Origin of the sequence: Synechococcus sp. PCC 6717 (assembly GCF_022698185.1) — a bacterium.
GTDB classification, from domain to species: domain Bacteria; phylum Cyanobacteriota; class Cyanobacteriia; order Thermosynechococcales; family Thermosynechococcaceae; genus Thermosynechococcus; species Thermosynechococcus lividus.
Map to the genome: position 1 here is coordinate 56829 of NZ_JAKLTV010000002.1, position 57133 is coordinate 113961.

Below are 57133 nucleotides of genomic sequence, written 5' to 3' on the forward strand. Positions count from 1 at the left end.
AAATTGTGCCTCTGCAACGGAACAATGATGGGGCAGTCATTACCCAATACTTCATGGAAGATTTAGAGTCCCTTGGCCTCCTCAAGATGGATTTCCTTGGGCTGAGGAACTTGACCATGATTCAAAAAACCTGCGATCTGGTGCAGCAAAACCGTGGTCAGTCCCTTGATGTGGATGCCTTACCCTTGGATGATCCTAAAACCTACCAAATTTTGGCCGAGGGCAAGTTAGAAGGGATCTTTCAGCTTGAATCCTCAGGAATGCGCCAGATTGTGCGGGATCTCAAACCCTCCAACCTTGAGGACATTTCTTCGGTCTTGGCGCTCTATCGTCCGGGACCGTTGGATGCTGGCTTGATTCCTAAGTTTATTAACCGTAAGCATGGCCGTGAGCCGATCGCCTACCAGCACGAACTCCTCCAGCCCATTCTCAAGGAAACCTATGGGGTTCTTTGCTATCAAGAGCAGATCATGCGGATGGCACAAGACCTTGCGGGCTACTCCCTCGGCCAAGCGGATCTACTGCGGCGCGCCATGGGCAAAAAGAAAAAAGAAGAAATGGAAAAGCACCAAGCCCTTTTTATTGAAGGCGCCGCTAAAAATGGTGTGCCCAGTGCCGTGGCGCAGGAACTTTTTAAGCAGATGCTGGACTTTGCCGAGTACTGCCTCAGTGGCGACACAGCAGTGATGACGGTTGAGTATGGGGCATTACCCATTGAGCAGCTAGTAACTGAGCGTTTACAGTGCCATGTCTATAGCCTTGATCCCCATGGTCACCTCTATACTCAGCCCATTGCCCAGTGGCATTTTCAGGGGTTCCGGCCAATTGTAGAATATACCCTCGCCAATGGCTCGACGATCCGTGCCACCCCCGATCATCGCTTTATGACCACCACAGGGGAGATGCTACCCATTGAGCAAATTTTCCAAGAACAGCGACATCTGCTACAACTGCCGGCAGTGCTGAGTCAGCCCACGCCTAGCTCTAAGAGAATTGCGCTGGATATTTTGGCGTAGAATAGCTCAAATCTCACTTTGTACCTAACCTATGACACAACGCCAAGGTTTAACGGTGTGGTTCACCGGTCTCTCTGGGGCGGGTAAGACAACCCTTGCCCACTACGTTTTCAAACATCTTTGCGAAGCAGGCTATCCTGTCGAGATGTTGGATGGCGATATTATCCGTCAACACTTAACCAAGGGGCTGGGATTTTCTAAAGAGGACCGAGATGAAAATATTCGCCGGATTGGCTTTGTGGCTGAACTGCTCACCCGGCATGGGGTGATTGTCATTGTCTCGGCCATTTCCCCTTACCGCGAGGTGCGGGAGGAGGTGCGGGCTAAAATTGGTCGCTTTGTGGAAGTGTTTGTCAACGCCCCCCTGATGGTGTGTGAACAGCGGGATGTGAAAGGGCTATACAAACGGGCGCGGGCTGGGGAAATTCGCAACTTTACGGGAATTGATGATCCCTACGAACCCCCCCTCCATCCAGATGTTGAATGCTGCACCCATCTGGAAAGTATTGACGAGAGTGTGGCTAAAATTCTCAAGTTCGTGATGACAATGCTGACCTCAGAGCCGCAAGGTACTACCGCAGTAGGTTAGGCAGTGCGATGATCTCAAATACTATGCCAAGACACTAGCTACGCTGAACCATCGGCTCCTTTGCGGCTTCTAATAGAGAGCCTAGGCACTTCGTAAGGCCACAATGGGGTCAAGCTGGGCGGCGCGTTGGGCGGGAACGACCCCAAAAAATAGACCGATACTGCCGGAGACGCCAACGGCTAAGACAACAGCGACGGGGGCAACACCTGCCTCTAGGGGTGTGAGGGCAGCCACCAAGAGCACACCACCCACCCCTAGCCCGGTTCCCAGTAAGCCCCCTAGAGCCGAGAGGATAATGGCCTCAATCATAAACTGTGCCAGAATATCCCGCTGTGTGGCACCAATGGCTTTACGGAGGCCAATTTCTTGGGTGCGTTCTGTCACTGAAACCAGCATGATGTTCATAATGCCAATCCCGCCCACCAGCAGAGAAATGCCGGCGATCGCCGCCAGCATCAGGGTGAGGGCATTGCTAATGTTCCCAATGATTTGCAGGGCTTCTTTTTGGGTTTGGATGGTAAAGTCATCCTCATCCACAATTTGGTGCCGCAGGCGCAGCAGGTTAGTAATCTGGAACTTTGCGGCATCAATACTTTGCTCATCCCGCGCCGATACAGAAATAAAGGTTAAGGAAATACCATAGGGCGATCGCTGGCCAACAATCCGTGAGGCCATCGTCGTAATAGGAATGTAGGCGGCTTCATCTTGGTTATTCCCAAGAAAGGCTCCCTTTTCTGCCATTACCCCGATGACTTCAAAGGACAGATTTTTAATGCGAACCTGTTGTCCAATAGGGTTTTCGTTAATAAATAGCTTTTTGGCTAGGTCGGATCCCAAAATCACCACCCGCCGATGCCGCTCCAAATCTTGGTCGGAAATAAACCGTCCCCGCTCAACAGTAAAGTTGCGTACCGAGGGAAAGGTGGGGGTGGTGCCCACAATCAGGGCGTTCGTATTGCGCCCACGATAGGTGATGCGCTGTTGCACTTGAATTTGGGGAGCGACTTCAGCCACGGTGGGAATTTGCGTGGCGATCGCCTTGGCATCCTCTAGCACAAGGGTTTGCGGCACTTCAAAGGTACGGTTACGGGCTTGGGGGGTTCCCGGCACAATAAATAGCGTATTTGGGCCGAGGGACTCAAACTGTCCTGCTGCATACCGCTGTGCTCCTTGCCCCACCCCCACCATCGCAATGACCGCAGCATTGCCAATCATAATGCCCAGCATGGTTAGACCACTGCGCAGGCGGTTGGCCTTGAGGGKGGCGATCGCCATGCGAATACTTTCACCAATATCCATGTTGCCTTTGACTCACGGGTTCCGGTTACTGCACTCAATGTAGCGCAAATAACATTGACAACGTTGGCAACAGTATTTATACTATGCCATGGCATTAAGGGGGTTAACGCCAACTACTGCCATTTTAGACCTTAGGAGAAACCACGTATGGATTCTAGTAGTAACCAAAGTGTTGCTTCTCAAGAACCCATTCCTGCTAACGAAGACCCCTGCCATAGGTGGAGCGGTGTTCACGGGGCGATCGCTCAGATGAGTCTGGCTTGCAACCTCGATCGTTGGGATTAGGAGTGCCGCGCTACGATTCATCTGCGCCCGTTCCAGAGCAGGTTCGCTGCAATAAGGAGATGAATCATGCGCACTATCCTCTGCGATAAGTACGTTCCCTTGGGTTATCGTATTTTGGCTGGTCAATCTCAGGCCATTCCATAGCTTTTTGAGTATTTCCGTAGGCTGTGCTCACAGGATTCTGCGGGCAACAGATGACACAACCAAGCTCTCCATAGCTGCTCTGGGCAGACTCAGGGCAATGGGGGTGGTCTTCTATTGTGCTTTTGGAGTTTAACACCTCTCAACAAAGGCAGGGCTATGCTTTAGCGCTGCCTAGCCTGTAGCTGCTAATGCTGAGCATTTTTCGTGGGCATTGCCATCATCCGCAACCTTATTGGAGTTTCAGTGTTTCCAGTCTTCGCCTTACCTTAATGTCTCCATGGAGGTAAATCATGTCTGATGAGCTAAAGAAAAGGTTTCTGTGCCCCTACATTCCCTACCGTGGTCAGATCACCCTTGACACGCTGACCTTTGATGCCAACCTACAGGAATTTGCCCAGCGCTCAGGCCTCATTGCTGCGCTGCATTCTGCCGGAAAACTCTCCTCTGAGGAGGCCTTTGCATCCATTTCTAGTCTCTGGTGGGAATTAGCAGATGCGTATTTACCGCTGGCGCACTCCCGCCCCAGCGACGCTTAGACAGTATCAACAACGGATAAGGAGCACGCCCATGATTATGAACCCCCTTGAGGATTTGCTGACCTACCCCCAAGGCTTAGGTGCAGCCAAGCGGACAGCAAATCAACTGAGTACTTCTGACCTAGTGCGCGCCCTGCGGCAAATTGACCCAGCTAAGCGAGTACTGGCGTTTCGGCTCCTCGAAAAAGACAAAGCCATTGCCGTGTTTGAAGCCCTGACTCCCGATGAGCAGGCCACCCTCACTGAAGGTATGACCGATCCGGAAATCATTAGCGTTTTAGAGGCTCTTGAAGCGGATCAACGGGTTCGTCTTTTTGAAGAGTTGCCAGCAAAGGTGACCAAACGCCTACTCAGCCAACTCAGCCCCGAATCACGGCAGGCGGTAAACCTACTCCTTGGCTACCCTGAGGGCACCGTTGGCCGCCGGATGAACTTGCGTTATTTGGCTTTACGAGACACTATCACAGTGGGGGAGGCGATCGCCACCATCCGCAATAGCAGTGTTGAGGCTGAAGAGCTAGGCATTATTTTTGTCAGCCTATTTCTTGGCATATCGGCTTGATCCATGACAACTACTGATTTTATCGTGCGTCTTGTCGTGGCGTTCTGCCTAGGGGCAGCTCTAGGTCTAGAGCGGCAATGGCGACAACGCATGGCAGGGTTGCGCACCAATACCCTTGTAGCGACGGGGGCGGCTCTCTTTGTGATGCTCTCGGCACTCACGCCCGGAGATGCCAGCCCCACTCGGGTGGCAGCGCAAGTTGTTTCGGGGATTGGTTTTTTGGGCGGTGGTGTCATCCTACGGGAAGGACTGTCTGTGCGGGGGCTAAACACAGCGGCAACGCTGTGGTGCGCAGCGGCAGTGGGATCACTGAGTGGAGCTGGTTTGCTCTATCAGGCAACGTTAGGGGCGATCGCCGTCTTGGCCGCTAACTTAGTATTGCGTCCCCTAGGCTATCGGATTAACCAACAACCCCTCAAGGGCACAGAGTTAGAACTGTGCTATCGCTGCGATGTGATCTGCCATAGCCAGAGCGAAGCCTTGATCCGTGCGTTATTTTTGCAATCCATCGGTAATACTAAACTCACGCTGCGATCGCTGTTTAGCGAAGATTTGGAAGATAAACCAGACTATGTTCAGGTACAGGCCGAGCTCACCACTCAAGAGCGGAACGACGAACGACTAGAGCAAATCGTCAGTCGCCTGAGCCTTGAGCCAGGGGTTGTATCCGTTCGCTGGCGGATTATTGAGGCAGAGTATGGATGAACTACCCCATCCGGTAGCTGGCAAATCTTGCCGTGAGCGATGCGCCTCTAAGCTGCATCGTCTTTAGAGTAGATTGGTCTAGATTATGATTAGCAGTTGACCCCGTTAGGAAGCAAAACTGTGACATTCGGCCAATGGATTGGCTTACTGGTCTTGGGGGTATGCCTATACATCCTCTGGGAGATCCGCCAAGTACTATTGTTGGTTTTTTTGGCGGTGGTACTAGCAACTGCCCTCAACTGGTTCCAACTGCATTTGCAACGCTTAGGGTTCCGCAGAGGTCGGGCGATCGCCATCAGTATTAGCCTCAGTTTTTTCCTCATTGCTGGCTTCTTTCTAATTATAGGAGTGATGTGGGCGGGCTAAAACCCCTCCGCTTTAGCGAGGGGATACAGCCAACTCAGGGGGCTTTAGCCCTCTCTATGTGTTAAACTAGAGACGTGGAAAGTAGGCGTATCAACTACGCGAAGAAACATCCTAGTACGGAGAAATCCCGGCAAGTAAGTCACTACTGCTTTGGCGGCAAGCCTAAACCACTGCAAGCAATGGCAGGATGTTGAGCGTATCGAATTGGCTAGTGTTGAAAAGCGCGAAACCACGAACCGAAACATAAACGTAGTCCCAATAGCAGAAATGCTTGAGGTGAGTAGGGGGTCTTTGACTGCCCCCACCCGCATTAAGTTGTGGGTGACAGCTCAAGGGAAAAGCGAAGCAACGCGGCTTCAGCCCGTTGCGCAGCATCCGTTGGGAATCCCCTCTCTTTCAAGGAGGGGAGAAGTCAAAGGTTCGCCTAGGAGGCTTCCCTCGTCGGGTGAATGGTGGCAATCAACGAACCACCGATGGCGATCGCCACCGCTAGCGCCACAAGCACAGGAACTAGCCCCCACCAAGTTTCGGCAATCCCCGCGAGGGCAAGGGGCAGGCTGAGGGCAATATTGACAAGGTTATTTTGTAACCCAAAGATGGTGCCCCGCTGCTCCGGCGGTGTCATGACCTGAACAGTGGTTTGCATAGGAATAGCGACCAACGCCGCAAAGAAACCAAACCCCACAATAAAGGTTCCGCTTAGCCATAATGACTGTAGGGAAAAGGCAAGCCCCAACAGCATTCCCCCCATCCCCCAGCACCCGAGCAAACTCCACAGACGATAGGAGAGCCACCTTGTCCCGATATTCAGCAGTAATGCGCCCAGCCCTAACCCCACTGCGGCCGCAGCGAGCAAAAAGCCAAATTGATCGGTGTCAAGGGCAGGCATGACCTCTGCCAAACGAACAACAAGTACCGACATTGCTGCAACAACTGAAAACAGTAGGATCAACTGCATCAGCGCGAAGCGCAGCGCCGTATATTGCCCCAACAGGTGTAGCCCTTGGCGCAGCTCTTGCCAAACTTGGCGGTAGCGACTGGGGGGCAGGTGGCAGTGATCCGGAGGGCGCAACAGAAACAAAAAGGCAGCAGCACTGCCATAGCAAAGACTGACAAAGATTGCACCGCCCCATTGCGGCTGCCAGTGACTAGCCAAGGTCAGGAGCGGTTCGCCCGCTGCAAATCCCAGCACCAAAGCCGCCATCATCGTGAGGGTATAAAGAGAGTTCGCAGAAATTAAGTGAGACTTATCGACCAATAGGGGAATGGCTGCCTGTTCCGCAGGCGCAAAGAATTGGGTCAAGCTGGAGATGGCAAAGGTGAGCAGCAGCAGTACCATAAAACCGCTAAGGCGACCCGTTGCCATGAGCGTTGTGGAGGGGACAGCCAAGACTAGAAGAGCGCGGTAGAGATTTGTAACAATGAGCACTTGTTTTTTGGACCAGCGATCCACAAATACCCCTGCCACCGAACCGAGCAAAATGGCCGGAATGGTAAAGGCCACCATAATGGCAGATACCCAGCCACTAATACTCTGGTCGGGAGGTTGAAAGAACTGAGTGGTGAGGGCAATCACAAGCACAAGGTAAATTTTGTCCGCCAGCTGAGAGCAGACTTGGGCAAGCCACAGGGCAATGAAATTGCGATTTTGCCAGAGGGGGGGTACTGGCGCTGGAGGTGAAATCACGCGAATGTCGGGCTCAACGGTCATGGCTGTGGCACCATCAGGGGTGAAAAACAGGTATCAAGGAGGGGGGACACCCGCAGAACTTTATCAAAATGAAACTGCATATACTGCCGCAACACCCGCTCTAAGGACAGCCAAACACTTAGAGGATAGACCTGAGACGCCTCTAGAAAATTCTTGAGGTCGCACTCTTGGGTGGCTGGGGTTGCAAGCCACTGCCCCAGACGCACTTCGCTGGCGGTAAGCTGGCGATCGCCCCGACCGGTTGTTAGCAGCCCCCCCGCCGCAAAGCTAAAGCCCAGTCGCCAATCAGTGTCTGCCGCAGGCACATGAATAGCTCCGCCGCCGTCGCCACACTGGTGCCATTGGGGGGCAATACCGCTAAGGTCAAGAAGACGGCAGAGACTTCGCAACAACACAGCAAGAGCTGCCCGACTGGATAGCTGCTGCAATTGCTCTAGGGTGGTGCACAGTAAATCAAAGAGTTCCGGCTGCGGCTGAGGATGATCCGCTTGGTACAGCACCACTTCCCCAAGGTACTGAGCCGCTGTAATCCTCGCCAGTTGAGTGGTCAGCCCATGATAGGTCATCACGGTTTCCGCTTGCAGGATGCGATCTAAGCTGCGACCATTGGCAATAAATAACTGATTGACCACAAACAGATCAACCCGTCCCCCTAACCTAGAGCGGGATCCACGGCAGTGGGGAGCTACCAATTTCAAAAGGCCGCGATCGCGCGTAAGGACACTCAAGAGGCGATCGTTTTCCCCCAAGGGCATGGCTTTAAGATTGATTCCAACAGTGGTGTAGGTGCGGCTCATGGCCAGAAAAACAACAGGATCATTGTCTTCCTTTAGCCTATCGCGGCACGTTGCCTATACAGCGATCAACTTATCCCGATCAAGCCCCTCAAGAATGCTTAAGGGTTCAATACGCGAAAACTCTTGGCTGCTTTTGTGGGCAAAGTGCAGCACCCACGGTAAGCGGGCATGGCCATAGCCACTGGCTGGATGCAACTGTGCCAAGTAAACTTCCCCGCCCTAGAAGGGCGAGGCTTTCTGTAGCCCTCCGGCTATCTCGCAAGCCAGCCAGGAGCCTCCAGGCAGCGTTACGGACTGCCCCAAAAGCGCAATATTGATTGCTCCATTTAGGTCTGCATCACCAATCCATCCGCAATGCCCACACTTGAACTTTTTTTCAGTCCTCAGCCCAATATGCAAGCAACAATGGCAGGTTTGACTGGTATAGGCAGGTGGTACAGCAACCACCTCAACTCCTTCCTTGATACCCTTGTATTCCAAGAATTGTCGCAACTGATAGAACGCCCAACTGTTAGACCGTCTCCGCTCGGTCGTGTTTCTCGGTTGCTGGTTGATTCTATCTCGAATGCCTGTCAAATCCTCGATAGCAACAATGGCATGGAGTTGTTTTGCTTCACGAATGATCGATGCACTGATGGAATGATTGAGCCATCGCTGAAAACGTCTCTCCCTCCCCGACAGCCGTTGCAGGACTTGTCGGCATCTACGCCGACTCGACCGTGTGCCCTTCGAGGCTTTTTGCTGGAGCGATGCTCTCACTTTGGCGAAATGATCTCGGACTTGATTCAACTGCTTAGCATCCCAACCTTTATCGGTACTAGTTTTAGCGATTTCACGCCGACCGAAATCAACGCCAATCCCCTTGTCCGACCGAATGGGTTCAGGAGCTTCGTCGCTCAGTTGAATGTGGATGTAGTATCTTCCATCTCTGTGCTTGCACAGTTGAGCCGAAGTGGGTTTACACCCCTTCAGCTGGCCGCGCTGGTAGTGTCCTATTTCCAGTTTGATGTGTTCTCTACATCCCAGCAGGGTCAGGCTGACTGTCCAATCCTTCTCCCGAAAAGAGAAGATTCGGGCATCGTAGTCTGCCGAAGTTGGACGAAACGCTTTGACAGGTTTGCCCTTCACTTTGGCTGTTTTTCGATTCGCCCCAACCCTGGCGCAAACCCTGACTGCCTGATTAGCACTCAACCCAAACTGTTCTCGCAGGTCGTTATAGACCAACGACTGAATCGTTGTTTTGCTGGTTGTTTTGGGTTTGACTCGCTCATTGGCATAGTTGCAAGCAGCAGCAAACGCCTGAAGCACTGCCTCAATCTTGGCATTTTGTTCGGGTGTGGTTGCAAGTTTGCAAACTAGTGTGAGAGTTTGTTTCATCCTCTTATATTCCCACATGTAACTATGAAAAACAAGCGTACTAAACCTGGCAATTTCGGGGGTATTGAACCCCTCTCAATTGCCGCTCCTGTCCCTCCCCGACCTGAAGGGTGCGGGGCTTCTCGGAGGTTTTCTGTGAAATTCAGTTTCTGGGCTTGGAGATTGATAACCTTGAGGTGTTACAGCCTAGTTTGCAGCTTTTACAGCAGGTTCTCGATGCTCTCAGCGATCGCCCAACTATTTTGGCCTACCTTAAGAAAATCAGTGCCTTGCGGCAGACGATAACCGACAATTTAGAGGCAGCGCTGCAGCAGTATTCCCACCTTGCAGACACACCCGACGTTAAAGAGGCGATCGCTAACATCCATTCTGTATTTGACATTGTTGAAATTCGCGTACAGCAACTCCTCTCTCGCGAAGCGAACCCCGATGAATGGGTTAGAATGCCTATCCATGAATTACAGAAACAATTTGAGCAGGTTTTCCAAGCGATTGAAAAAAATAGTAAGGGGCGCTATCGTATCCTCCACAATATTGCCGCCCAAAAAGCTTCAGACTACTACCTGGTGTTTGATATTGCCTCTCCCGATGGTAAGGTCATATTGATGCCACACATTTTTGAAGACGTGATGCGGGATCTCATTGCTAATGCCCGCAAATATACCGATCCCGGGGGGAAAATCATTGCTGGTTTAGCAGAGTGTGCTGATCACCTTAAATTTGTGGTTGAGGATACTGGCTGTGGCATTCCCAGCGATGAATTGGCTAAAGTCGTGGGCTTTGGCCAGCGCGGCTCAAACGTACAGCAGCGGCGAACCATGGGAGGTGGGTTTGGTCTTACCAAAGCTTTTCTTGTTACCAAGCGCTTAGGGGGGCGCATGTGGATCCGGTCTGCGGTGGGAGCAGGCACACGCATTACCCTGAAGGTGCCGTTGCCGATAGAAGGTGCTGCAAGTGCTGTTGCGCTGGTTGATAGTGCGGATTAAACTCAAGGGTTTTCTGAAAGTACGTAATAGCACGCTCCTGTTCTTGGAGGGTCATATAGGTAAACCCTAGGCTATAGGCAGGCTGAGTCGTCATCCACTGGCGATCAAAGGGTTCGCTGCGATCGTAGGTACCACGGCTGAAAAGGTCTAAGCAGCGATGAAAGTAGGGCAGTGCCCCTCGTGGTAGCCCCAGTTCAAAGACAATCAGACCTGCTGCATAAAGTAGTGGCGGGTAGGCATTGAAGTACCTGAGGCCATAACTGGCATAGTACTGTGCAGTGTCGTAGTCCTTCGCCTCGAAGGCTGCGTAGGTTGCCCAAAACAGTAGGTGACGGAGCCAAGTGGTCTCTTGGGGAAGCCGCTGCTGCTCAATATCCTCGGCGATCGCGTCAAGGGCTTGATGGTACCAATCGCGCGACTGCTCGGTTTGGCCACAGGCGGCATAGTGATCCCCTAGGCACACCAAGTTCATCAGCCGCCGATCGCCCCGCTGTACCATCTGCTCCAGAATCGGGATATTGCGATCGCGGATTTTTTTGAGAAATTGTTCCTGCGTTTGCTGGTTATGGTGCAACAGATGTATCCCTTTGAGTGCCCCAACCTTGCCTTGAGCAGTGTTCAATTGTTCATGTAACGCCCCCACAAACCTCAGCCCTAGCTGACGACGGGCAAAGCGAACGTTGGCAAAGTCACTCCAGTTGTGGTGCGTGCCTGCTTCTTGCCGCAACACGCTAAAGCAATCAATCCCTTGATCAAGGAGCTGCGATCGCCAGTGGGAATCCGTAACAATGAGTTCTTCATCGGCATCGATATAAAAAATCCACTCTCCTGTTGCCCACTGTAAAGAATAGTTGCGAGCTGCCGCAAAATCCTGTTGCCACTCAACGGCATAAACATGGGGAGTAAACTCGCCGGCGATCGCCACCGTGTCATCCTCAGACCCTGTATCCACAAGGATGATTTCGTCCACCCACGGCTGCACCGAGGTTAAGCAGCGCCGTAACTGGTGGGCTTCATTTTTAACAATCATGCACAGAGACAGGAGGGGAGCCATTGAACCTTAGGCTGCAATGACGGGATTATTTCCAATTGTGGCAGAGCGATCGCCCATGCCAATCCGTATGCGACCATAAAAATAAAACCCCTGCCAGTCGAGGAGCAACACTGAATGAGTGTCATGGAACAACCAACCTTAAGTGTGGGGTTGCGGGTGCGTGTTAAGCCTTCAACCATCATGTACCACCATCCTGACCACCGGAATCAACCCTTTGACATTCAAGGGCTGGAAGGAGAAATCATCGCCATCCTCAGCGATTGGCAAGGTCGCCCCATTAGTCCCAACTATCCCTGTCAAGTTCGCTTTAGCCCTAAATTTATCGCACACCTGCACCCCGATGAACTCGAAGTCATCTCTGATCCACCCCGATAGAGGAGCTGACCTGTGGCCGCAACCTTACTGTTAGTTGATGATGAGCCTGGGCTGCGAGAGGCGGTCACCGCCTATCTTGAAGACAGCGGCTTTGAAGTGACGGCGGTTCCCAGTGGCCAAGCGGCGCTGGACTATTTGCAACACCATGTGCCAGATCTCATCATTACCGATATCATGATGCCGCAAATGGATGGCTATGCCTTTCTTGAGCAGGTGCGGCAACAACCTCATCTCAATCATATTCCCATTGTCTTTTTGACTGCCCGCGGCATGAAGCGCGATCGCATTCAGGGGTACGATGCTGGCTGCGATGCCTACCTCTCTAAGCCCTTTGACCCCGATGAGTTGGTGGCCATTATCAATAACCTCTTACGACGGCAAGCCGCCGCCCGGGATGACGCAGAACCCAACCTTGCCAGCCTTGCCCAACAAATTGCTGAACTGCGCGCCATGCTTGTGCAAGACGGGGGACGACCGAAACCGCCACCGTCCATTCAACTGGATTTAACCCCCCGTGAAGCCAGCGTGTTGCAACTGGTGGTGCAGGGGCTGATGAACAAAGAAATTGCCAGCCAACTCAATACCAGCGTGCGCAACATTGAAAAGTACGTCAGCCGTCTCTTTGTCAAAACGGGCACCAGTAGCCGTACCGAGCTAGTGCGCTTTGCCCTTGAAAACCATTTAGCGCACTGAGACGGGCAGGTTAGAGGCTTGGTGCTGCCGCCAAAAGCTTTTGGGTGTAGGGATGCTGCGGTTGGGCAAAGAGGGTTGCCGTGGGAGCCACTTCAACGATTTTACCAGCGTGCATCACCGCGATGCGATCGCAAAACCCCCGTGCCACCGCTAAATCGTGGGTAATAAACAAATAGGTAAGCTGGAGGCGTTCTTTCAACTGCTGCATGAGCACTAAAATCTGACGTTGAATATGGGCATCTAGCATACTCACGGGTTCATCACAGACCACAAACTGTGGCTGAGTAATCAGGGCGCGGGCGATCGCCACCCGCTGCCGCTGTCCCCCGGACAACGCATAGGGATAGCGCTGGTAATACTCCCTACTGGGGGTGAGTTCCACTTGGTTGAGCATCTCGAGCACTCGCTGCTGCGCTCTCCCACGGTCAAGCAGGCGATGAATGAGCAGTGGTTCCAACAGGTTTTCCCCCACTGTCATTTTCGGGTTTAGGCAGGCATGGGGGTCTTGAAACACCATTTGAAAGCTGCGCCGCGCGGCTCGCAGATCTTGAGGGGACAGTTTGCCAAGGCTCTGCCCCAAAAAGACCACCTCCCCCGCCGTAGGGGGAATTAACTGCAAAATCAAACGGGATAGGGTACTTTTGCCACAGCCCGACTCCCCGACCAAGCCGAGGGTTTCGCCCCGCCGTAGGCACAAATCGACCCCATCCACTGCCGGAATGATGGTTTTGGGTTGCAGCCAGCCACCCAAGCGGTAGTGTCGTTGTAGCCCTTGTACCTCCACTAGCACCGGTGCAGCCTCAGGGAGAGCAGACGTGGTTAAGGGGTGGGGGTGAGCCGCGGCAAGAAGGGATTGAGTATAGGGGTGCTGGGGCTGGGTCAATACGGTTGTGGCAGTATTGATCTCAACAATTTTACCGGCGTGCATCACCGCCAAGCGATCGCAATAGCGCGCCATCAAGGCCAAATCGTGGGAAATCAGCAACAACCCTTTTTGCTGCTCTTGACAGAGGCGGGTCAGTTCATCGAGAATTTCAGCCGCCACCGTTACATCCAGGGCAGTTGTTGGCTCATCGGCAATGATGAGCTGCGGGTCTAACAGCAGCGCTAGGGCGATCGCCACCCGCTGCCGCATCCCACCGCTAAACTCATGGGGATACTGATACAGGCGACTCGCAGGAATTTTCACCATTTCTAGCGTCTGCACAATCCGCTGCTGCCGCGATCGCCGAGTTAACTGCGGCCAATGGCTGCGCAACAGTTCATCGCAATGCTCATACACACTCATCAAAGGGTTCAAGCGAGTCATCGGGTCTTGAAAGACCAACCCGATCTGCTCTCCTCGCAACTGCTGTAGGGCTTTACGGCTCAACTGGGTGAGCGATCGCCCCCGCAGCACAATCGTTCCCTCAACGATTGACCCCTTGGGCAACAATTGCAAAATTGCCTTACCCAGCGTGGACTTACCGCAGCCTGACGCTCCTACCAAGCCCAGCCGCTCTCCCGCTGCGAGCGCAAAAGAAACATCATCCACCACAAACCCTGTAGCAGATGATGATCCAGTAGGGGGATAGGCGACCCGCAAATGGTGCAGTTCCAGTAGAGTCGCCATTAACCGTCGATCCTAAGCAGGCTCAATGCGAGCGTAAAAGACCCCTTGAATTTTTACTTCATGCGCTTCGTGGGCACCCATATCATCGTCAGAGAGTTGCTCACTCTCAAATGTACCGGCAATTTCGCCAGTGCGCCCATCAACTTTAGCAACATTCAAGGAAATGTTACCCTTCGTCAGCGAAAAGCGCTTGACATTTGCCCGAGCCAACTGCTCATCGCTGGACTGGGGAATTGCGACTGCCGAATCATAGCCCGCTGCCAGCCCCCGCCCCTTGGGATCAAGGAAATTAGAGGTGCGGTAGGAGGGCACGTTAAATTGGCCACTAAAATCCGTGGAGGTAGTGATACTGGTGATATTGGGCTGCGTCGTTGCCACGAGGTTTTTCACAGTAAACAATAATGGAATCCGCTCACCACCAGGCATTTGCACCGTAATCGGCTGAAAGTCAATCCCATCCTCTTCCACAAAGGTGAGGCTACCATCGCTGTTGACCTTGAGTTCCCCTTGAATCTGATCTAGGCTCGTGGTTTCGCGGGTAACCAACTTCGTTGGCACAAACTCAGCTTCTTGCCGTTTATTCTTTGGCTCTTCTTTCACTAGGAACGTGGTAGGTTGTAAGCACAGTTGCACCACCCGATAGGATTTTGAACTATCAATGGGATAGGAACCCCGCGCAGAATCATCCAGTGTCGGGCAAGTATTGGCCAGACCCGTACCAACAATATCATCGTAGGTTAAAGTCTGTTTTGCGGCCATAGCTGGCGTACTCCAGGAAACTATTCCTAGGCATACCGCCAATAGAGTCGCCATTAAAATGCGATATTTCATGGTTAACCTCAGAAGTCAAAGCATCTCAAAGCAGTCAGAGTTGGGAGATACCCCCGGTTAAGAGTCCAGTGAAGGCAGTGTTACGACTCCCTTTCAATCCATGATTATACGGAGGTTTGCGATCGCCTCAGAAAAGAAATTTCTTGGCGGGTTTTAATTTKCCAGCAATAAAATACCAAATACCATCCGTTGGCAGAGGTGGGCGTCTGCGCCTCCCTGCAAAGTGGGTACACTGGTTACTAAGCGGGAATTGCGGCAAACTGCGGTGGAGAAGGGGTAACCTATGGATGATGCAGAACTCTTTGCGGCTTTCATTGCCGATGCCCTCAAGGGAATTCCAAGTCTGCTCTCTAATGCCAACTATCGGGTGGAGTCTGCCTTTGGCACACTGCAACTGGTGGATAATAAGGCGGGGGTTATTGCCACCGCCAAGCGTCAAGCGGGCGATCGCCAAGATCTTCAACTCATTGTGAAGCGATACTCCGAGGCATGGGAACCCTTGCGTCAAGCCTTGATTGCCGCCTCGTTTTTTCCAGACCTAGCAGACAACAACGCCCAATTGGTTGCCTTTAGGGCGGTTGATATTCCTGCCGGATGGCAACTCTACGATTGCACCGCTAGCGATATGTGGCGAAGTTGGCGCCGTCAAGCAGTGGATCAGGTGCTAGTTTACACGGCGGGGGCGTGGCGCTCTGTTGGTGCAATCTCCTGTAGTGGCGGCGTTGTCTTTATCCCGATCCCCGAACTCAACAGCGAACTCCAGATCACCGGTTCTACCCTGATGTCGTGGTTAGCCGTGCCAGTGACTTAGTCCCTTAATCTAGGGTAGGGGCAGCCACCGTTGGCGATCGCCTCGCCAAATCAAGTACAACCAAAATAGGGCAACCCAGACGGCACCACCACTGAGGCACACTATGTCAGACCAGTACCGCGACGACAACATTGGCCAAACCCTCATGAATCGGTATCGCCTTACCGAACTCATTGGCAAAGGTTCCATGGGACGCGTTTATCGCGCTGAAGACGTGCTGTTAGGCGGTGTGCCTGTTGCCGTCAAATTTTTGGCACAAACCCTACTGAACGACCGCATGAAAACCCGATTTGCCCAAGAAGCGCGAGCGGGTGCTCTCTTGGGGCAAAAAACCATGCACGTCGTTCGCGTTCTCGACTACGGCATGAATAACGAAGAGGTTCCCTTCTATGTGATGGAATTTTTAGAAGGAGATAACCTGAGTGATCTCTTACTGGAGGAACCACTGCCGCTGGCTCGCTTTCTGCGTATTGCGCGGCACATTTGCCTTGGGCTACAGGTGGCTCACGAAGGAGTCATCATCGAAGGCCAAAAATGCCCTATCATCCACCGTGACATCAAGCCCAGTAATGTGCTTGTCATCAACGATGGCACCATGGGTGAACTGGCCAAGGTGCTGGACTTTGGCATTGCCAAGTTTTTAGGCGATATTTCAGAGCAGGGGCAAACCTCCTCCTTTATGGGCACCCTTGCTTACTGCTCTCCTGAGCAAATTGAAGGCCGGGAATTAGATCACCGCTCCGACATCTATAGCCTAGGCATTACCATGTACGAGCTACTGACCGGCAAAATGCCGATCCAAGCCGAAACCCACTCCATCGGCAGTTGGTTCAAAGCCCACCATTTCCAAAAACCCGTACCTTTTCATGTGGCCAGCCCCGGACTCTACGTACCGCCAGCCCTCGAAGAGTTGATCATGTCCTGCATGGCCAAATCTCCGGGAGAGCGCCCCCAAACCACAGCGGAAATTATCCAAACGGTGAGTAGCATTGAGGAACAGCTTGGGATTAGCCGCATCACCCAGCCCGGAAGTGAGCCAGTTGCGGCTAAAACCTCTCAACCTAGTGCTCCCCCAGAGTTACCTATTGCCCTTGCTACGGTAGAAGAGGCGTGCTGGCAAAGTACGTGGCCCAGTGACAAACCCGTTGCTGAAATTGTCTTTCCCGCCCCTCTGTATGCCCAGCGGGAATCAGCGGCGAGCCTTTGGGTGATGCTCCCGCGGGCAGAAATTGATCGGCGGATGCTTAATATTCGCTATAACCAATTTCTGTTTACAACTAGCCCGCATCCGATGATCCTCTGGATTACCGCTATCTACGATCCAAAGCAAGGCCCCCGTTGGCTCCCCTGCTATCTCGATATGAAGCTGCCCCGCAACCAAGAGCTATGCCTACTGCTCTCGGAAACGGGGTACTATCCGCTGCTGTTCTTCTCCCTTGAAGATCCCTTGCACTGCATCAATGTGCGGAACTTTACCATTGCCACCTTTCAACGACAACTGCTGCGCGATTGGGTGGAAACCAGTAAAAACCTACCCTCGTCAGCCTCAGCGGTCATTAGCCGCAACCTGCTCAAGGCAGAGTTTGAGAACTACAAGCCGCAAATTCTCACCAAGCTAGAAACTGTGAAAACTGCTGCCATGATTGACTAAGCCTAAGGGCGATCGCCTCTTGGCTAGCAATAGAGAAAAATATATTAAGAGATATTGCACAATCGGTAAAGAATTGTTACATTGGGATTACAGGGTTCGATCAGGAGTCAAAACCGCGGCAGAACGTGCGGTAAAATTACTTATCGATTGTGACGGTTTATGCAGCCATTAGGGGTAGGTTTTGCATCTGGCATAGCTCTAGCACGGGGTGCGTATCCTCGTAGGACAGTTCTTGAACGGCGGAAGGGAGATTATGATTCAGTTCCACATCCAACCAGATAGCGAAATTCCTGCGTCAACCCAACTTTTTAACCAAATTAGTTTTGCGATCGCCGCTCGCCAGTTTCCGCCAGGGTATCGTCTGCCCAGCACGCGACAATTAGCCATGCAAACTGGGTTGCACCGTAATACGATCAGCAAGGTCTATGAACGCCTTGAAGCCGCCGGTCTGGTTGTTCCCCAAGTGGGTTCCGGCATTTATGTGCGCGCCCTTGGCCAAGAAGAAACCCGCCCCCGGCAGCGGCGACCCGCAGTGGTGCCCGTTCACCGCATTGTCCAAGAAAGTATGGACACGCTTCTGGGCATGGGCTACTCCCTCGGCCAAATTCGGGAGCTATTCTTAGCAGAAATTGATGCCCGCCAGAAAGCGGGAGTGCGGGTTATTGTCACCGTCCCCCGCCATGACCAAGGGGCAGGGGAGTTAATTGTGCAGGAGCTACAACAACTGCTGCCTATCCCTGTGGAGTTAGTGTTTCTAGAGGAACTGGATACGGCATTGCAACCGGAGAATACCGCAACCCTAGTTACCGTTCGCTATTTTGCCAGCATGACGGAAGCCATTACCCGCGACAAGGATGTGCGCGTGTTCTTCATTGACATCTATAGCTATCAGCGGGAGCTTGAGGTGGTGCGGCAATTGCCCAAGGGATCCTGCCTTGGCTTGGTCAGCCTCAGTTCCGGCACCCTCGGCGTGGCGGAGGTGATGATTCATAGCCTTCGCGGTGAAGAGCTACTGCTGGTCACTGCCCAAGTCAACGATAGCTATAAATTGAATGCCCTTGTCCACCGTGCGCATACGATCATTAGCGATCGCGCCAGCGGGGATCGCGTCAAGGAAGCCATTGCTGCTGCCCGGAATGATTTGATTCGTATTCCACGCCTGATCTGCTGTGAGAGTTACATTGATCCACGATCCGTGGAGTTGCTCAAACGGGAAATTGGCTTAACTGAGGATTTAACACTGCAAGCCAAAGCGTCTTGAAAGCAACCGTAGCCCCCACAGCTTGGATCGGGCTGTTACTCGAGGGTGTTCAGGCTGTGGGTCAATTGCAAGGCCGTTGCTTGATCTTGCATAGCATCAAGTTGCATGTTCGTAAGATACCCTAGGCCAGCGGCCAAAACACAGTAAAGAATGCCTAAAGCACTGAGTTTAGACCAGTGAAGACTCATAAAACGTAGCATAATTCCAACCCCTCGTTACCACATGAGACACCAAAAGCGTAACCAATATGGGATTTCAGGCTACCCTAGGTCAGGCATCGCTACCCGCGACCGCACGTCGTTTGGGTATCAGGCAGCCCCTAAATGGAAAACACCAAAAATTACTTCTAATTCTAGCGATCGCTCTCAGGGAGTGGGCGCAAACGTTACAATTGTTCAACTTGAGCTGAATTAACAGCCACAGGAAACTGCTGCCTCGGTGTTCAAATGGCTTTTCAAAATTGCACTCGAAATACCAATGCTTGGGTAGGAATCTGAGCATCAAAATTATTGTCGCCAATGATCCATAGCGATCGCGATCCATCGGCAAAGGGATATCCCAAGGCCATCCCTTCAAGATTGGTTAATGGTATTCCCAAGGTCGTCAAGTCTAGGATTAAGCGTTTGCGCACCGGCTGCAGCGATGGTAAATCTACAGGCAATATGGCCATGCCGAGGGTATCGGTGGCTCCCGCAAGGGACATTTCAAAGAGTTTGATGCCATAGCCATTCTGGGGGCTGTAGGTGCGCTCCAAGCTGAGAAAATGGCCACCATTATCCAGTGCCAGCAGCTCCACCAAGCCATTGGCAATTGACCCCGCTGGAGCCGGATCAAGGGGGTACACATGCTCCGCTAACAGCACTGGCAGCACATCCCCCCGCAAATAGTGCAGCAGCCGACAATAGATTGGCTGATTGGGGCGAAGGTCTTGGCTAAGGGCAGACTCGACCCCGACAAAGAGGCGATCGCCCGTCGGGGAGAGGGTGAGTGCCTCAAAACCAAGATTATTACGAATGCCCTTTTGCCCTGTCTCCTCTGGTAAATAATAGGCCGGAATCGGTAACGCCCGCTCTTGCTGACCGTTTAGGACAAACTCCTTAATCCACGGCAAACTGCTCGTGGCAGTCACCCCTTCACTACTGATCATCAGACGACCGTCAGGGGTAAGGCCAATCCCCTCCGTATCCGCCGTATTGGCAGGATACAGATCACCGTTGGCCTGCGTCAAAAAGGTCACGAACTTTGGCTCAATGGCTCCCTCGTAGGTAGAAACCGCTGACGGCAAGGAGAGCGCCAGCCCATAAAAGCGTGGCTGCTGGCGATCGTCGCTAATGGCATAAAACTGCTGTTGCTGGGGGTCATAGGTCAACCCTGATATCCCCCCCACCACAGTACCGTCAACGAGGGTACCCGCAGGCAGGCTAAGTTCGCCACGGTACTCAACACTAACATTCAAAAAGAGCCGATCTTCAGCCCGCACCTGGGGCAATGCACACCCCCACAGCAGACTGACCAAAAGGACGCAACCAATACAACCTAGCCAAAAGCGCGGCAAGGGCATGAGCTTGTCCTAGCGATTTCCCGCTTGGTTGCTGCCCCCTTGCTGTTGCACCGCAAACTGGATCGCATCAGGGGTTTGAATCAGTTGAATTTGCCCCGCCACCGGATCATTACTCGAGAGCATCGTCGAGACCAAGCTGTCTAGCATAATCACCCGAATGCCTGTATCCCGCGCAAGCTCGGGTCGTTTCTGCCGCGCTTGATCCACCTCTCGTTGCAGTTGAGCATTATCAAAGTAAAAGGGAATAAACCGCTGCGTGCGGGTTTGGCCATTTTCCCGCACCTGAGCTTCCACTGCAATTGGGTTGCCAGTCTTGGTATCGGCTAAAAAGAATAACGGTGTTCCCCCAGCAAACGGCTGCCCATTCTTGGTGAGAATACGCCCATCCCGCTCGACCAGATCACCACTTTTTTTGAGCATATCCACAGCGGCTTGAAGTTGCTGACTGGAGGGAATAATATCCACCCCGACCGCAGGGTTCTTTTGGCTTTCAATCGCAATTTTCAGAGCGCCACTGAGCGCTGCTGCTGAAACCCGGGCGACACGACCCACGTCCGGTTGCTGGGTCTTGATGGTATTGAGTGCCGTTTGAGCATCCTGTTGATTAATAAAGAAAGTAAACACCTGAACTTTTTTACTTTGATCCTGAGGATTAGGAATCTCAAAGGTGAGGGGTTCCCCTTTATCGTTGGTAATCATGAAAACGGGAACATTATTTAAAATCCGCAGCACTTGTTCTTCGGGCAAGGCAGTGGCCACGTGGTAACCGCCCATGGCTGGTGCCAGCCACAAACTACTCATCAGCCCTGCCAAAACGCCCAAGCGTGCTAATGTTTTCATACTGTCTCCTATTGGTTTAGTTCAATCTTGGTCTTACCCCTCATTAGAGGAATACAGGGAGCGGTGGCACGGTTCATTCCTCGACAACTCCAACGTTAGCCCTGCCAGCAGCAGGGAATGACTACAAGATGGTATCGAGCCAGACCAGAGACTATGCAGCGGCAATGCTCTAGGAGAGCGAATTAGGTATTTATGCATACTCATATCGCTACGCTTACCCACCCTAAGCTAATTTGACGCGATTCACAAGGGGCGAGTTTTTTATTTGATCATTGAAAAATACCCTGATAAGGCCAGTAGGATGGTTTCAGCGTCACCTGATGCTCCCTGCCCTTAGGCTGCAACCGGGTTTTTGACCTCTGCGAGTAGCTCGTGGAGTTCTGCCCCCTCAACAACCTCTTTTTCAAGGAGTACCTTAGCAATTCGTTCTAGGAGATCGCGGTTTGCCTTTAGGATCTCTAGAGCCTGCTGATGAGCCGTTTCCACAATATCTTTGACTTCCCGGTCAATGGCTCGGGCTGTTTCCTCACTGACAGTACGCAGCATTGCCCCGTTCCCAAGAAAGTTGGCCCGCTGCTCTTCAAAGGCAAGGGGACCTAATACTTTACTCATGCCATAGCTACGAACCATGCGCTCGGCGAGGTCGGTGGCACGTTGGAGATCGTTGGCTGCTCCGGTTGTCACACTGCCAAAGATAATTTCCTCTGCCGATCGCCCCCCCAGCAGTGTAGCAATTTGACCGCGAAGCTCTTTCTCGTCGAGTAAGAACCGGTCTTCCGTCGGCAGCTGTAAGGTATAGCCCAAGGCTGCCATCCCCCGCGGCACAATAGAGATTTTTTCAACCCGACCACTCCCCGGCAAGACATAGCCCACCAAGGCATGCCCCACTTCATGGTAGGCAACAATTTCTTTTTCTTTGTCACTGAGGACGCGACTTTTCTTCTCTAAGCCCGCAACAATGCGTTCAATGGCTTCAGCAAAGTCCTGTTGCTCAACATATTCGCGGTGATTGCGAGCCGCCAGCAAGGCAGCTTCATTCACTAGGTTGGCCAAGTCTGCCCCCGCAAAGCCCGGTGTCCGGGTGGCAATAGCCCGTAGATCAACACTGGGGGATAATTTGACTTTTTTGGCATGGATTTTGAGAATTGCTTCCCGGCCACTGAGATCGGGGCGATCGACGAGTACTTGACGATCAAAGCGACCCGGGCGCAGCAACGCTGGGTCTAAGCTTTCAGGTCGGTTCGTTGCCGCCAGCACAATGACCGTCGCCTCCGCAGCATTAAAGCCATCCATTTCCGTTAGTAACTGGTTGAGGGTTTGCTCGCGCTCATCGTTGCCACCATAGAAACCGCTGCTGGAGCGGGACTTACCAATGGCATCCAGTTCATCAATGAAGACAATACAAGGGGCTTGTTTCTTGGCCTGCTCAAACAAATCCCGCACCCGCGCTGACCCCACACCCACAAATAATTCCACAAATTCAGAGCCAGAAATCGAGAAAAAGGGTACATTAGCCTCCCCCGCAACGGCTTTGGCCAACAGGGTTTTACCCGTTCCCGGTGGTCCTACCAGCAATACCCCCTTGGGAATCCGGGCACCGATCTGGATGTAGCGCTGGGGATTTTTGAGGAAATCAACGATTTCCACCAGTTCTGTTTTTGCCTCTTCAACACCCGCCACATCGTCGAAGCCAATCTTGACGTTATCCCCCTGTACATAGACTTTGGCGCGACTTTTGCTGATGGAGAGCACACCTTGGGCACCTCCCCCCGCTTGCCGATTGGCAAAAAACTGAAAAATTAGCACAAACACAATTGGTGGAATCACCCACCCCAAGATGTTAAAAATCCAGTTGTTTTTTGGTGGCGGTGCAGCAGCAAATTCTACCCCTTGAGACTCCAGAAGTTTTGGCAGTTCTAAATCAAAGATGGGTGTGGTGGACAAAACTTGGGGTGGCTTGTCTCCCTCAGGCTTTAATTGGTAGAGAATCTCGTTTTGACTAACGTAGGCGCGTTGCACCTCCCCTTCTTGGACCTGATGGATGAACATGCTGTAGGGCACTTGGGGAGGGCGCGGTGAAAATAGTTGTGGGAAGAACAGATTAATCAATAAAAAACCAAACCCCAGTAGGAGCAGTACATTGCCAATCCAACGGCTACGGGGAACTTCGGGAGAGTTTTTGATGGCCATAGTACTTATCTTTTACGGTTCTATTACCGATCATGGTGACACTGTTCTGCTACAAAGGGCAAGGCTAGGTCATCTCCCTTCTTTGCAGGACTACCGAGGGAACATACGCCCTAAAGACTAGCTTGTGGGCAGGCTACGCGCCAACCGCTTCCTTGGCCGCATAGAGTACCTCCACGGTGATCTCGGTGATGCCCTGCTCCCTGGCAAATTTTTCGGTGTTGCGCTTGACTTTACCGCGAACAAATCCGGGGATTTTATTCAGTTCCGCTAAGCCATCCGTTGTCCAAGTCAAATCTGTTGCTGCCGACAAGCCTTTATGAATCACTTCTTTGGTGTCGTGACCGCCAAAGATTTCTAAGAGGTGGTCTTCCATGCCGAGGGTAAAGGAGTTATAAATTAAGTCCACCAGTTGATTGGTGCCTTCGTACCCCAAAAAGGGACGATAGCCCACTGGAAAGTCCTGAATATGGATGGGCGCGGCAATGACTCCGCAGGGAATATTGAGGCGTTTGCCAACGTGGCGTTCCATTTGGGTGCCAAAGATGGCAGCCGGTTCAACGCGGGCAATGGCATCACCCACAACGGTGTGGTCGTCGGTAATCAGCACCTCGTCGCACAGGCCAGTCACTTCTGCGCGAAACCAGTCGGCATCGTACTTGCAGTAGGTGCCTGCCCACACCACATGAATTCCCATTTCTCGGGTCAGGATTTTGGTCATGGCAGCCGCATGGGTGTTGTCCCCAAAGACGACGGCTTTTTTGCCGGTGAGATTTTGGCAGTCAATGGAGCGAGAAAACCAAGCAGCTTGGGAAACGTCACGGGTCTGGTGCTCAATCAGGGGTTCATAGTTGACATCTGCCCCTTGCTCGTTGAGGACGGATTGGATGGCGCGAATGCAGCGAGCGGTTTCTATCACGCCCATCGGTGTGATGGTGACGCTGGGCATCCCAAATTCATTGGCAAGGTACTGGGCACTGAGGCCGCCAATTTCTCGGTAGGGCACAAGGTTAAACCAGGCCTGAGGCAGCCGCGCTAAGTCGTGTACCGAGGCACCGGCTGGCAGGACAAGGTTCACTTGAATCCCCAAATCGGCCATGAGGTGTTTGAGTTCGCGGCAGTCGTGCTGGTTGTGGAAGCCTAGGGTGGTGAGGCCAATAATATTAACGCTGGGGGTTGGGGTTTTGGTTGTGCTGAGGGTACCCTGACGGCGGGCTTTTTCGATATAGAACTGAACAATCTGATCGAGGGTGCGATCGGCGGCTTGGAGTTCATTGACGCGGTAGTGGTTAACATCCGCCAAAATGACATCGGCAGTGGTACTGAGGCTGGCGCGCTGGACAAAGTTTTGTAAGTCTTCTTGAAGAATGCTGGAGGTACAGGTGGGGGTTAAAACAATTAAATCAGGATGCTCTTCGCTGTCTTTGCGGGTAATGTTATCGACGACTTTTTCTTGGGAGCCGCGGGCTAAGACGTGGCGATCTACGATACTGGCGGTAACGGGGGKAAAGTCGCGCTCCCGCTCGAGCATGGATCGCATGACGTTGAAGTAGTCGTCACCAAGGGGGGCGTGCATAATGCCATGGACGTTCTGAAATGAACTGGCAATGCGGAGGGTGCCGATGTGAGCAGGCCCAGCGTACATCCAGTAGGCAAGTTTCATAGGTGACAGTCCTTGGTGTGAGGGTAGGCAGGGGCAACGAGCCTCTGACTAGCGATCGTAACAGTGACGTTTTCGTCCGCTGCAAAACTTAGCAAAAGTTTGGAGGAATGGGGGGGGTGCAGCTTAACATACAAACATCATTTCCCCACTGTCTCCTAGAATTGATAGAGATTTGTTGCCACTAAGGACACCCCAGCATGGTTGCTTGTGAATTTAGTCCCGGTCTTGACGGTATTCCCGTTGCCCAATCGGCTATTAGCTATGTGGATGGCCAAGCGGGTATTCTTGAATATCGCGGTGTCCCTATTGAAGAACTGGCGGAAAAAAGTACGTTTCTGGAAACCTCTTTCCTGTTGATCTGGGGGTATTGGCCGACTCAGGAGGAGTTGGCGGCGTTTGAGCACGATATTACCTACCATCGCCGGGTTAAGTACCGCATCCGCGATATGATGAAGTGCTTTCCAGATAGTGGCCACCCGATGGATGCCCTGCAAGCGTCAGCGGGAGCTTTAGGGCTGTTTTACTCGCGGCGGGCACTGGATGATCCGGCCTATATCCGCGCGGCAGTTATTCGTCTGTTAGCTAAAATCCCAACGATGGTGGCGGCTTTCCAGTTGATCCGCAAGGGAAATGACCCGGTGATGCCCTGCGATGAGCTAGATTATGCGGCTAATTTTCTCTATATGCTCAATGAGCAACGGCCTGATCCGTTTGCGGCGCGGGTGTTTGATATCTGCTTAATTCTCCATGCTGAGCATACGATGAATGCCTCAACCTTTTCGGCGCGGGTGACGGCTTCAACCCTCACCGATCCATACGCTGTGGTGGCATCGGCGGTGGGTACGCTAGCAGGGCCGTTGCATGGGGGGGCAAATGAGGATGTGATCAATATGCTTGAGGAAATTGGCAGTGTTGAGAATGTCCGTCCCTATGTGCAAAAGTGTGTGGACAATAAAATTAAAATTGCTGGCTTTGGCCATCGTGTCTATAAGGTGAAGGATCCGCGGGCAACGATTTTACAAAAGTTAGCGGAGCAGTTGTTTGATAAGTTTGGTGGCGATCGCTACTACGAGATTGCCCTGAAGCTGGAGGAGGTGGTGGGCGAGTACCTGAGCTATAAGGGGATTTATCCCAATGTGGACTTTTACTCTGGCTTGGTCTATCGTCGCCTCGGGATTCCCAGTGATTTGTTTACGCCGGTGTTTGCGATCGCCCGGGTGGCTGGCTGGCTAGCTCACTGGAAAGAACAATTGGAAACTAATCGCATCTACCGTCCCACCCAAATCTATACCGGTGCCCATCAGCAGACCTACGTGCCCATGGCAGAGCGAGCATCACGTTAGCTGCTCTAGAAAGGCCACTACCCCCGCCCAGTCCGCCGTTTGCTGGGGATAGGCGATCGCTGGCCGCTGCAAGGTAATGAGAGTGACCCCTAGCTCTTGCGCGAGTTCCTGTTTGATCTGTTCACTCTCGGTGCCCGAGGCTTTGGTGACAACCGTGGTAATCTGCCAGTGCTGCCAGAGGGCGCGCTCTAGCTCCCGCGAAACCGGTGGAAATATGGCCACCAGTTGCTGCCGCGCAAACCCCGCTTCTAGGGCAAGGTTTAGGGCATTAGGGGTGGGTAAAATGCGCGCAAACAGGGTGGCGCTTTTTTGTAAAGGGGCAAACGCAGCAAGGAGTTGGCTGCCAATAGTCAGCAGCACCCGCTCACCCACAAGGGAATGGCTCTGGATCAAGGTTTCGACATCGATACAGTTGGGTCGCTCAAGGCTGTAATCGGGACGTTCAAATCGTAGGTAGGGGAGGTGCAAGTCCCGGCTCAGCCCCATGGCTAGGGTGGAAATCGCTGTGGCAAAGGGATGGGAGGCATCCACAATTGCCTGAACCTGTTGCTGCTGAACCAACTGCCGAGCTGTGTCTGGCGTTAAGCGCTCCCCATGGCAGATGAGGCGGGGATGGGGGGGGTATAGGGTACACGCCTCGTCGGTGGTGACGGTTACCCAGCAGGTATAACCAGCCTTGAGCAGGTTGTTGGCCAACCAGCGGCTGTCACTGGTGCCACCAATCAGCCAAATGCACGTGGCCACTCTAACTCAGTAAGGCGCGACGAAAGTTTTCGCGGTAAGAGGCATTGAGTAACAGAGGTAACCACAGGGCACTGAGCAGAAAACGCGATTGACTATAGTAAGTGCGATCAAAGCGTTGCCAAAAGCGAATTGCAATAAACAGATACAGGGCGATCGCCCCGACTGTGAGCATAGTTCCCATAGACACTCAGCCTTTGCGACGTTACCACTTCCACATTACCGGATTGCTGGGGTCGAGGGTGGCGATCACTGGCTGGCTCAGATCATCGAGCATCTCTAGAATTGAGGGATCGAGGCTCAGTTCCGCTGCCTTGAGATTTTCGAGCACCTGCTCTGGATGGCGAGCACCCACAATGGCACAGGTTTGCGGTTGATGCAATAGCCATGCCAAGGCTAAGTTACCGACCGTTGTGCCAAGACTGGCCGCAATGGGTTTCATCAGTTCAATGGCTTCAAGGGCACGGGCATAGGTTTCCCCTTGGAACAGTTGATTTTTGGCACGGTTGTCCTCAGGAGCAAAGCGGTGCTCGGCACCGAAACGCCCGGTCAGTAACCCTTGGGCTAGGGCGGAGTAAGCCAAGATAGTAATGTCGTGCTCAATACAAAAGGGCACTAATTCCGTCTCTGCCCAGCGCCAAAAGAGAGAGTAAGGTGGTTGAACACTGTCAATGCGGCCATACTGCATGGCTTCAAGGAGTTGGGCACGGGAAAAGTTAGATACCCCAATTGCTCGAATTTTGCCCGCTTGCTGTAGCTCCACCATGGCTTGCATGGTTTCACTAATGGGCACAACTTCAGTGCCAAAGGAACCTGAGGGCCAGTGAATTTGATACAGGTCAATGTAGTCAGTGTTGAGGTTGCGTAGCGATCGCTCACAGGCAGCAATCACCTCTGGGTAGCGCAGATGATTGGCAAAAACCTTGGTGGCATACACACAGCGATCGCGCAAGTCGCCAACCGCAGCAGCCACGATCTGCTCCGAGTGACCATCCCCATACACCTCTGCGGTATCAATGGTGGTCATCCCCGCCTCAACCGCAGCACGAATCGCGCGGATGGACTCTTGGTCGTCAATGCCGACCCACCAGCGTTTACCGGCTTGCCACGTGCCCAGAATCAGGGGCGTGATCTGCAGGTTTGTGCGGCCAAGAAGACGGGTTTGCATAAGCATTAGCAAGGGATTGTAGGAGAATTATTGATTGAATTCACAACAATGCAGTTACGCCCTTGGCGTTTGGCATCGTAAAGCGCCTTATCCGCAGCATTAAACAACTCTAGGGGGGAAGCGACCCCAAGGGGGATGAGGGAAGCCACACCGAAACTGAGGGTCACACAGTGGCTCACCTGCGAATGTTCATGGACAATGTGGCACTGTTGAAGGGCGTGCTGTATCTGACGGCAAATCAGCTCTGCGCCGCTAAGGTCAGTATGAGGCAACACTATCACAAACTCTTCACCGCCGTAGCGAGCCACACAATCCCGCGGGCGTTGCACTGTCTGCTGCAGCACTTGTGCTACTTGTTGAAGACACAGATCCCCGGCATGGTGCCCATAGTGATCATTGTAGGCTTTGAAATAATCCACATCCGCCAGAATCAGAGACAGGAACTGGCGATCGCGAATCGCTGCAAGCCACTCTTGGCGCAGGTAAGCATCAAAATAACGCCGATTGGGCAACTCAGTGAGGGGATCGGTCACCGACAAGTGCATCAACTCCTTATTGGCTGCTTGTAGCTCTGCGGTACGGGCAGCAATGATGGCTGCTTGCTCATTCACAACCCGCTCTAGTTCAATATTGGCCTGCCGCAGTTGCTCATTGAGGAGTTGTAGGCGATAGTTTTGCTCGTCTAGCTTCCGATCTTGGAGGTAACTATGCACAGCCTCTAACACCGTTACCTTTAAGTCTTCAGGAGTCCACGGCTTTGCCATGTAACGATAGAGTTTTGCCAGCTTGAGAGCATTGCCCACAGCTTCTAGGTTGGCTTGGCCGGTGAGCATAATTTTTAGAGTATTGGGAGACATCTGATGCATCCGTGCCAATAATTCATCCCCTTTGATATTGGGCATGATATAGTCCGACAGCACAAGCGCAATTTCGTGATCGTCTTCCTGAAGCTCGCTCATCAGAGCAAGAGCATCCTCGCCATCTTCTGCCGTTTCAATGAGACAGTCTTCACCCAAGGCTCGCCGCAGCTCAATGCGCAAACTTTCCAATACGGCTGGTTCATCATCCACACAAATGACAACTGGCTTGCGTTTGGGTGCTTCAGAAGGGAAGAGGGCTGGGCTATCCAAGGTAGTCTTCCAAGGGGGCAAAAACAGGGGGTTAAGGAATTGAGACGGAATTTTATTTGCAATAACCTATGCACCCAGAAATGATCCGGTGCTCCGAGAAATCAGTTAGCCATCTCAAGAGAACGTTCTAAAAACTTCAAGGAAAGCGCTAGCTACAGTTGTAACATACTCCCCGCTGTTGCGCTGCCTCGCTTGTTGCCCTATTCCTATGTGGGACAATTAGGCACTCACATCCCGCTTTGCTCTGCCTTGACTTCTCTCCTCCTTGAAAGAGAGGGGATTCCCAAAGGATGCTACGCAACGGGCTGAAGCCGCATTGCTTCGCTTTTCCCTTGAGCTGTCACCCACAACTTAATGCGGGTGGGGGCAGTCAAAGACCCCCTACTCACCTCAAGCATTCCTGCTATTGGGACTACGTTTATGTTTCGGTTCGTGGTTTCGCGCTTTTCAACACTAGCCAATTCGATACGCTCAACATCCTGCCATTGCTTGCAGTGGTTTAGGCTTGCCGCCAAAGCTGTAGTGACTTACTTGCCGGGATTTCTCCGTACTAGGATGTTTCTTCGCGTAGTTGATACGCCTACTTTCCACGTCTCTAGTTTAACACATAGAGAGGGCTAAAGCCCCCTGAGTTGGCTGTATCCCCTCGCTAAAGCGGAGGGGTTTTAGCCCGCCCACATCACTCCTATAAATTTTTCATAACCAAAAACACCACAAAACACGTTATAGGCGCTTATGGCTACTGCGGGTACCACCTCTTCTGAGGCCAATTTTAATGCTAACACCCTTGAGGTGAACCTGAAGCTCTCTAGTTTCATGCAAAGTTTGCTGAGCTATCTCGCCGGTACCCTTGAGGAAGTTGTGGGAGTTGACGATGCCTCGGGGTTCATTGCCCTTGTGGGGCAGCAGATGGGCAATGAGATCAATCAAATTTACCAAGAGGCAATGGGCGATCGCCTCATGCCGCCGGAAGTTGTCGCCAAAATTCTTGTTGATCTGAAAAAGCGCATTGAAGGACAGTTTTTTATTGTCGAGCAAGATGCCGATCGCATTGTTCTTGGCAATCACCGCTGTCCTTTGGGCAGTGGGGTTGTGGGGCATCCATCCCTATGCATGATGACCTCCAATGTCTTTGGCGTGATTACCGCCCACCACCTAGGCTATGCCAAAGTTTGCATTGAAGGGGCGATCGCGAACGGTGATCAGGGCTGTCGCGTCGTGGTTTATACCCGCCCCTCAGCAGCCGCTCAAGCAGCAACAGGCCGAGAGTACTACAAACTAGAGCAGCCAAAAGACGAGTGATAGTTTGCAAAGTCGTTAACAGCAGGGGCAATGATGGATAGCACGTCAGGCTTAGCGCTATGGATTGAGCTGCTGCCAGAGCCAATCCTTGTGCTCGATAGCGCAGGCAAGATTCTAGCGATCAATAGCGCTGCCCGCGAATTTTTTGGTCGTATTGAAGACAACCATCGGTGCAGTGGCGATCCGTTCCTCGGTCAATCCATTGCAACTTTGGTGGCCACTCCAATAGAGCAATTGCAGAAGAACCTAAAACTTTGGCAGCAGGCCACCACAATGGTACCCGGTAGTTTAGTTCTGAAGCAAGCAGCAAATCAGGCGCAGAAAATTGAAGTCGAAGCCGTTGGCATTCACTTTCTAAAGTCTCCCCTCATTCTATTACGGGTGCGCAAACAGCGGCAGTTCCTCCAAGCGTTTATTCAACAGCGGTATCAATTTGAAAAACTGCAACAACAGATGGCTCGACAAACAGCCCTGATCGTTGAACTAGAGCAACGACAGCACGCCCTAGAGGCCGAGAACCGCTACCTCCAGAGTATGTCCCATCGCGACAGCCTTACCCAATTAGCCAATCGGCGCGCCTTTGAAGCTGGGTTACGCCATGGATGGCACGAAGCCTACAGCCACTCTACGCCCCTAGCAGTTGCCATGCTCGATATCGATCACTTTAAGCTCTACAACGACACCTATGGGCATCTGGCGGGCGATCGCGCCTTGCAGCGGGTTGCCAAAGCCATCCAATCCCAAGTGCGCGAGGCAGATCTGGTGGCGCGCTATGGCGGCGAAGAATTTGTTCTCCTGTTGCGGCAAACCCACCATGATGTCGCTATCTGCGTCCTGCAGCGCATTTTTAACTACATTCGCAGTCTCAACATTCCCCACGCGGCCTCCCCAGTGCAACCCTACCTCACCCTCAGCGCAGGAATTTGTATTGCCACCGCCAGCTCTATCGATTGCCCCATTGCTGAGCTGATCGCCAGTGCAGATGCGGCTCTGTACCATGCCAAACGCTCCGGGCGCGATCGCTACAGTATTCAAACCTACCCCACTGCCGTGAATGACCTCAACCAMCCCCTCAGGTACCGCCAGCAAGCGGATCAGCACCCCTAGCCGTTGCCTGAGGTCGGTATAATATGTGTGGCCAAAAATCTGCGGTAGCAGTAAAAAGGGTCATTCCTGTCGCCGAAACGTAATTGAGTATCGCGGTTGGGACGTTCTGTTGCAGAATGTAAAGCTGAGTTAATGATTTTTGGAGATGGTGTAACCAATGTATAACGCGACCAACTTTGGCAGTCGGGTGTTCCGCTATGAAGTGGTAGGACTGCGGCAAAATGCTGAAACCGATAAAACGAATCATTCCATTCGCAACAGTGGCAGCCAATTTTTTAACGTCCCCTATGAGCGCATGAACCAGTTTATGCAGCAAATTAGCCGCTGGGGAGGCAAAATCATCAGCATTCAACCCCTTGATGGCTCTGCTCCTTTACAGGCTAATACCCAGCCAACCCCTCCTAGCACTCCTGAAGCCGCTGCACCTCAACCAGCAAAAGAAAAGAAAGTTGATATTCCCGTCAATATTTACCGCCCCAACAATCCCTGTATCGGCAAAGTCATCTCTAACGAAGAATTAGTCAAAGAAGGCGGTGAAGGCACCGTCAAGCACATTGTCTTTGACATTTCCAACACCGATTTACGCTATCTAGAGGGTCAGAGTATTGGCATTATTCCAGCGGGCACCGATGCCAACGGCAAACCCCACAAACTGCGCCTCTACTCCATTGCCTCCACCCGCCATGGCGATTACCTAGACGATAAAACCGTCTCGTTGTGCGTGCGCCAATTAGAGTACAAAGACAAGGAAACGGGGGAAACCGTCTATGGTGTGTGCTCCTCCTACCTGAACAAGCTGCAACCCGGAGACGAAGTCAAAATCACCGGCCCTGTCGGTAAGGAAATGCTCCTCCCCGATGATCCCGAAGCAACCATTATCATGCTGGCCACCGGTACAGGGATTGCCCCCTTCCGCGCCTTCCTGTGGCGGATGTTYAAAGAGCAGCATGCAGACTATCAGTTTAAAGGCTTAGCGTGGCTCTTCTTTGGCGTTGCCTACACAGCTAACATTCTCTACAAAGAGCAACTCGAAGAGTTACAACAGCAGTATCCCGATCACTTCCGGCTCACCTACGCCATTAGTCGCGAGCAAAAAACCGCCGATGGCGGCAAAATGTACATCCAGAACCGTATTGCCGAACACGCCGACGAACTATGGCAACTGCTTCAGAAGAAGAATACCCACGTTTATATGTGTGGTCTAAAGGGCATGGAGCCGGGCATTGATGAAGCCATGACCGCTGCCGCCGCGAAAAACGGCGCTGACTGGCAAGACTTCCTCAAAGGCACCCTGAAAAAAGAAGGTCGCTGGCACGTCGAGACCTACTAGACGTTCTGCCGCCTTGAGCCACCTAGGGGTTGGGGTAGAAGTATCTGCCTCAGCCCTGTGCACAGGCTCGCGCAAATTTGTCAGGATAGGAGTTAGAAGGGTTGAGAGATTCTGCATCTGTGGTGCCCCAATACAAAAATTGCTACTTCATCTGCACTGCGATCGCAATCTCTTTAGTATGCTGATGTTGACTCAACCGCACAACAACCTATGATTTATCCGCGTTTTCTGCGTACCGCCTATCGCAAAGAACCCATTTCTGCCTTTCTGGTGGTGATGGGGAGTGTCGATTTGGCCATTGGAGGGGSGGGGGGATATGGCGGGTTGCTGGTTGTGGGGGTTGGACTCATGGGCAGTGCACTTGTGTACCGTTGGTTGCAATCTCCACGGCAGCGTTCCTTACCGGAGAAAGTGGCACAGTATGCCCTGCCGCCCCAGTCATCGCAACCCCTGCCAATGCTGACGATGACTAAGAAACCGCCGCCACACCGCTAGGCAAGAGCCGATATCATTGCCTGTAGCTTTAGGAGGATTTCCTGCCACTCTCGCTCTGGCTCGGAGCCTTTGACAATTCCCGCTCCTGCAAATAAATGGGCGTACTGTCCCTGGAGGTGGGCGGAGCGAATCCCCACAATAAATTCACCTTCCCCTTGAGGGGTTACCCAGCCGAGGGGAGCGGCATAGCCATGACGGTCAAACTGTTCTAAATGGCTTAGCCAGTATCGTGCCGTGGCGCGGGGGTAGCCCGCCACTGCGGGCGTGGGGTGCAGAGCCGCAACAATCTCTAGGATATGGATGGGTTGGCAAACCCGTGCCTGAATCAGCGTTTGTAGATGCTGAATATTGCTCAATTCTAAGATCCGTGGCTCTGTGGAAAATTCACAGGTCATCCCCATCTGATCTAGGGTTTGGCAGAGAAACTCAACAATGACCTGATGCTCATGTCGCTCTTTGGGGCTATGGTACAGTCCGTGGCGTAGGGTTTGGTCTTCGTGATCGGTTTGTCCGCGAGGGCGCGACCCTGCAAGGGCATCTGCCCAAAGCAAGCCATCCCCGATGCTCACCAGTCGCTCTGGGCTGGCCCCTAAAAAAACATCCTGCCAATTGGAGCCGACGCTAAAGACGTAACAATTGCGGTACTGCTGGCGTAGGTTTTGCAGGGTGCCTAGCCAGTTAAAGCCAGTAGGGTGCTCAATGGTTGTGGTACAGGCAAGAACCAGTTTTTCTAGCAGCCCCTCGTCTAAGAGTTTGAGGGCACGGTTGACGCCGGTGATGAAGGACTGTGATTGCTCTGCTAGGGAGGGAAGGGCGATCGCCAGTGGCGGGGGGGACGATACAGGTGTTTCAAGGACACTGGCCAGCGTGCTCCACAGCAATTGCCAGTCCTGCCACAGGGATACCTCAGAGCTGCTCAACCCGTCGAGGCGACCGTTTAGCGTTAGGAAGGCGTGGCCTTGGCGTTGAATAATTTGCCAGCGGGGTAAAAAAGCTCGGTTCATGGCGGTGGTCGCAGCATCCCGGAAGGCGAACTGGCAGAACACCCGTGGTTCCGCAGGGGCAGCCGCCCAAATATGGTTGAGGGTCTGTTCACTAAAGCCTTGGAGGGCTTGAAACCGCTGCTCTCCAGTGGCTACAGTAGCCGCAACTCGCCCACAGGCGGCAACAATCTCTCCGGGGTGAGGTTGCTCAATGTAAAAGTGATCCGTTTGGCCACTTGCGTGCATCAGTGCGGCCATAACCCTCAGGGGATCAATGGCCGGTAATGCTGCCCCAACGCTAAGGAACTGACATCCGGCTTGCTGGGCAGCCGCTATCACCCCACTGACATAGGTACAAAAGTCATGCTCAGACCATACGTCAAAGGTGGGTGGCAGCGAAACGGGCATAACCAGACAAAAACGGCAGGATTGCCCTTACATTTTCCCCTTGGCAGGGAACCTTTGGCAAAGTTCTTGGCAACAGCTTGCCGGCTTACTCCTACCGGTGTCCTAGACGGAGAACCGTCTGCTGATTATCCTAGAGATTGAGATCAGCATTCGCCGAACGTTATCGCTCATGAGGAAATAATGGCTAAGGTGATAAAAACCGATGCGCAATGGCAGGCTCAGTTAACCCCTGAGCAATTTTACGTAACCCGCAAAAAAGGGACTGAGCGCGCCTTTACGGGCTGCTATTGGAACAACAAACAGCCGGGTCTTTACCGCTGCGTCTGTTGTGGTACCCCGCTATTTCGCTCTGATACCAAGTATGATTCTGGGAGTGGTTGGCCGAGCTTTTGGCAGCCTGTTGATCCCCAGTCAATTCGTCTGGAGCAGGATCTGTCCCATGGGATGGTGCGTACTGAAGTGTTGTGCAATACCTGTGATGCGCACCTTGGCCATGTGTTTGAGGATGGTCCGCCCCCTACAGGGTTGCGTTACTGCATTAATTCAGCCTCCCTAGAGTTTGTTGCTGAATCAGCCGGTGCTTCTAGCTAGACCGTTCTTGGCTGCTGGAGTTCTCCACTGATGAGCAAGGGGCTGGAGCAACTGCAACGTCTAAACCGCATTTTAGTGCAACTGGCGCGGCGACAGCAGTTCCAAGAGGATAGCTTCGAGCAATTGCTCCAAGATGTCCTGAGTACCAGTGCCCGTAGCCTGAATGTGGAGCGGGTGAGCCTGTGGTTTTATACAGGCGATCGCCAAGAGATTGAGTGTGTCCAGTTATTTCAACACTCTGCCCACGTGTTTACAGCAGGCATGACGCTGGCGGCAGCGGACTATCCGCAGTATTTCACAGCACTGCAGCAGGAGCGCACCATTACCGCAGACGATGCAAGGAGTGATCCCCGTACACAGGAGTTTTGCACAGCGTACTTAGACCCTTTGGGCATTACCTCCCTCTTGGATGTGCCCATTTGGGTTGAAGGCAGAATGGTGGGTATTCTCTGCCATGAGCATATTGGTACTGCCCGCCAATGGACAGTGGCCGAAGAGCAGTTTGCTGCCTCCCTTGCTGATTTGGTGTCCCTTGCCATTGAAACCCGCGAGCGTCATCGCACCCTTGCGGCACTAGAGCAAAGCGAAGCCCGCCTCGCAAGTTTCTTTCAGGCCACCTCTGAGGCGGTGATTATCCACGAGCAGGGGCAAATTGTGGATCTCAACACGGCGGCGGAACAACTGTTTGGCTACACCAGTGCTGAGTTGGTGGGGCAGTCGGTCTTGGTGCTAACCCATCCCACGTCGCAGCAATTGATTTTAGATCGAATCCGCGACCCCCTTGATCAGCCCTTTGAAGCATTGGCTCGCACAAAAAGCGGTGAAACCCTGATTGTGGAAGTACAGGGCAAATGGATTACCTACCAAGGTCGCCGAGCGCGGGTGGTGGGGGTGCGCGATATTACCCAACGGAAACGGGCGGAGCAGAGTGTGCAAATGGCGGCACAACGCCAACATCTCCTTGCGGAAATTGCCCTGCGTATTCGCAAAACCCTCGACCTGCCAGATATTTTGCGGACAACGGTGCTCGAAGTCCGCAATTACCTCCAAAGCGATCGCGTCTTTATTGCCTGCCTCAACCTTGGCTCCGGCCAAATTCGCATTGTCGCTGCGGCCATGGCACCGGAGTGGGAGACTCATTTAGAATTACTGCTGCACAATGGTCACTACCGCACGTGGCTGTTGCACACCAGTCAATCGATTTCTTGCCAGCCCCTCCCCGAGGATGATCCCGCCCTAAGAGAGCTGCATCGTCAGCATCATATTCAGTCGTGTCTATTAATTCCAATTCAACACGATTATTTGGGCGATCGCGTGCTTTTGGGGGTGCATCAGTGCAGTGCACCCCGACAATGGCAACCCTACGAACAGCAGTTTCTAGAGCAATTGGCTACCCAAGTGGCGATCGCCCTGCAACAGGCAGAACTGTACCAACAGCTTGCGGCACTGAATGCCAATTTGGAATACCAAGTGGCGGAGCGCACAGAGCAGTTACAGCAAAAGATGCGCGAACTGGAGGAACTCAACCACCTCAAAGATGTGTTTTTGCACGCGGTGTCCCACGATTTGCGCACCCCCGTCATGGGAACGATGATGCTACTGAACCACCTGTTGCACTCCCAAACTGGCGATAGTGTGGTTGTGCCCCGCGCGACGATTGAGCGCATTCACCAGAGCCAACAACGGCAACTTAACCTTGTAGAAACCCTTTTACACATCCACCTAGACAACAACCAGTCACTGCCGCTGCAATGCACCCCGACCTCTGTGGCCACCCTGCTGGAGCAGGTGTTAATTGACTTAAAACCGTTATTGGAAAAAAATAATACCCAAGTTCAGCAGCAGGTCAGTGACACCCTACCGCCTGCCAAGGTGGATCCTGAGCAATTGCGCCGGGTCTATGAAAACCTGATTACCAATGCCCTCAAGCATAATCCTCCGGGACTGACCCTCAGCTTTGGGGCGATCGCCAAGGACGGGATGCTCTACTGCACCGTTGCAGATAATGGGGTCGGCATTCAGCCCGAACAGCGTCCCCATCTCTTTGACCTGTATTACCGAGGTGCCGAGGTTCACCATCGCACAGGCATTGGCCTAGGGCTTTACCTGTGTCGGCAAATTATCACTGCCCATGGCGGCGACATTGGCGTTGAGAGTATCCCGCCTCAAGGGGCATGCTTCTGGTTTAGCGTACCGCTGGCTGACGCGTCAGACTTTATTTGACTTCTCCCCTCCTTGAAAGAGAGGGGATTCCCAAAGGATGCTACGCAACGGGCTGAAGCCGCGTTGCTTCGCTTTTCCCTTGAGCTGTCACCCACAACTTAATGCGGGTGGGAGCAGTCAAAGACCCCCTACTCACCTCAAGCATTTCTGCTATTGGGACTACGTTTATGTTTCGGTTCGTGGTTTCGCGCTTTTCAACACTAGCCAATTCGATACGCTCAACATCCTGCCATTGCTTGCAGTGGTTTAGGCTTGCCGCTAAAGCGGTAGTGACTTACTTGCCGGGATTTCTCCGTACTAGGATGTCTCTTCGCGTAGTTGATACGCCTACTTTCCACGTTTTTAGGTTAACACATAGAGAGGGCTAAAGCCCCCTGAGTTGGCTGTATCCCCTCGCTAAAGCGGAGGGGTTTTAGCCCGCCCACACCGTCTATAAGGGATTGACGGTGAATGCTAGCGGCTCTTGGATTCGTCACCGTTCTGCTATCCAGTATGGTAGGAATTGCTGCTAAGACTAAGCTTACTACCATGTCAACTCCCCTCGAAACCCTTGCCCTGATCTTGGTGTTGGGCTTTTTTAGTGGTCAATTGGTACGGCGGCTAGGCGCACCGGCTCTGATTGGCATGATTTTGGTTGGCATTCTCCTAGGCCCCGCGGTGATGAACCTATTGCACCCGGATGTGCTGACGGCAGCACCGGTGTTCCGCGCTGTTGCGGTGATGGTGATTTTGATGAAGGCGGGGCTGGGTCTCGACCGTCAGAAGTTGGCACAGCAGGGAACGGTAGCACTGCGCCTAGGAATTTTACCGGCATTGTGTGAAATGGCGGTGGTGGCTCTTGTGGCGATGGTGCTACTGGGTTTCGATCTGCGGCAGGGATTATTGTTGGGGGCGATCGTGGCACCGGAGTCCCCCGCAGTCATTGTGCCGGGGATGCTGCGGCTCAAGAGTTTGGGTTGGGGTGTGGACAAGGGGATTAGTGATGCCATCCTCTCTGGCAGTGCCCTGTCGGATGTGCTGGTGTTGCTGCTGTTTAGCTTACTTATGGGAACGGAACAGGGGGGGCTGCCTCTGAATGGGGTACCACCGGCGATCGCCCTAGGGGTGCAAGCCCTCTTGGAAATTGGCGGCGGGTTGATTGTGGGCTACGGGTTGGCACGGGCACTGGTGCTCTTGCTGGTGCGGCAACATTGGGCGCAGAACCGCGTGCAAACGACTCTAGTGACCGCAGGGGTGGCCTTGGCAGCGGTGGGCTTGGCTCCTCGACTTCCCCTATTTTCGGGCTATTTGGCGGTGATGAGTGCAGGCTTTTTCCTTATCGACATGGATGCTCCCTTAGCACGGCAGTTGCGGGGGGGCTTTGATGTGCTGTGGCAGGKGGCAGAAATTTTTCTGTTTGTGCTCCTGGGCGCTAGTGTTCAGTTGGGGGTTTTGGAGCAGTCGCTGGGGATAGGGTTACTGATTTTGCTGGCGGGRACGTTGATTGGCCGGGGGCTTGGCTGGTATCTCTCCACCTTGGGCAGTAATTGGACACCTGCGGAACGATTATTTTTACTTCCTGGTAATTCCGCCAAGGCAACGGTGCAAGCGGCGATTGGTGCGCTTCCCTTGAGTGCCGGTATCGCCGGGGGCGAGACAATGTTGGCGATCGCCGTTCTCTCCATCCTTGTGACTGCGCCTTTGGGGGCGTGGGCGATTCCCACCTTTGCCCCCAAACTACTGCAAAAGGGGGAGGTGGATCCGACGAAAGTGCTGCTGCAGCCGCGTATTGTCCTGCTGGCACCGGTGGATACTTCCAGCGTTACAGCGACAGTGCTGCAAAAGACGGCGGAATTAGCGCGGCGCGCCGATGCGGAAGTGATTGTCCTCCATGTGCAGGATGTCCCTGACCCCAAGGCGGTTGCCACCATTGAAGCCTACGCCAACCAGTTCCTTGCGGATATTCGCCACCGGCTGATTGTCACTGCAGGGCCGGTGACCGAAGCCATCCTAGCTACAGCCCAACTGTACAATGTGGCAGAGATTATTCTCGGTAAGCATGGCCAAGGCGCGTTCAAGCGGGTATTGATGGGGTCGGTGTGCCAGAGTATTCTTGAGGCATCCACCCGTCCGGTACTGATTGTGGAGGAGGCGAGATCGTGATCACGATTCATCCCGTGCTGCGCCCAGCCTTGGCGGTGGCCTTGGGCGCAATTCCAGGGGCGTTAAGCCGGTTTCTTGTGGAAGCGTATTTAGAGCCTCTTTTCCCGTCTGGGTTACCGGTGCCCACCCTCATCGTCAATGTCACCGGCTGTTTTCTCATGGGGGCGATCGCCCCGCTGGGGTTTGCCCGTACCTTTACCCTGCACCCAGATCTGCGGCTGCTGTTGACCACCGGTTTTTTAGGGTCTTACACCACCTTCTCCTCCTACGAGCTAGACCAGACCCAGCTAGTGGCGGCACGGAACTTCATCGGTGAGATGCTCTACTGGCTCGGCAGTACGGGGTTGGGGTTAGGGGCACTGCAGTTGGGCACTGGGCTAACCCTGTGGTGCTTAGATCGCTGGGAGAATCCCAATGCCACCCCTTGAGAGTGTCATTGCCATTAGCATCGGTGCTGTGCCGGGTGCCTTAGGCCGTTACTACATTGCTCTGTGGAGCGATCGCCGCTTTAATACCCCAATTTTTGGCACCCTCACTGTGAATCTCGGCGGCGCATTTTTGATGGGAGTCTTGAGCTATAGTTTGACACACCTTGGCATGGCGCGATGGTTTAGCCAAGGGGTGACCGTTGGTTTTCTCGGTGCCCTGACGACGTTTTCTACCTTTACCCTTGAGTCGGCTATCCTCTGGCGAGAGCGCAAAAAACTACAGGCATGGCTCTATTGGTTGGGCAGTCCGCTGCTGGGGTTGGGCTGCGTGGAATTGGGGCTTGCCCTTGCCCAGTGGTTAGTGCCCTCCTAGGAAACAGCCGCGCAACACTGGTACAACAGATCGATGCAGCATTGATATAAAGAAAAGAGCAAGGTTAGCATAGGGGGAGTGTAGTCTAGAACACCCCACCGAGGGGATTCACGCCGTTGTGTCATGGCCTCGCCGACCGATTTACCCGCAGAATTGCATTTAATTCACCCCGAGCGATCGCTGGGGCAGGTGCAGCTAGACTGGGTGCCACAGCCCGGTTGTCGCGTGGATCACGACGGCGAAACCTACACCGTTCTCGAACGCCGTCACCGCTACCAGTTTCGCGGCGGGCGGKACCACCTGCACAAARTTGCCCTCTACGTACAGCTCTGTAACAATGACGCAGGCGATCGCCACCTTGTGGCGGGGCAGTGGGKGATTGGGGATGTCTCCTGCCGTTGGAATGCCCAGTCTCCCCTGCTGCGATGTGCAGTCAACCCCAAAGGGCCTTGTGAGACCTGCCAAGAGTATCACCCCCGCGACTGCTACGATTGATAGGCATTGATTTGAGCAACAGTGACCTATGGATGTCATTCCCGCCATTGATCTGCTGGGAGGGCAGTGCGTTCGCCTCTTTCAGGGAGACTACAACCAAGTAGAGGTCTTTGAGACCGATCCAGTGCGCATGGCACAGCACTGGCAAGCCTTGGGTGCCCCTCGCCTGCACGTCGTGGATCTCGATGGTGCCAAAACCGGTGAACCCACCAACTACCCAATCATGGCCGCCATCGTTGCAGCCCTAGAGATTCCGGTGCAAGTGGGGGGTGGGGTGCGATCGCGCCAAACTGTTACAGACTTGCTCTCCCTCGGTGTGGATCGCGTCATTTTGGGCACCATTGCCCTTGAAGACCCCCATCTGGTCGCTGAGGTTGCCACTGAATTTCCAGAGCGCATTTGGGTAGGTCTAGATGCTCGTCAAGGCTACGTAGCCACTCGCGGCTGGCTAGACACCTCCACCATTCTGGCGACAGATTTAGCGCAACAGATGGCTGCTGTGGGGGTGGCCGGCTTTATCTACACCGATATTCAGCGAGATGGCACCCTCCAAGGCCCAAACATCGATGCCCTGCGCCAGTTATTGGCCGCCAGCGATCGCCCAGTGATTGCCTCCGGTGGCGTTAGCTCCCTCACCGATATTTTGAGTTTGCTGGCGCTAGAACCGCAAGGCTTGACGGGAGCGATCGTCGGCAAAGCCCTCTATACAGGAGCCGTTGACCTCAAAGAGGCTCTCCGCGCCGTGGGTCAAGGTCGCTGGCAGGACGTACCACCCAATTTAGGAACGTCCACATGGGCTTAATGGTGCAGTCGCCTGAGCATTTCTTATGGGGTGCGAGTTAAGGCTGCCAGCCCCTTAGAGACAACAGACAGGTATCCTTGCTCCAGTACGGCATTGGCCTCCATAACATTGGGTGCCATCAGGATCCGTGCAATCAGCCCCGTCCAACCGGTTTGGTGACTTGCCCCCAACCCCGCACCATTATCGCCGTGGAAGTACTCATAAAAGAGAATTAAATCCCGCCAGTGGGGGTTCTGTTGGAAGGTTTCAGTTGCCCCGTAAAGCGGACGGCGGCCAGACTCATCCCGCAGGAAAATATTGGCCAGCCGCTGCGAAATTTCTGTCGCAACATCCCACAAGTTCAACCACCGCCCCGACCCCGTTGGGCACTCAATCGTAAAATCATTGCCATAATAGCCGTACATTTTCCGCAATGACTGCACCAGTAGGGCATTTACCGGCATCCAAATGGGGCCGCGCCAGTTGGAATTCCCGCCAAATAAGCCAGTGGAGGATTCCCCCGGCTCGTAGGTCACGCGGTAGGCTTCCCGTCCGAGTTGAAAGGTGTAGGGATGGTCGTAATGATAGCGCGACAGCGCCCGAATGCCATAGTCGCTCAGACATTCCGGGAGATGACTCGCTCCTCAACATCGGGGGGCAGCACCTTATCCTCTAGCCACTGTTTCACATCGGGTAGGGCTGGAAGCCCCGTACTTCAGTGCGGGGAGGAAAGCTCCTTTAGCAACTTCAGTTGTTTTAGGTTATAATTGTACTGCGGACACCAGAAACGGTTGTTCAAGGCACTGGTAACGGTCGATTGGGGGTGTTGTAAACCACCCCAGAGGCTCGCGGTTGGCTTGCTAACTGCAGGGCTACTAAAAGCTCCCTGCTTTAGCTGGGAGTAGTTTACAGGGATTGCACCCGACCATACCAACGCATCAAGATCGTCGCTAGCTTTTGCGAGTCATGGCGCACTGTGGGGGTGGTTTCATCCATCACATCCGCCAAAATTAAGCGGCAGTTGAGGCGTGCCAGTTCGTCGCGATCGATGGCTACAACGTCGCTGCCTTGTTGCCTATAGTGGCTAAGGTGGGCGGAACTGGGGGGATATTTTTGGACGAGAATGGCATCAAAGAGGCGATCGCCCGTTACCTTATCTAAGGCTCGCACGTGATCGCTCACCCGATACCCATCGGTTTCCCCCGGCTGTGTCATGATGTTACACACATAAACACAGGGACAGCGACGCTCGGCAAGAGCTTGGGCAATATCCGGCACCAGCAAGTTGGGGATAACACTGGTATAGAGGCTGCCCGGACCAAGGATGATGTAGTCGGCATCGCGAATCGCTTGGAGCGCACGCGGCAGTGCAGTCGGCGCAGGCGGCGAGCAGCCAATTTCAACAATTTGTCCTTTGGCTGCGGTGATGTTCGATTCGCCATGGATTAAACGACCATCCGCAAGGCGTGCCCAAAGGGTCATGTCCGTCAGAGTGGCCGGTAGAACCTGACCGCGAATGGCGAGCACAGCAGAACTGGTGGCGATCGCCCGCTCGAGATCCCCCGTAATGTTGGTCATGGCCGTTAAAAATAAATTGCCAAAGCTATGGCCTGCCAACCCATCCCCCGCATCAAAACGATACTGGAATAGCTCTGTCACTAACTTTTCTTCATCCGCCAAGGCGGCTAAACAGTTGCGAATATCCCCTGGCGGCAAGACCCCAATTYCCCGCCGCAGTCGCCCTGAAGAGCCACCATCGTCCGCCATCGTCACAATGGCCGTAATGTTGGCACTAAACACTTTTAAGCCCCGMAATRGGGTCGATAGCCCCGTGCCACCGCCAATGGCCACAATTTTAGGTCCGCGCTCTAGCCGCCGATGGGTCAGCAATCGTTCCACAAGCGCTTTGTCATCGTCCGGCAGCAGCACTTGGGTAATGGAGCCAAGGGTACGGGCATAGCCCCACCAAATTAGGGCAATGCCACCCAAAAAGAGGAGGGGACCACTCACATAGCTGGGCACAAAGCGTGCCAAGGTTTGCAGCAGTTGCTCGATAAACTGTAGCGTGTAAAAAACAGGGGTTAGGTTAACGCTAATGGCTAGGCCAAGGCTCGCTAGGAGTACCCCAACCGTACTAATTAACAGCCAACGCTTTACCAGTAGCCCTGGCAGCAACCATTGAGACCAGAGGCGCAATTTACGGCGAGCAGGTCGCAGAGTTGCCGAAAGTTGACGAGCCTTATTCGCTCTCCTCATCCGCACCGATGCCAAGATAGGTCTTGCTGAGATAGCGGGTCAGCCGTTGCAATGGGTTTGCTATATTGGCCTTGTGATCCGCTTTATTGCTGTTGATCGGCACTCCCAAAATACCCGAAAATTCATCGTCACTGAGCTCTCCTGCTTGGTGCTGGGCGAAGGAGTCCACAACGTCAATCAGTTCGGTTGTCGAAAATTCAAAGCCATGCTGATTGGCAAAGTCAACGACCTTGGGCGCCAGTTCTCCTTTGAGGGCGGCTAATTCCTCGGTATCGAGTTCAGCAGCACCACTAATGTTGCCGTCGCCAACCCCTAAAAGGGCTTCTAACTCATCCCGCAATGAAGCATCCTCGGCAGTTTTTTGCATAAACGCTAATACCTGTGCCGTTGCCATAGGCTCCCTTCCTTACGATCACTAAGGTGAGTAGAATATCTGGACGAACCGATTGGATTATAACATTCTCTGTTCAGAGTATTTTTAAGCAACAGTTCTTAAGAAGGGCACCTCGACCACCTGCGCCTGACGGTTACTGCTCACCTGTAGGGTCAACCCAGCCCCTCCCACTTTGGTGCGGACATAGCCCAAGCCAAAAGCACCGCTCCCTAGGGGGGTGCAACTGGTTAGTAGGCCAACCTTTTCCCCCGCAAGAAATAGAGGGGTGGGTACCGTCACGCAACCGTTGAGGTCGAGTCCCCACAGGTGTTGCTTCACCCCTTGGTAGGTGTTAAGGCGAGCAATGGTTTCCTGGCCAATGTAGCAGCCCTTGTCAAAAGACAGGGTATGGCCGAGGCGAGCTTCAAGGGGGTTGTAGTCTTCGGTGAGTTCGGCATCTGCCGCAGGTCGGCCTTGGCGAATGCGGATGTGCTCCCATTCAGGGTCTTGCAGTTGGGGATAGGTGCCAAGCCAATCTGTGAGGGGGCGATCGCTCCAGAGGGTGAACCCCGGCAGGGCAAGGCCACTCGTGGCGGCCACCGTTAGGGAACGGCCCCCCTGCGCCACAGTAACGTGTTGGTAAGGGGTGGTGAACTCAGGCAGGCCAAGGGTGTGCCGAATGGTGTGGGCAACCTCCCCAAACAGCCGATAGCAATAGCTACTGGCGGTCAGATCGCTCACTTGGACGTCATCGCCAAAGAAGATGTATTTATCCAACCATTGCAGTAAAAACGCCCGCCGTTGGGGGGAGACGAGTAGATCGACCCACTCCTGATGCACCAAGACGGTTGCCAAGTCTAGAGTGCGCGCAGTGGACGTGAGAAAGACCGTATCTGCCCCTTGACCCGGTTTGAGGATTAGGCAGTTATTGGAGGTTTGGTTGTGCAGAAATTTGAGGCGATCGCCCCCCGTTAAGCGCAGCCGCCCCCAGTGGGAGCAGTCATAAACAGCACCTTGGGTAGTGAGTGTCGTTAATAGGTCGGCCATGATGCCCCTCCGGGTGCCAAGAGAATCAACTGCCGCTCAAGGAGCGATCGCACCTGTTCAAGGGAAACCTCAGGCTGCTGTGCCAACAGATCGGCAACGGTAGCTTGGCCATTAGCCGCTGCCAGAAACTGCTGCTCCGCTGCATTCAGGTAAATGACATCGTAGTGGCAATTAAACACACAGCCCCCCGGCCAGCCATCTAAGCAGGGGTGACGGTAAGGAATTGCTGCCAAGACCTGAGCATCGGCTGACCAGTCCTGACGCACGAGGGGTGGCTTCGCCAAGAAGAATTCGTAGTGGGTCATGGCCTCCGGATCAAGGGCTTCAATTAGTTGGTACTGCTCCAGGGGGGATAGGTGTTGTGCTCGCGCTAGTAAGTCCGGCTGAGTGCCCAACAGTCGCTCCAACTGCCACAGACGCGGGTTAGAAAACCCCACAAATTCTAGCCCCGACGCGGCAATCAGCTCAAAGAGACTGGCAATGGTGTAGTCAATTTCCTGCGGATGAACGTACATATCTGCAAAGCATTCATCCCGCTGATTGTCTAGGCTCCAGCGTTCCTGTTCGCGTTTTTTGAGGCGGTTCCCCYCCGGCAGGGCAGCAAAGATCTGCCGACCAATGGCAACCCCTTGGGGATAGTTGCTGCGATCGCTCCCTTGGAGCAAGGCAATGGCACGCTGCATCAGCTTAATTTCCCAGCGTCCCAGTTCGCCATAGACAAAAACATGGAGAATCCCACCGGGTGCCAGCACGTTCGCTAGGGCTTGAATTCCTCTTGCGGGGTCTGGCAGGTGGTGCAGCACCCCCACACAGTTAATCATGTCAAAGGTTTGCCCCAAGTGAGCCACATCGTAAAGACTGCGGTGCTGAAACTGCACGTTGTGGGCGCGCGATCGCCGACAACGCTCCTGAGCAATCTCCAGTGCTCCTTCACTCAGATCAATTGCCATAACTTGGGCGTGGGGGTTCAAATGCGCCAAGTACTCCGTTCCCACTCCTGTGCCACATCCCGCATCCAAAATCGCTACATCTAAGCGGGAGGGATAGCGTCCTGTACAAAAGCTATAGGCAGCTGGCCATGACCACCGCCAGTTGTAGCCCGGAGGTGGCTCATCGAGAATGGGTTCCGGCGGAAACGGATAGGTGTTATACAATTGCCGTACCGCAGCGGTAATCTCAGCGGCAGATGTCATGGTTGGTTCCCCTCGTGCAAGTGTTGAAGTAGGTCTTGGGTGGCCTGTTGTGGATCAGCAGCGTCCATAATGGCGCGTACCACTGCGACATGGGTGGCACCCGCCGCAATAACCTCGCCAATAGTACTGGCATCGATACCGCCAATGGCAAACTGGGGGATCGAGCAGTGGTGGCGGGCGTACTGAAGATAGTCAAACCCCACCGCAGCTTTTCCAGGTTTAGTAGGGGTGGCAAAAACGGGGCCAACACCGACGTAGTCTGCACCCTCCTGCAAGGCGCGCTCGAGTTCTTGGGGGTTGGTGGTGGAGCATCCCACTAGGCGATCGCCCCCTAGAATCTGTCGAGCAAGGGCAATAGGAAGATCCGTTTGTCCCAAATGCACCCCATCGGCATTGGCACCCACGGCAATATCGACGCGATCGTTCACCAGAAACAGGGCACCATAACGCTGGCACAGAGCCTGTAGCTGCTGTGCGATCTTCAAGCGGGTTTGGTCATCATTCGTTTTATCGCGGTACTGCACCAGTCGCAACCCACCTTTGAGGGCAGCTTCAACACGCTCAAGCAGGCGATCGCTTGGGGAGGTCACTAGGTATAGCCGTGCGTGGTGCAAGCGTCGCAAACGTCCCTGCCGAGACTGGGGGGATAACGCTTGTTCAAGGATATACACCCGATAGCGCAATGTTTTTGCTGCCGCACTTAGGTCAGCGTGAGTGAGTTTGGCATACTCTTCGATGACGCGCAGCGCCTCTTGAACCCGGGCAAAGTTAGCAGTGAGGACGTCCTGTAGCGTCTGGCGATCGCGCTCCTGGGGATGCGTCAACGCTGTACCCGGATCGTGATCGGTTTGCCGTGCTGAGCGCAATTCCGGCGTATGGTAACCCGCCAGCGTTTGCCGTAACTCTTTACAGGTGGCGGTGAGTTCGGCATCTTCACACCCCAAGCGACACCATTCCTCAATCACCCGTAGGCCTTCGCGGGCGCGATCGAGGTTGGCATCCAAAATCCGGCACACCCTAGCGTGGCAAAGAATGGGAGCTAAATCTTGCATACCCTGTCACATCCCCGCAGAAAGGGATAAGCAACACCCATCGTTACGCGTTGTCTGAATCACAATGAAACCGTCGGCTAACACAATCCACCATTCCTCCTGTCGCCAGCAATGGCCATGGGCTGGCTCCCTATGTTTGATCCTACTGGGTTGGGGCACTAGCGTGCAGGCAGCAGAGCCGATTCCGATTCCCGTGCCCCCGCCAGAAGTGACAACACTGGCTCCAATTTCGCCGCCAGAGCCACAAAGCGTTGATACTCGCCTAGAGCGCTTGCCCGTCCCCAGTACCCCAATTCCCATAGGGTATGTGGGGGCAGATGTCACCATGAACCAGTTACCGCCACCACCGGATACAACTGGCATAGATACAGCCCCGTCAGGGCAATCTTTAACCACCGGCGGACGCTTCCGAGTGATTGTTTTTGACGTGCGGGAGGGGGATATCGCCAATCAAGAACGGTTGCGATCGCTCGTGCCAGAAGTCTTACCTATTAACACAGGTCAGCAGCGGGCACTCCAAGTTGGCAGCTTCCAAAATGAAATTCAAGCCAGCGAACTGCGAGCCTACATGGAAGTCAATGGCTTTCGGGCAGAAATTCAACGTCTGCCCTAAGGCTCATCCAGCAGACCCCTCACCCCAACCCCTCTGGCAGAGGGGGAGAGGGGCTTCGCACCCAGCGTTACCTCTGTTGCCTTCCTACTGTCACAAGGGGAGAGGGGATGAGAGGGCAACATTTTGTCAGTCAACCAGCCCTCAACCCTTAGGAGTGGGGATTGGTCGTGGGGTGGGCAAAACTAAGCGACAAATTTCTGCCACATGACGGTGATCTGTGCCACAGCAGCCGCCAAAGACAGTCAAATGAGGCAATCGCTGCACTAAATCAATAAATAATAAATCAATATAAATAAATAATAAATCAATATAAATATATTCTTCATATCGTCGTGTATCCTGTGTCCAGCTGCCATAAATGTTAATGATTCAGTAAACTATCTCTGAAATCCCTACAATAAGACTGACAACGAGGTACGTTCAGATACGTGGCTTGACCAAAAATTGATAAATCTCGAGTTAAATCGGTAGCCTCACTCATAGCGGCGCTTGAGGATCAGGCATTGCCAAAGCTGGGAATCAGGCTCACGCGAGCTGGTTGTAAGGAGGGAAGACCGTGCTGCTGCTGGCGCGATTGTGCTGGAAGTAGTGCTTGCATATGCCGCAGTTCACTGCGCAGTTGATCATTTTCTTTTTGTAGATGCTCGACTTTCAGTTGGACTTGCTTCAGGCGTTCACTGAATTTTTGACGATAGACTTCGGGCATCTCCTGAATCACTCGCTCTAGCATTTGGTTGCGATCGCCCAGTTCAATGACTTGCTGTTTCAGAGCAGTGACTTCCGACTCCCGCTCCTGGGCTTGCTGCTGATAGGCAAGGATTTGCTCTTGGTAGGTGGCAATACGCGCTTCAACGTCTTGAATTTGCTGCTGTAGGCGCTGTAGTGCTTCAGCATTGGCTGCTTCTGCTTTGCGAGCTTGATAAAAGCGCACAAACAACTCAGGGTGCTGCACCATTAACTGATACAGTTCCTCTGAAAGCTGCTGCACTAGCTGATCCCGTACCAGCAGTTCATCGGCTACGTTGAGGGAGGGGGCGCTCAGGGGATGATCGTTCACGGATGCTGCTCTCCAAGGGGATACGCTGTGGTAAATCCTACGCAGACTGATAGACAACCATGCAAAATCTAGAGTTTTCAGGCTATCATCAGCCAGTACTGGCCGCTGCGGTGCTCGATGCCCTTCAACCTAAGGCGGGTGGGTTATACCTAGATGCGACGGTGGGGGGAGGTGGGCATACTGCGCTACTACTGAGCGCTGCACCAACCTGTCGGGTAGTGGCGATCGATCAAGACCCCATGGCCTTGGCGGCAGCCCAGGAGTTCCTCAGGCCGTTTGGCGATCGCGTCCAGTTTTGGCAGGGGAATTTTGCCGATTTTAGGGTGACTGAACCCATGTTTGATGGCATTTTAGCGGATTTGGGGGTGAGTTCAGCCCAGCTAGATCGTGGCGATCGCGGCTTTAGTTTCCGTTTTGACGCTCCGTTGGATATGCGCATGAACCCGAATCAGTCCCTTACTGCAGCCACTGTGATTAACCACTACAGTGAGCAGGATCTAGCCGATATTTTCTACGAGTATGGCGAAGAGCGCTTTTCCCGCCGTATTGCCCGCCACATTGTGGCACGTCGTCCCCTCCACACCACCCAAGAACTGGCACAATTGGTGGCACGAACCCTGAAATCGTCGCCCCGCCAACGCATTCATCCGGCCACGCGGGTGTTTCAGGCGCTGCGCATTTACGTAAATCGGGAATTGGAGGTGCTGGATCAGTTCTTAGCGCTGTCTCCCCGCTGGTTGGTTCCCCAAGGTCGCCTTGCAATCATTAGCTTCCACAGTCTGGAAGATCGGCGGGTAAAGCAAGCATGGCGGCAGACCCCCCTATTGACGGCGCTGAATCGTAAACCTATTGTTGCCGACGATACAGAAGTTGCGAGCAACCCCCGCTCACGATCGGCAAAGTTGCGAATTGCAGCGCGCAYTTTTGCATGAACCGCCGCATTAGTGCTTTATTTGTGGGTATCTTTACAATGCATCTATCATTCATGGCGTTAACATGCTGAGGAGTGCTTGAGTGTATGGTTGCTGCTCCTAAACTAAAGTCTTCGATTGGCTCGCTGCGATCGCGCAGTGGCTCATCCCCGATCCTCACCGAAATTCGCCCTCTTCCCAAGACTCACATGCCTCTATGGCAAAAAACCTTGGTGGGTCTGCAATGGGTCTCTGGGGTGGCGGCAGCCAGCTCAATGGTGGCACTACTGCCTTTGTACGGTTGGCTAGCGCTTTGCGAGCAGCAGTGGAGCCGTGCCTACCATCAACTGGAGCAGCTAAAGCGTCAGGAACGCGAATTGTTGGTCAGTCATGAAACGCTACGCTACCGCGTTACTCAGCAGGTGCAGCAAGCCCCGCAGGGTCTAGTTCCCCAGAATCCGCAGCGCGTCTTGTTTGTTCCCAATCAAGCCTCAACAGGGGCAACGCTCCCCGTCCAGATTCCCTCTGTCGCAGTTGCTCCCCACCGTCGGGTTAGTTACTAGTGGTTGTGTTGCTGGGAGGGTGCCGATGACGACGGCCAAAGCAGTTGCCACGCCAAAGCCCATCGCCGCTGGTCGTATTTGGCTGATTCTGATCTTTTTACTGGGTGCCATGGCCGGTGTCGCAGCACGGCTAGTCTATCTACAGGTTCTCGAACGAGACACCCTAGCAGAAAAAGCCCGCCAGCAACAGCAACACTACACCCCCCCAACTTTGGCACGCTACCCGATCACCGATCGCCGGGATACGGTTGTTGCCCTAGATCGACCTGTTTTTACCCTTTTTGCCCATCCATCTCACTTTAAGGTGGAGCCAACGGCGATCGCCCATGCCCTAGCCCCACTCCTAGGACAGTCCCCCACTCAACTGCTGGCGAAGTTTGGCACCTATCCCACCGGCGTGCCTATTGCCTACGAGGTGAGCGAGGAGGTTGCAGCTAAAATTCGCGCCCTCAATTACGACGGCTTAGAACTGAATCAGGCATGGCAGCGCATTTACCCCCAGCAAGAGTTAATGGCAGGCATCGTTGGCTATGTGGATCGGGAGCACAAGGGACAAGCGGGGATTGAGTTTAGCCAAAATGACTTTTTACAAGTGCGCAACCCCCAACCGTTGCTCTCCATGAATGGCTTGGGGCAGTGGTTACCAGCCCTTGCCCCCACGGATCCTCAGGTGCTCACTCAGGGCTATCATGTGCGCCTGACGGTGGATAGCCGCTTACAGCAGACGGCTCGCCAAGCCCTGCGGCAACAGTTGCGGAAATTTAATGCCAAGCGGGGCACTGTTTTGGTTCTAGAGGTAGCCTCGGGGGCACTGCGGGCACTGGTGTCTGAACCCTCCTACAACCCCAATCAGTACTACCGTGCGGATCCAGCGTTATTCCGTAATTGGGCGGTTTCAGATTTGTATGAGCCGGGATCGACCTTTAAGCCCATCAATACGGCGATCGCCCTTGAACTCAATGCCATTACCCCCAATACTGTGCTTCCGGATGAGGGGCGAATTATGGTGGGTGGGTGGCCGATCCAAAATAGTGACTTTAGCCAGCGGGGGGGGCGTGGTGCGCTGACGATTAGCCAAGTCTTGGGCTATTCGAGCAATGTGGCAATGGTTCACATGATGAACCGCATTCCCAGGCGCCATTACTATCGCTATCTGCATCGGTTGGGGTTAACCCAAAAAGTGGGCAGCGATCTCCCCTTTGAAACTGCCGCCCAACTCAAGCCAGCGGAGCAGTTTATTCACTATCCCATTGAGTCGGCCACGGCTGCCTTTGGCCAAGGATTATCCCTGACCCCTCTGCATTTAGTGCAATTACTGGGGGCGATCGCCAACGGCGGCGAACTGGTGGTTCCCCACGTCATTGAGGGGCTTTACGATGAAAATGGTCATCTGCAACGGCAGCCAAGGCGCGCCGAACCCCGACGAGTCTTTTCTGAGCGTACTAGCACTGAGGTAATCAACATGCTGGGGGAGGTGGTGCGCTCAGGCACCGGCAAGCCTGCCCATATTCCTGGTTATCGCTTAGGCGGCAAAACAGGGACAGCGCAAAAAGCCGTTGGCGGCACCTACGGAAATCAGCGTATTACCAGTTTTGCAGCGGTGTTTCCCCTTGAGCAGCCGCAGTACGTGATTTTAGCGGTTGTGGATGAACCCCAAGGGGATGATGCCTACGGCTCTACTGTGGCAATTCCCATTGTGAAAGCGGTCACTGAGTCTCTGATTACGATTGAGGGGATTCCCCCCTCCCATCCCGAAGAATTACGGCGACCCGCTGCTGCAACATCGGTGCCACAATAGGAAAGAACACAGCAGAAGGATGTTATGGTACAGCGTTTTCTTGCCACGGTGGTGGCGATCGTTGTGGTGCTTTTGACCGGGTGTAGCGCCACCAGTGGTCTGCAAGCCTTTGTCGATAGCTATGACGGCTATGAATTCCTCTATCCGCGGGGATGGGTACAGGTACAGGTGGATGGTCCGGCAGACGTGGTTTTCCACGATATTATTCAAACGACAGAAAATGTGAGTGTTGTGGTCAACAGTGTCTCTAGCACTCAATCCCTTGAAGACTTGGGTTCCCCGGAAGAGGTAGGCGATCGTCTCTTGCGCAACATCATTGCCCCCAGCGAAAGCGGGCGCAGTTCTGCCCTCATTGGCGCCAGTTCTCAGAAAGCTGATGGCAAAACCTACTACATCCTTGAGTATGCCGTCACCTTGCCGGGAGACGCTCAAACCGCACGGCAGCGCCATAACCTCTCGAGTATTACCCTGAGCCGAGGTAACGTTTATACCCTCAGCGTCTCTGCGCCAGAGGAGCGCTGGCCGAAGGTTGAAGACCAATTTAAGGCAATTGTTGCCTCATTTACCGTATATTAGGAATACTGAAGGGGAGTTAGCTCAGTTGGTAGAGCGTCGCGATCGCACCGCGAAGGTCAGGGATTCGAGTTCCCTACTCTCCATCCACTTGGTCTATCCTAGAGGAACTTCATCATGGGCGTTTGACGGTTCTGGGCAGGTAACACGAAGCAAGCACAACTCCACTTGGCAACGTTCCAGACGGGCAAGCAGAGCATGCCTGTTGCCCTGTTTCTGCTATGGGATAGGTAAGCTGCTCTTGTACGCATAGCGTCATGAGCCGGTGCATTCACAACACTCCAAGTAGAGGCTCAAGCAGGGATTGACTTCTACAGTCACATGAGTGAGGGCAGGAAGGTGCCGCAGAAGATTTTTGTAATGTTCCGGCGGCTGGGGAGTGTGAGTCACTAAGGAAAGAGCCGCAGCCAGATGCATAGGACTTACATGCCAAACATGCAAATCGACAACGCGGTTATCCGCATCGGCTTCGATGGCATGGATAATGCGTAGTCGCAGGCTGTTATCGGTTGCACTATCTAACAAAATAGGTGCTGTTTCGCGAACTAAACCATAGGCCCATCGGGTAATGACCAGTGCGCCAAGGATTCCCATCAGTGGATCGAGCCAAGTCCACCCAGCAACCTTAGCAGCCAATAGGGCAGCGATCGCTAGCACTGAGGTTAACGCATCTGCCAGAACATGGATATACGCAGCTCGCAGGTTGTAGTCAGCGTGGGACGAGTGCGTTTTGCCGAAGTGGGTGTGCACCTGTTGGTGATGAGAATCCGCTTCAGGGTGATGGATATGAGCGTAAACTACTCCCAGCTAAAGCAGGGAGCTTTTAGTAGCCCTGCAGTTAGCAAGCCAACCACGAGCCTCTGGGGTGGTTTACAACACCCCCAATCGACCGTTACCAGTGCCTTAAACAACCGTTTCTGGTGTCCGCAGTACAATTATAACCTAAGGCAACTAAAGTTGCTAAAGGAGCTTTCCTCCCCGCACTGAAGTACGGGGCTTCCAGCCATACCCGATGTGATCTGCCCCAGCAAAGCGCAGTTTTGATTCTGTGGCCGGTAAGTCACCCCGCGCTAAAATTTGCAGCTTATGGTTGAGGCGGCGAGCCGTGAGGGTAATAAACACATTACTGGCATCATCGGGAAGCACCGCCACTAAGGTTTGCGCCTGTTCAATGCCCACCGCTAGCAACTCGTTCTCATCCATCAAGTCATCGCCACGGTAGAGAGGATGCCCCATCTGTTGCGCCAGACGGACGTGCTCCCGCTGGTTATCAATGACAATAAACGGCAGCCTAGCACTGGTTAAGTCGGCGGCTAAACTGCGACCAAGAAAGCCGTAACCACAAATAATGACGTGATTCCGCAGTTCCGGGGGTGCCATCGTTAACCCCGTGCCCCCCGATACTGCACTTGCCCACGAGAGCTAACTTCGCGCACTAGTTTAGGTGTGTCATGGGAGTGACCGAGCAAAATTAGGGTATCTCCCACTTCCATGATGGGATTGACACGTACCGGAAACAACTGGCCGCTCCGTTTACGCAAACCGATAATAATAAACTCCCCTTGACCGCGCACCTCTAAACTGGCTAGCCGCCACCCCACATAGGGATACTCAGGGGTAATGTCTAGTTCGGCCAATTGGACATCAATTTGGTTTAAGAGTTGGTTTAGTCCTTGGCGATCGCTGGTTTGTTCGAGGAAATCAATCCCCCGCGGGCGACGAATGAGGTTAGCCATTTGGGTCGCACCAATGCGAGTGGGTAGCACCACATGATCAGCACCGGCCATGCGTAGCTTTGCCTCCGTTGCCGGTAGATTGGCCCGCGAGAGAATCAGCAATTCGGCGTTAATATGCCGTGCCGTTAAGGTAATAAACACATTCATCGTATCGTTGGGCAGCACCGTAGCAAGGGCGATCGCCCGGTCAATTCCCACCACCCGCAAGGCCGCTTCTTCCGTAGCACTGCCAAGGTAGGCCAAATAGCCCAGCTTCTCTGCCAAACTAATGCGTTGCTCATCCACATCTAAAATCACAAAGGGAGTTTTGGCCTGGGTGAGTTCTTGAGCCATCACCTGACCAATACGACCAAACCCGCAAACAATCACATGGCGATTGAGCTTGCTAATGTCCCGCGCCGCCCGCTGCACATCCAAGAGACGCTTGATTTCACCCTCAGTAAACATTTGCAGAATTGCACCGACAGTATAGATAGCTGAGGCACTGCCCGCCACAATCACAACCATGTTAAAGATGCGCTGCTCTGGGGTGATGAGGGGGCGCACCTCCCCGTAGCCTACCCCAAAAACGGTGATTACGTACATATAAAACGCATCCAGCCAGTTCCAGCCAAAACTGATATACCCAATCACCGCCACAGCCATCGTCAATAAAAAAAAGCCAATGCCAACAACAACACGCTTCAGAGCGGGAGTCAGGGGGCGGCGTTCCGAACTCATACCTATAGCTAACGTCCTTAGTACGTCCGTTCTTGGGGGGCAAATAGCGTCATCGTAACGGGGAAGTAATCAATGGCAACACCATCCGGGCGATAGAAAGCCAACGTGTGGCGCAAAAAGTTAGTGTCATCTCGCTGGGGATAGTCCTCGCGGAAGTGGGCACCGCGGCTTTCTTGGCGGGCTAAGGCACCCGCTAAAATAATCTCGGCAACCACCAGCAGGTTCGCCAGTTCTAGGGCTTCAAGGAGTTCGGTGTTCCAATACCGGCTGTGATCTCCTAAACGGATCTGCTGATAGCGAGATTTTAATGTCTGTAATTCTTGCAAGCCTTGTTGCATCAATTCTGCTGTTCGGAACACACCGCAATAGTTGGTCATGCAGTCTTGCACCTGCTGCCGGAGGTGGGCAATGCGCAAGTCTCCTTGCTGAGCAAACAGTTGCTCAAGGTGTTGTTCGGCTGCCTGACGATAGGGCTGGGGATTGAGGTCTGGCCAAGCCAGATGGGCTAAATCCGTGGCGATGGCGGCACCGGTACGCCGCCCATAAACCACGCATTCCAGTAAGGAGTTACTGCCCAAGCGGTTAGCACCATGCACCGAGACACAGGCACATTCCCCCGCTGCATAAAATCCGGTGACAGTGGTGGCAGCATTGGCTCGCACTTGCCCCCTGAGGGTAACGGGAATTCCCCCCATGGAATAGTGCACGGTGGGACGCACGGGAATTGGCTCCACCACTGCATCAACCCCTGCTAGGCGGTGGGCTTCCTCCCAGCAGAAGGGAATGCGGCTCATGATCGTGTCTCGTCCCATATGGCGCAGGTCTAGATAGACAAACGGGCCACCTGCAGTGCCATCGGGGTGAATGCCGCGGCCTAGACGGATTTCAGTAGCAATGGCACGGGAGGTAATGTCCCGGGGGGCAAGCTCCATGCGGCTAGGGGCATAATGCGCCATAAAACGCTCTCCCGCCGCATTGATCAGGTAGGCGCCTTCGCCGCGCACAGCTTCGGAAATGAGCACCCCTGCGGGATACAAGCCGGTGGGATGAAACTGCACAAATTCCATATCTTCGAGGGGCAGCCCCGCCCGTGCGGTCATGGCTAGGCCATCCCCCGTTGAGGCAAAGTCATTGGAGGTGGTATTGAAGACTCGCCCATAGCCGCCGGTGGCAAAGAGGATAGCCTTGGCGCGCAGCACCTCAAGCCGACCCGTTTCAATGTGGTAGGCCACCACCCCCTTGGCTTGCTGATCTTCAACAATGAGCTGCAGCACATACCACTCGCTAAA

At 53.6% G+C, this 57133-nt stretch carries 58 protein-coding genes and 1 tRNA gene (2 of these 59 only partly in view); 30 read left to right on the forward strand and 29 right to left on the reverse strand.

Going from position 1 to position 57133, the window contains the following annotated elements:
• Together L5470_RS02825 and cysC are read left to right on the forward strand one after the other, a co-directional pair.
• Nucleotides 1–1016 carry the 3' portion of a DNA polymerase III subunit alpha gene (locus tag L5470_RS02825; RefSeq protein WP_099799457.1) on the forward strand. It extends 1603 nt beyond the left edge of the window, so only the last 1016 of its 2619 coding nucleotides appear in the window; its start codon lies beyond the left edge, outside the window; it ends in the stop codon at nt 1014–1016.
• A 31-nt stretch (nt 1017–1047) separates the two neighbouring features.
• Nucleotides 1048–1605, forward strand: a complete 558-nt coding sequence (gene cysC, locus L5470_RS02830; RefSeq protein ID WP_099799456.1) for an adenylyl-sulfate kinase — start codon at nt 1048–1050, stop codon at nt 1603–1605.
• 81 nt (nt 1606–1686) lie between these two features.
• On the opposite strand, the gene L5470_RS02835 is transcribed toward cysC, so the two are convergent.
• Nucleotides 1687–2904 (reverse strand): ABC transporter permease, encoded by a 1218-nt coding sequence (locus tag L5470_RS02835; RefSeq protein WP_499498032.1) that lies wholly within the window; start codon nt 2902–2904, stop codon nt 1687–1689.
• A 719-nt stretch (nt 2905–3623) separates the two neighbouring features.
• Between L5470_RS02835 and L5470_RS02840 the strand changes: the two genes are divergently transcribed.
• From L5470_RS02840 to L5470_RS02855, 4 genes are all read left to right on the forward strand, one after another.
• A complete protein-coding gene (locus tag L5470_RS02840) occupies nt 3624–3869 on the forward strand; it encodes a DUF7219 family protein (RefSeq protein WP_499498034.1) in 246 nt (81 codons plus the stop codon).
• Between the two features lie 31 nt (nt 3870–3900).
• Nucleotides 3901–4431 carry a magnesium transporter MgtE N-terminal domain-containing protein gene (locus L5470_RS02845; protein ID WP_499498036.1) on the forward strand — a complete coding sequence of 177 codons (531 nt, stop codon included), beginning with the start codon at nt 3901–3903 and terminating at the stop codon, nt 4429–4431.
• Between the two features lie 3 nt (nt 4432–4434).
• A complete protein-coding gene (locus L5470_RS02850) occupies nt 4435–5136 on the forward strand; it encodes an MgtC/SapB family protein (protein ID WP_499498038.1) in 702 nt (233 codons plus the stop codon).
• 120 nt (nt 5137–5256) lie between these two features.
• Nucleotides 5257–5502: a hypothetical protein gene (locus L5470_RS02855; RefSeq protein ID WP_499498040.1), complete on the forward strand. Its 246-nt coding sequence runs from the start codon at nt 5257–5259 to the stop codon at nt 5500–5502.
• Between the two features lie 424 nt (nt 5503–5926).
• Here L5470_RS02855 and L5470_RS02860 read toward each other — a convergent pair whose 3' ends face one another.
• Genes L5470_RS02860 through L5470_RS02875 form a run of 4 tightly spaced genes read right to left on the reverse strand, consistent with a single transcriptional unit; the run spans nt 5927 to nt 9387 of the window.
• Nucleotides 5927–7213, reverse strand: a complete 1287-nt coding sequence (locus L5470_RS02860) for an MFS transporter (protein WP_099799492.1) — start codon at nt 7211–7213, stop codon at nt 5927–5929.
• Nucleotides 7210–8010 carry a DNA repair protein RecO gene (gene recO / locus L5470_RS02865; RefSeq protein ID WP_499498043.1) on the reverse strand — a complete coding sequence of 267 codons (801 nt, stop codon included), beginning with the start codon at nt 8008–8010 and terminating at the stop codon, nt 7210–7212. Before recO ends, L5470_RS02860 begins: the two co-directional genes overlap by 4 nt.
• A 54-nt stretch (nt 8011–8064) precedes the next feature.
• The gene (locus tag L5470_RS02870; RefSeq protein WP_499498045.1) at nt 8065–8214 is read right to left on the reverse strand and encodes a hypothetical protein; all 150 of its coding nucleotides are present in this window, start codon (nt 8212–8214) and stop codon (nt 8065–8067) included.
• Nucleotides 8215–8229: 15 nt separating this feature from the next.
• On the reverse strand, nt 8230–9387 hold the full coding sequence (locus L5470_RS02875; protein WP_499498046.1) for an RNA-guided endonuclease InsQ/TnpB family protein: 1158 nt from the start codon (nt 9385–9387) through the stop codon (nt 8230–8232).
• Nucleotides 9388–9497: 110 nt separating this feature from the next.
• Here L5470_RS02875 and L5470_RS02880 point away from each other — a divergent pair, with 110 nt between their 5' ends.
• A complete protein-coding gene (locus L5470_RS02880; RefSeq protein ID WP_499498048.1) occupies nt 9498–10373 on the forward strand; it encodes a sensor histidine kinase in 876 nt (291 codons plus the stop codon).
• Here the strand turns inward: L5470_RS02880 and L5470_RS02885 are convergent.
• The gene (locus L5470_RS02885) at nt 10303–11427 is read right to left on the reverse strand and encodes a glycosyltransferase (RefSeq protein ID WP_499498049.1); all 1125 of its coding nucleotides are present in this window, start codon (nt 11425–11427) and stop codon (nt 10303–10305) included. The genes L5470_RS02880 and L5470_RS02885 overlap by 71 nt on opposite strands.
• 123 nt (nt 11428–11550) lie before the next feature.
• Here L5470_RS02885 and L5470_RS02890 point away from each other — a divergent pair, with 123 nt between their 5' ends.
• Both L5470_RS02890 and L5470_RS02895 read left to right on the forward strand, forming a co-directional pair.
• Nucleotides 11551–11802, forward strand: a complete 252-nt coding sequence (locus tag L5470_RS02890) for a ferredoxin-thioredoxin reductase variable chain (protein WP_227517417.1) — start codon at nt 11551–11553, stop codon at nt 11800–11802.
• Nucleotides 11803–11814: 12 nt separating this feature from the next.
• Nucleotides 11815–12495 carry a response regulator transcription factor gene (locus L5470_RS02895; protein ID WP_448533335.1) on the forward strand — a complete coding sequence of 227 codons (681 nt, stop codon included), beginning with the start codon at nt 11815–11817 and terminating at the stop codon, nt 12493–12495.
• A 10-nt stretch (nt 12496–12505) separates the two neighbouring features.
• Here the strand turns inward: L5470_RS02895 and L5470_RS02900 are convergent, their stop codons facing one another.
• Together L5470_RS02900 and L5470_RS02905 are read right to left on the reverse strand one after the other, a co-directional pair.
• Nucleotides 12506–14107: a dipeptide ABC transporter ATP-binding protein gene (locus tag L5470_RS02900; RefSeq protein ID WP_499498050.1), complete on the reverse strand. Its 1602-nt coding sequence runs from the start codon at nt 14105–14107 to the stop codon at nt 12506–12508.
• Between the two features lie 12 nt (nt 14108–14119).
• Nucleotides 14120–14938 carry a photosystem II manganese-stabilizing polypeptide gene (locus tag L5470_RS02905; RefSeq protein WP_099799592.1) on the reverse strand — a complete coding sequence of 273 codons (819 nt, stop codon included), beginning with the start codon at nt 14936–14938 and terminating at the stop codon, nt 14120–14122.
• 283 nt (nt 14939–15221) lie between these two features.
• Between L5470_RS02905 and L5470_RS02910 the strand changes: the two genes are divergently transcribed.
• The 3 genes from L5470_RS02910 (at nt 15222) to L5470_RS02920 (ending at nt 18661) form a co-directional block, all read left to right on the forward strand.
• Nucleotides 15222–15749 (forward strand): hypothetical protein, encoded by a 528-nt coding sequence (locus L5470_RS02910; RefSeq protein WP_099799591.1) that lies wholly within the window; start codon nt 15222–15224, stop codon nt 15747–15749.
• A gap of 103 nt (nt 15750–15852) precedes the next feature.
• The gene (locus tag L5470_RS02915) at nt 15853–17400 is read left to right on the forward strand and encodes a serine/threonine protein kinase (RefSeq protein WP_099799590.1); all 1548 of its coding nucleotides are present in this window, start codon (nt 15853–15855) and stop codon (nt 17398–17400) included.
• Between the two features lie 253 nt (nt 17401–17653).
• Nucleotides 17654–18661 carry a GntR family transcriptional regulator gene (locus tag L5470_RS02920; protein WP_198406038.1) on the forward strand — a complete coding sequence of 336 codons (1008 nt, stop codon included), beginning with the start codon at nt 17654–17656 and terminating at the stop codon, nt 18659–18661.
• A 35-nt stretch (nt 18662–18696) separates the two neighbouring features.
• Here L5470_RS02920 and L5470_RS02925 read toward each other — a convergent pair whose 3' ends face one another.
• From L5470_RS02925 to bchB, 5 genes are all read right to left on the reverse strand, one after another.
• Complete coding sequence (locus L5470_RS02925; RefSeq protein WP_157768368.1) at nt 18697–18849, reverse strand: hypothetical protein; 153 nt, start codon at nt 18847–18849, stop codon at nt 18697–18699.
• Nucleotides 18850–19115: 266 nt separating this feature from the next.
• Nucleotides 19116–20222: an esterase-like activity of phytase family protein gene (locus L5470_RS02930; RefSeq protein WP_499498053.1), complete on the reverse strand. Its 1107-nt coding sequence runs from the start codon at nt 20220–20222 to the stop codon at nt 19116–19118.
• Nucleotides 20223–20231: 9 nt separating this feature from the next.
• Nucleotides 20232–21062, reverse strand: coding sequence for a Tic22 family protein (locus tag L5470_RS02935; protein ID WP_099799587.1), 831 nt, complete (start codon nt 21060–21062; stop codon nt 20232–20234).
• 333 nt (nt 21063–21395) lie between these two features.
• Entirely contained in the window at nt 21396–23252 is a 1857-nt protein-coding gene (gene ftsH4, locus L5470_RS02940; protein WP_099799586.1) for an ATP-dependent zinc metalloprotease FtsH, read from the reverse strand.
• A gap of 133 nt (nt 23253–23385) precedes the next feature.
• On the reverse strand, nt 23386–24912 hold the full coding sequence (gene bchB, locus L5470_RS02945) for a ferredoxin:protochlorophyllide reductase (ATP-dependent) subunit B (RefSeq protein ID WP_499498055.1): 1527 nt from the start codon (nt 24910–24912) through the stop codon (nt 23386–23388).
• A gap of 197 nt (nt 24913–25109) precedes the next feature.
• On the opposite strand from bchB, the gene L5470_RS02950 reads away from it, so the two are divergent.
• Complete coding sequence (locus L5470_RS02950; RefSeq protein ID WP_448514860.1) at nt 25110–26255, forward strand: citrate synthase; 1146 nt, start codon at nt 25110–25112, stop codon at nt 26253–26255.
• Here the strand turns inward: L5470_RS02950 and L5470_RS02955 are convergent.
• Genes L5470_RS02955 through L5470_RS02970 form a run of 4 tightly spaced genes read right to left on the reverse strand, consistent with a single transcriptional unit; the run spans nt 26247 to nt 29294 of the window.
• Complete coding sequence (locus tag L5470_RS02955) at nt 26247–26999, reverse strand: cobalt-precorrin-6A reductase (protein ID WP_499498057.1); 753 nt, start codon at nt 26997–26999, stop codon at nt 26247–26249. The two genes, L5470_RS02950 and L5470_RS02955, sit on opposite strands and share 9 nt — an antisense overlap.
• 1 nt (nt 27000) lies before the next feature.
• Nucleotides 27001–27180 carry a hypothetical protein gene (locus L5470_RS02960; RefSeq protein ID WP_099799582.1) on the reverse strand — a complete coding sequence of 60 codons (180 nt, stop codon included), beginning with the start codon at nt 27178–27180 and terminating at the stop codon, nt 27001–27003.
• Nucleotides 27181–27201: 21 nt separating this feature from the next.
• Nucleotides 27202–28164 (reverse strand): aldo/keto reductase, encoded by a 963-nt coding sequence (locus tag L5470_RS02965; protein WP_099799949.1) that lies wholly within the window; start codon nt 28162–28164, stop codon nt 27202–27204.
• Nucleotides 28165–28169: 5 nt separating this feature from the next.
• On the reverse strand, nt 28170–29294 hold the full coding sequence (locus L5470_RS02970) for a GGDEF domain-containing response regulator (protein WP_499498059.1): 1125 nt from the start codon (nt 29292–29294) through the stop codon (nt 28170–28172).
• Between the two features lie 735 nt (nt 29295–30029).
• Here L5470_RS02970 and L5470_RS02975 point away from each other — a divergent pair.
• The 4 genes from L5470_RS02975 to L5470_RS02990 all read left to right on the forward strand — a co-directional run bounded on the left by L5470_RS02975 (nt 30030) and on the right by L5470_RS02990 (nt 33528).
• Nucleotides 30030–30596, forward strand: a complete 567-nt coding sequence (locus L5470_RS02975) for a methanogen output domain 1-containing protein (protein ID WP_499498061.1) — start codon at nt 30030–30032, stop codon at nt 30594–30596.
• A 30-nt stretch (nt 30597–30626) separates the two neighbouring features.
• Nucleotides 30627–31703 carry a sensor domain-containing diguanylate cyclase gene (locus L5470_RS02980; RefSeq protein WP_499498063.1) on the forward strand — a complete coding sequence of 359 codons (1077 nt, stop codon included), beginning with the start codon at nt 30627–30629 and terminating at the stop codon, nt 31701–31703.
• A 157-nt stretch (nt 31704–31860) separates the two neighbouring features.
• Entirely contained in the window at nt 31861–33033 is a 1173-nt protein-coding gene (cpcD/petH, locus tag L5470_RS02985; RefSeq protein WP_099798368.1) for a bifunctional rod-capping linker CpcD/ferredoxin--NADP reductase PetH, read from the forward strand.
• Between the two features lie 210 nt (nt 33034–33243).
• Nucleotides 33244–33528 carry a hypothetical protein gene (locus L5470_RS02990; RefSeq protein WP_499498065.1) on the forward strand — a complete coding sequence of 95 codons (285 nt, stop codon included), beginning with the start codon at nt 33244–33246 and terminating at the stop codon, nt 33526–33528.
• Here the strand turns inward: L5470_RS02990 and L5470_RS02995 are convergent.
• Complete coding sequence (locus L5470_RS02995; protein WP_499498067.1) at nt 33525–34919, reverse strand: isochorismate synthase; 1395 nt, start codon at nt 34917–34919, stop codon at nt 33525–33527. The genes L5470_RS02990 and L5470_RS02995 overlap by 4 nt on opposite strands.
• Nucleotides 34920–35099: 180 nt before the next feature.
• Here L5470_RS02995 and msrB point away from each other — a divergent pair, with 180 nt between their 5' ends.
• The 7 genes from msrB to hisA all read left to right on the forward strand — a co-directional run bounded on the left by msrB (nt 35100) and on the right by hisA (nt 41973).
• Nucleotides 35100–35510 carry a peptide-methionine (R)-S-oxide reductase MsrB gene (gene msrB / locus L5470_RS03000; RefSeq protein ID WP_099798371.1) on the forward strand — a complete coding sequence of 137 codons (411 nt, stop codon included), beginning with the start codon at nt 35100–35102 and terminating at the stop codon, nt 35508–35510.
• Between the two features lie 30 nt (nt 35511–35540).
• Nucleotides 35541–37733, forward strand: a complete 2193-nt coding sequence (locus L5470_RS03005; RefSeq protein WP_499498068.1) for a PAS domain-containing sensor histidine kinase — start codon at nt 35541–35543, stop codon at nt 37731–37733.
• Between the two features lie 528 nt (nt 37734–38261).
• Nucleotides 38262–39875, forward strand: a complete 1614-nt coding sequence (locus tag L5470_RS03010) for a cation:proton antiporter (protein ID WP_499498069.1) — start codon at nt 38262–38264, stop codon at nt 39873–39875.
• Nucleotides 39872–40303, forward strand: coding sequence for a fluoride efflux transporter CrcB (crcB, locus tag L5470_RS03015; protein ID WP_499498070.1), 432 nt, complete (start codon nt 39872–39874; stop codon nt 40301–40303). The genes L5470_RS03010 and crcB overlap by 4 nt, the downstream gene beginning before the upstream one ends.
• The gene (locus tag L5470_RS03020) at nt 40290–40676 is read left to right on the forward strand and encodes a fluoride efflux transporter FluC (protein WP_448527626.1); all 387 of its coding nucleotides are present in this window, start codon (nt 40290–40292) and stop codon (nt 40674–40676) included. The genes crcB and L5470_RS03020 overlap by 14 nt, the downstream gene beginning before the upstream one ends.
• A 123-nt stretch (nt 40677–40799) precedes the next feature.
• The gene (locus tag L5470_RS03025) at nt 40800–41171 is read left to right on the forward strand and encodes a DUF6464 family protein (RefSeq protein WP_499498072.1); all 372 of its coding nucleotides are present in this window, start codon (nt 40800–40802) and stop codon (nt 41169–41171) included.
• A 28-nt stretch (nt 41172–41199) separates the two neighbouring features.
• Complete coding sequence (gene hisA, locus L5470_RS03030; RefSeq protein ID WP_499498074.1) at nt 41200–41973, forward strand: 1-(5-phosphoribosyl)-5-[(5-phosphoribosylamino)methylideneamino]imidazole-4-carboxamide isomerase; 774 nt, start codon at nt 41200–41202, stop codon at nt 41971–41973.
• Nucleotides 41974–41996: 23 nt separating this feature from the next.
• Here the strand turns inward: hisA and L5470_RS03035 are convergent, their stop codons facing one another.
• The 6 genes from L5470_RS03035 to L5470_RS03060 form a co-directional block, all read right to left on the reverse strand.
• Nucleotides 41997–42488, reverse strand: a complete 492-nt coding sequence (locus tag L5470_RS03035) for a hypothetical protein (RefSeq protein WP_499498076.1) — start codon at nt 42486–42488, stop codon at nt 41997–41999.
• A 370-nt stretch (nt 42489–42858) separates the two neighbouring features.
• Nucleotides 42859–44208: a gluconeogenesis factor YvcK family protein gene (locus L5470_RS03040; protein ID WP_499498078.1), complete on the reverse strand. Its 1350-nt coding sequence runs from the start codon at nt 44206–44208 to the stop codon at nt 42859–42861.
• Nucleotides 44192–44602, reverse strand: coding sequence for a hypothetical protein (locus L5470_RS03045; protein WP_099799403.1), 411 nt, complete (start codon nt 44600–44602; stop codon nt 44192–44194). The genes L5470_RS03040 and L5470_RS03045 overlap by 17 nt, the downstream gene beginning before the upstream one ends.
• An 84-nt stretch (nt 44603–44686) precedes the next feature.
• Nucleotides 44687–45628 carry a CAF17-like 4Fe-4S cluster assembly/insertion protein YgfZ gene (gene ygfZ / locus L5470_RS03050; protein WP_448514444.1) on the reverse strand — a complete coding sequence of 314 codons (942 nt, stop codon included), beginning with the start codon at nt 45626–45628 and terminating at the stop codon, nt 44687–44689.
• On the reverse strand, nt 45613–46821 hold the full coding sequence (locus L5470_RS03055) for a class I SAM-dependent methyltransferase (protein ID WP_499498081.1): 1209 nt from the start codon (nt 46819–46821) through the stop codon (nt 45613–45615). Before L5470_RS03055 ends, ygfZ begins: the two co-directional genes overlap by 16 nt.
• The gene (locus tag L5470_RS03060; protein WP_099799401.1) at nt 46818–47873 is read right to left on the reverse strand and encodes a thiamine phosphate synthase; all 1056 of its coding nucleotides are present in this window, start codon (nt 47871–47873) and stop codon (nt 46818–46820) included. Before L5470_RS03060 ends, L5470_RS03055 begins: the two co-directional genes overlap by 4 nt.
• 64 nt (nt 47874–47937) lie before the next feature.
• Between L5470_RS03060 and L5470_RS03065 the strand changes: the two genes are divergently transcribed.
• Complete coding sequence (locus L5470_RS03065; protein ID WP_198406018.1) at nt 47938–48486, forward strand: hypothetical protein; 549 nt, start codon at nt 47938–47940, stop codon at nt 48484–48486.
• A gap of 496 nt (nt 48487–48982) precedes the next feature.
• On the opposite strand, the gene L5470_RS03070 is transcribed toward L5470_RS03065, so the two are convergent.
• Entirely contained in the window at nt 48983–49543 is a 561-nt protein-coding gene (locus L5470_RS03070) for an Npun_F5560 family protein (protein ID WP_499498083.1), read from the reverse strand.
• A gap of 59 nt (nt 49544–49602) precedes the next feature.
• Here L5470_RS03070 and rsmH point away from each other — a divergent pair, with 59 nt between their 5' ends.
• The 5 genes from rsmH (at nt 49603) to L5470_RS03095 (ending at nt 53474) form a co-directional block, all read left to right on the forward strand.
• Nucleotides 49603–50475, forward strand: coding sequence for a 16S rRNA (cytosine(1402)-N(4))-methyltransferase RsmH (rsmH, locus tag L5470_RS03075; RefSeq protein WP_499498084.1), 873 nt, complete (start codon nt 49603–49605; stop codon nt 50473–50475).
• A gap of 86 nt (nt 50476–50561) precedes the next feature.
• Nucleotides 50562–51017: a hypothetical protein gene (locus L5470_RS03080; protein ID WP_198406016.1), complete on the forward strand. Its 456-nt coding sequence runs from the start codon at nt 50562–50564 to the stop codon at nt 51015–51017.
• Between the two features lie 25 nt (nt 51018–51042).
• Nucleotides 51043–52815: a peptidoglycan D,D-transpeptidase FtsI family protein gene (locus L5470_RS03085; protein ID WP_499498086.1), complete on the forward strand. Its 1773-nt coding sequence runs from the start codon at nt 51043–51045 to the stop codon at nt 52813–52815.
• Nucleotides 52816–52839: 24 nt separating this feature from the next.
• Nucleotides 52840–53391, forward strand: coding sequence for a photosystem II reaction center PsbP (psbP, locus tag L5470_RS03090; protein WP_099799398.1), 552 nt, complete (start codon nt 52840–52842; stop codon nt 53389–53391).
• A 10-nt stretch (nt 53392–53401) separates the two neighbouring features.
• A tRNA-Ala gene (locus L5470_RS03095) sits at nt 53402–53474 on the forward strand.
• Nucleotides 53475–53643: 169 nt separating this feature from the next.
• On the opposite strand, the gene L5470_RS03100 is transcribed toward L5470_RS03095, so the two are convergent.
• From L5470_RS03100 to L5470_RS03115, 4 genes are all read right to left on the reverse strand, one after another.
• Nucleotides 53644–54138: a cation diffusion facilitator family transporter gene (locus tag L5470_RS03100; protein WP_499498088.1), complete on the reverse strand. Its 495-nt coding sequence runs from the start codon at nt 54136–54138 to the stop codon at nt 53644–53646.
• A gap of 210 nt (nt 54139–54348) precedes the next feature.
• Complete coding sequence (locus L5470_RS03105; protein WP_499498089.1) at nt 54349–54768, reverse strand: NAD(P)-binding protein; 420 nt, start codon at nt 54766–54768, stop codon at nt 54349–54351.
• A 2-nt stretch (nt 54769–54770) separates the two neighbouring features.
• Nucleotides 54771–55844: a potassium channel family protein gene (locus tag L5470_RS03110; RefSeq protein ID WP_499498091.1), complete on the reverse strand. Its 1074-nt coding sequence runs from the start codon at nt 55842–55844 to the stop codon at nt 54771–54773.
• 17 nt (nt 55845–55861) lie between these two features.
• Nucleotides 55862–57133, reverse strand: partial view of a succinate dehydrogenase/fumarate reductase flavoprotein subunit gene (locus tag L5470_RS03115; RefSeq protein WP_499498093.1) — the 3' portion only. Its footprint extends 456 nt past the window's final position; only the last 1272 of its 1728 coding nucleotides appear in the window; its start codon lies beyond the right edge, outside the window; it ends in the stop codon at nt 55862–55864.

Coding starts and splice junctions, on each gene's coding strand:
- L5470_RS02845 (WP_499498036.1), top strand. CDS start 3,901: ATGATTATGAACCCCCTTGAGGATTTGCTGACCTACCCCCAAGGCTTA.
- L5470_RS02975 (WP_499498061.1), top strand. CDS start 30,030: ATGGCTACTGCGGGTACCACCTCTTCTGAGGCCAATTTTAATGCTAAC.
- L5470_RS02965 (WP_099799949.1), bottom strand. CDS start 28,164: ATGCAAACCCGTCTTCTTGGCCGCACAAACCTGCAGATCACGCCCCTG.
- msrB (WP_099798371.1), top strand. CDS start 35,100: ATGGCTAAGGTGATAAAAACCGATGCGCAATGGCAGGCTCAGTTAACC.
- L5470_RS02910 (WP_099799591.1), top strand. CDS start 15,222: ATGGATGATGCAGAACTCTTTGCGGCTTTCATTGCCGATGCCCTCAAG.
- L5470_RS02930 (WP_499498053.1), bottom strand. CDS start 20,222: ATGCCCTTGCCGCGCTTTTGGCTAGGTTGTATTGGTTGCGTCCTTTTG.
- L5470_RS02995 (WP_499498067.1), bottom strand. CDS start 34,919: ATGCCCGTTTCGCTGCCACCCACCTTTGACGTATGGTCTGAGCATGAC.
- L5470_RS03080 (WP_198406016.1), top strand. CDS start 50,562: ATGGTTGCTGCTCCTAAACTAAAGTCTTCGATTGGCTCGCTGCGATCG.
- L5470_RS02860 (WP_099799492.1), bottom strand. CDS start 7,213: ATGACCGTTGAGCCCGACATTCGCGTGATTTCACCTCCAGCGCCAGTA.
- L5470_RS03085 (WP_499498086.1), top strand. CDS start 51,043: ATGACGACGGCCAAAGCAGTTGCCACGCCAAAGCCCATCGCCGCTGGT.
- L5470_RS03060 (WP_099799401.1), bottom strand. CDS start 47,873: ATGCAAGATTTAGCTCCCATTCTTTGCCACGCTAGGGTGTGCCGGATT.
- L5470_RS02925 (WP_157768368.1), bottom strand. CDS start 18,849: ATGAGTCTTCACTGGTCTAAACTCAGTGCTTTAGGCATTCTTTACTGT.
- L5470_RS02920 (WP_198406038.1), top strand. CDS start 17,654: ATGATTCAGTTCCACATCCAACCAGATAGCGAAATTCCTGCGTCAACC.
- L5470_RS03020 (WP_448527626.1), top strand. CDS start 40,290: ATGCCACCCCTTGAGAGTGTCATTGCCATTAGCATCGGTGCTGTGCCG.
- ftsH4 (WP_099799586.1), bottom strand. CDS start 23,252: ATGGCCATCAAAAACTCTCCCGAAGTTCCCCGTAGCCGTTGGATTGGC.
- L5470_RS02950 (WP_448514860.1), top strand. CDS start 25,110: ATGGTTGCTTGTGAATTTAGTCCCGGTCTTGACGGTATTCCCGTTGCC.
- L5470_RS02840 (WP_499498034.1), top strand. CDS start 3,624: ATGTCTGATGAGCTAAAGAAAAGGTTTCTGTGCCCCTACATTCCCTAC.
- recO (WP_499498043.1), bottom strand. CDS start 8,010: ATGAGCCGCACCTACACCACTGTTGGAATCAATCTTAAAGCCATGCCC.
- L5470_RS03045 (WP_099799403.1), bottom strand. CDS start 44,602: ATGGCAACGGCACAGGTATTAGCGTTTATGCAAAAAACTGCCGAGGAT.
- L5470_RS03105 (WP_499498089.1), bottom strand. CDS start 54,768: ATGGCACCCCCGGAACTGCGGAATCACGTCATTATTTGTGGTTACGGC.
- L5470_RS02850 (WP_499498038.1), top strand. CDS start 4,435: ATGACAACTACTGATTTTATCGTGCGTCTTGTCGTGGCGTTCTGCCTA.
- L5470_RS03005 (WP_499498068.1), top strand. CDS start 35,541: ATGAGCAAGGGGCTGGAGCAACTGCAACGTCTAAACCGCATTTTAGTG.
- hisA (WP_499498074.1), top strand. CDS start 41,200: ATGGATGTCATTCCCGCCATTGATCTGCTGGGAGGGCAGTGCGTTCGC.
- cysC (WP_099799456.1), top strand. CDS start 1,048: ATGACACAACGCCAAGGTTTAACGGTGTGGTTCACCGGTCTCTCTGGG.
- L5470_RS02960 (WP_099799582.1), bottom strand. CDS start 27,180: ATGGGAACTATGCTCACAGTCGGGGCGATCGCCCTGTATCTGTTTATT.
- L5470_RS03110 (WP_499498091.1), bottom strand. CDS start 55,844: ATGAGTTCGGAACGCCGCCCCCTGACTCCCGCTCTGAAGCGTGTTGTT.
- L5470_RS02875 (WP_499498046.1), bottom strand. CDS start 9,387: ATGAAACAAACTCTCACACTAGTTTGCAAACTTGCAACCACACCCGAA.
- L5470_RS02890 (WP_227517417.1), top strand. CDS start 11,551: ATGGAACAACCAACCTTAAGTGTGGGGTTGCGGGTGCGTGTTAAGCCT.
- L5470_RS02905 (WP_099799592.1), bottom strand. CDS start 14,938: ATGAAATATCGCATTTTAATGGCGACTCTATTGGCGGTATGCCTAGGA.
- L5470_RS03065 (WP_198406018.1), top strand. CDS start 47,938: ATGAAACCGTCGGCTAACACAATCCACCATTCCTCCTGTCGCCAGCAA.
- L5470_RS02885 (WP_499498049.1), bottom strand. CDS start 11,427: ATGGCTCCCCTCCTGTCTCTGTGCATGATTGTTAAAAATGAAGCCCAC.
- ygfZ (WP_448514444.1), bottom strand. CDS start 45,628: ATGGCCGACCTATTAACGACACTCACTACCCAAGGTGCTGTTTATGAC.
- L5470_RS02935 (WP_099799587.1), bottom strand. CDS start 21,062: ATGAAAACATTAGCACGCTTGGGCGTTTTGGCAGGGCTGATGAGTAGT.
- L5470_RS02915 (WP_099799590.1), top strand. CDS start 15,853: ATGTCAGACCAGTACCGCGACGACAACATTGGCCAAACCCTCATGAAT.
- L5470_RS02900 (WP_499498050.1), bottom strand. CDS start 14,107: ATGGCGACTCTACTGGAACTGCACCATTTGCGGGTCGCCTATCCCCCT.
- psbP (WP_099799398.1), top strand. CDS start 52,840: ATGGTACAGCGTTTTCTTGCCACGGTGGTGGCGATCGTTGTGGTGCTT.